Origin of the sequence: Streptomyces sp. NPDC008121 (assembly GCF_042957155.1) — a bacterium.
Taxonomy (GTDB): Bacteria; Actinomycetota; Actinomycetes; order Streptomycetales; family Streptomycetaceae; genus Streptomyces.
In genome coordinates, this window is record NZ_JBIBHT010000016.1 from 1 (window position 1) to 45,958 (window position 45,958).

Sequence of the window (45,958 nt, forward strand, 5' to 3'; positions counted from 1 at the left end):
GGAAGGCCTGACGGCCGAGGGCCTGGCCAGGGCGGAACGACTGGGGCGGAAGCTGTTCCAGACACTGCCGCTGTGAGTGTGCGGGCCCGACGGCGCCGCCCTGCGCGACATCGAGTCCGCCGCCCGCGCCTGCGCGCGGCGGCGTCCGGGACGTCCTGGCCTTCGACTGCCTCAAGCTTGCCGAGACTGAGCGCCTGCGCCAGCTGATCTGGTGTGCCGGTCGCCTCTGGCCCCCAGCGAGCACATCCCGCAGGACGCCGGATCCGGTGCCATACGTGCCCGAACACAGCTGTCACCGGCTTCAAAATACGCTGCCAAGTCAACCATCGGGACCGGGCATGCGCTGCTGCGTGCCTGCCCTGTAGAGCGGGTTTCGTCGGCACGGTCCCGGAGCTCCCGGCCTGGAGATACCGTGGGGACACATGCCAGAGAATGCCCAGGAGCCCCGGATGAGCGAGCAGATGGCCCCCGTGCCCGACCGCCAGCCCCTCGATGAGCACGCCGCCGCTTCCGCCCGCGCGTACGCGGCCGAACAGCGCGCGAAAGCCGACGTCCTCGCCTCGGTGCTGGAGGACATCGCCGCCCACGGCTACCCGTCCCCGGAGACCGGCGTGCTGTGGGAGGAAGCCCGCGGCGCCCACCTGGAGCGCCTCGCCGGCGAGCAGCGCCGTGTCGCCTGAGCACGCGCCGCGCCGGTCCCAGGTCGTCCTGGTGGAGCCTGCTCTGAGCCAGCTGGCGAAGCTAGCGGCTGCCGAGACCCACCGCCTGGACCGCGCGATTGTCGCGATCAGCGTAAACCCCGAGCTGGGAACTCCAGTGCCCTGCACCCTGCTGCGCGACTACGTCGACGACATCGACGGGGTCCGCGTCATCTACTACGTCACGGCTCTCCGGCAGATCACGATCGTCGCGTATGTTGAGGCGTAAATGCCTCTCAAGCGCCCATGCAGCGACCCGGGCCACCAGTCGTCTCCGAGCCGGTCACCGACTACATCCGCTACGAGCACGCCATCACCCCGCTCAACCTCCAGGCCGGAGAGGACGTGCGCTGGCTGCCCCGCCGTCACGCCTCCGACATCCCGCTGCCCGGCAACGACTTCTGGCTGCTGGACGGCCGGCTCGTGCAGTTCCACCACTTCACCGGCACCGGCGACTGGGCCACCAACGGCAAGGAACGCACCACCGCCCCGGCCGCCGTCGCGCTGTGCGCCACCGCGTTCGAGACCGTGTGGGAGCGCGGCATCCCGCACGAAAAGTACACCGTTCAGGCCCCCTGAGCAGCCCCATGACCGCCTCCCCATCGTCCAGCGCACAAGCGGCCCGCGAGGCCCTGGCCGTGCGCTTGCAGCACCTCCGCAAGGACGCCGGCCTCACCGGGAAGGACCTCTCCGCCCGGTGCGGCTGGCACCCGGCGAAGACCACCCGCATCCAGAAGGGCGGCACCCCACCCTCCGACGCGGACATACGGGCCTGGTGCGCGGCCTGCGACGCGGACGACCAGGCCGACGACCTCATCGCCGCCGCCCGCGCCGTCGACTCCATGTATCTGGAGTGGCGCCGGCTGCACAAGGACGGCATGTGCAAGGTCCAGCAGGATTGGAACACCCTGCACGAGCAGACCCGCGTCTGCCGGGTCTACGTCTCCAACGTTCCGCCCGGCTTCTTCCAGACCCCCGGCTTCGCCACCGCCCTCATGGAGCAGATCACCGATTTCCAGGGCACCCCCAACGACGTCGCCGAAGCGGTCGCCGCCCGCATCGCCCGCTCCCGGTTCCTCTACGAGGGCGGCCACCGCTACGTCGTCCTCATGGAAGAGTCCGTCCTGCGCCACCGCACCGCCGGCCCTGACGCCATGCGCGGGCAGCTGCGCCACCTCCTGGCCGTGATGCCGCTCGCCTCCGTCTCGCTGGGGATCATCCCGTTCACCGCGCAGCGCACCGTGTGGCCGCTGGAGGCGTTCTACCTCCACGACGACACCGTGGCCGTGGTGGAGACGCTGACGGCGGAGATCAAGGTGACGCAGCCCCGCGAACTCGCCGACTACGCGCAAGCGTTCACCCGACTCGCGGAGATGGCCGTCTACGGCGACACCGCACGCGCTCTCATCCGGGCCGCGAGCGACGCCCTGGAGTGAACTTCCGCAATTACCCGCAATCTCGTTGAGCAAGGAGCGGGCGCCTCCGTAGCGTCGAACGACACCGACGCACCCAGTCACACGGAGGCGGTGCCCATGAGCGCACCCACACCCGCTGGCCCCGAACTGGAAGGCCCCGGCCCCCAGCCGCCCGCATCGACCCGGCCCCGGCCTCGCTTCAGTGGCCGGACGACGTGGAGCAGTTCCTCTACGACTTCGGTGACGACGACCACTTCGTGACCGACTACGGCAGCATCGACCTGCGCGAGATCACCTGGTGGCTCGAGACGATCCCGGCCGCGGACTTCCATGGGATGCCGACCGGAGCCTCCGACGACGGCTGCATCGAGGAGTACGCCAAGGGGGCTTGACCCTGGATGTTGGACACCAGAGACACTCGGACCTTGATGGTCCGGGTGGACAGGAGTCCTGCACCGGTGGGGATGATTCCTAATACCGTTTGTCAAGCCTCCAGGCGCACGGGCGGCACTGGTTCGTAGCGCCGTTCATCCCTCAAAAGGGCCCAGAGGACGTTGACACGGCGGCGGCCGAGCGCGAGGACGGCCTGGGTGTGGCGCTTGCCCTCGGCGCGTTTGCGATCGTAGAACCGGCGGGATTCTTCGCTGCGCTGGATGCTGAGTAACGCGGAGGTGCAGACGACACGTTGAAGTCTGCGGTTGTATCGCTGGGGCCGACGCAAGTTGCCGCTGATCTTCCCTGAGTCCCGTGGCGCCGGGGCAACTCCGCCGAAGCCGGCGAGCCGGTCCGGAGTACCGAAGACGCTCATGTCGCCGCCGGTGGCGGCCACGAATTCAGCGCCGAGGGTGACACCCACTCCGGGCATGCTGGTGATCACATCGAAGTGTCGGTGGTCGCGAAATCGGGCCTCGATGAGCTTGTCGAGCTCGGCGATGCGCAGGTTGAGGCTCAACGCGTCCTTCGCCAGCGTTTGTGCCATCCGAGCGGTCAGATTCTCCCCGGGCAGGCTGGTGTGCTGGCGTTCGGCGGCCTGGAAGGCGGCCTCGGCAAGCTGGTCGGGGTTGCGGACGCTGCGGTTGCGGAGCCAGGTGGTCATGCGCCTGGCGCCGAGCCGCCGGATGCCGTCGGGGGTTTGGTCGCGACGCAATGGTGATGAGTCTTTGCTGCGTCGATGCCGGCCCAGATCGCGGCCATGTAGTACCTCCGTGCGGTGGGTGCTGGTACCTCCCGACGGACGACCTCGCTGTCGATTCCCTACGGTGCGATCATTCGCAATTCCTAATTGGCAGCCGAGTCGTCGTGGGGCGACGGGCGGCCAATCATCCATAGCCATCGAAGGCAAAGCACTACAAGCCACACCCGTCGCCCCTGGGTGGGAGAACCATACGAAGGGCTCGCCCTGTCCCGCAGAACAACGTAGGGAAGCACTACCCGCCGGAGTTCAAGGCGGACGCGGTCGCGCTGTACGAGTCGCGGCCGGGATCGGCTATCCAGCAGGTTGCCGAGGATCTCGGGGTCAGCCCGGAGACGCTGCGCAACTGGATCCGGGCGGCCGGCCGACGCACGCCCCGGGCCTCGACGTCGGCAGCTCCGGCTGCGGGCAGCGCGTCGCTGGAGGCGGAGAACGCCGCCCTGCGCCTGGAGAACGCCGAGCTCAGGCAGGAGCGGGAGATCCTGCGCCGGGCGGCGAAGTATTTCGCCGGGGAGACGCGCTGGTGAACCGCTTCCAGTTCGTCGCCGATCATCAGCGCCGTTACGGCGTGAAGCGGTTATACCGGGTTCTCGGGTTGGCCCGCTCTCGCCGACCTCGAGGCCCGAACCGCCAAAGAGACGGACCCGGAGGAGTCCGGGCGGCTCCTTGCCGAGTACAGCGCCTGCGGGCAATCGCGGCCGCAGTGGAGCCCGGCCGGTGACCGAAGAGCCCCACCCACATGCCCGCCGTGGCAGATGGACTGGACTGCCGGGGCCCGTCACACCTTCGGCAACATGCCCGCCGACGGCCGCCAGCTCGTCCTGGCCGTCCGCGCGGAACTGATCACCGCTGTCGACCCGGACTACCGAGGAATCGACGCCGACGCCCACCTGCCGCACTGGATCAACGTACGCCCCCTCACTCCCACCAGCCCGGGCGGCGAGCACATCGCCGACCTCGCCGGCGGTCGCGGCCGGCTGGCTCATCTACACCTTCATCCGCCGTCACGCCGAACCACAGATCATCGTCACCGACGCCTTCTGGGCCTGACTACTGGTCCTGTCCAGCGGGATCAGGTGCCCCGCCAGCCGACGTACGTTCATGCCCACTGCCCGCCCAGCTCCCGGGGTCTGTCAATCGACGGCCTCACCTTCGGCGGCAACATCATCGTCTTGCAGACCTCGGGGGCGACGAACCGTTTCGAACAGCAGATGATGTGTTTCTGCAGCGCGTGCACTGGGCTCGCGTTATGACCGCACGAACGTGCCGGGGGGCGGGGTCTGCCCGCTCACCAGATACCGGTCGATCGCGTCCCGGGCCTGCCCCGGCAGCAAGTAGGAGGTGTGACCGTCTCCTTCACGGGTGAGCAGCACGGAGCCCTTCATCTCGGTCAGCATCTGCTGTGCCCACACGTAGGCGGTGGAAGGGTCGTACAGAGAGTTGATGATGAGCGGCGTGGCACCGGGCGTTGCCACTGCCGCAGAACGGTGCGGGTTCACGAACGCCGTTGGCCACCGCATGCATCGCGTGATGTACCCGTAGGACTGCGACGCGCCTTGCGTCCGCGGCGCCACCACCTTGGCCATCGCCATCTGCGTCTTCAGCGCTGCATAACCACGGACGCTGGAACGGAAGTCAGCGCAGCCAACGGCGAGCCCGGAGAACTCCGGGTCATCCGCGGTCTTGATCACACGCACTGACAGGCCGCTGGCGTCACCCTTCTCCGCCTTCGCCAAGGCCTGCCCGAGGTCCTTCCACCCGGGAAGAGAAAGCACGGGCAGCCCGTCTCTCGCCAGCAGGTACTCCTGCGCCCTCAGCCGGATGTCCTCCCCCGTCACCTCAGCCCGGCATCCGCCGCTGCTCCTGCAGTCCGGGGCCGGCAGGGGAGCCTTGTCAGCCCGTGCGACCAGGTTGGAGAAGACAGCCAGTGGGTCCCTGCCACGCAGGGCGCACTCTGCAGCCTTCCGGCACCATTGCGCGAACCTTTCGAGGCTCCGCTCGTACGCCACCGACTCGTTCTCGTGCAGGACGACTGCCGGGAGGGAGTGCACCAGCGCCCCGTCCAGAGCCAGCCGGCTCACATGGCGCGGAAACAGCCGCGCGTACTCCTCACCGATCTCGCTGCCGTACGACAGGCCCAGGAAGCTGAGCTTTCCCTCCCCCAGCCGCTCGCGCACCACTTCCAGGTCACGCGCCACACTGACCGTGTCAAGATGGGCCAGCAGCGGTCCCGTCATCCGAAGGCAGCTCTCGCCGAACGCAGCGTACTTAGCCTCCAGCCGTGCATAGGCGGCCGGAGAGGAGGGGAACAGAGAGACCGGCTTGTTCCACAGCCCGGGATCACACCGCACCGCCGGTGTGCTCATCCCCACCCCGCGCGGATCGAAGCCGATGATGTCGTACCGGTCCCTCACCCCTTTGCTGAACACGCCCCCTTCCCCCGCCTCGAACGCAAGCCAGGCGGACGCGGCGGCACCAGGCCCGCCGGGATTGAACACGAGGCTGCCGAGACGCGCGCCCGGACGGCGGGCAGGCAGCCTTGTCAGGCCCACCGTCACGTTCCGCCCGTTCTGCAGCGTCCAGTCAAGCGGCACCTCGACCTGCGCACACTGCATTCCCGGTACGTTAGCGGCCCCGCCCCCGCACTTCCCCCATCCGATCCCGCTGCCGTCCCCGCTGCCCCCGGCATCCCCGCCGGCCCGCGCCGGTACCGCCAGCAGCGGCGCGGCCAGAGCCAGCGCGAGCAGCGGCAGACCTATCCGCCACCAGCCGACTGCACGAACGCTGGCCATCCTGCCTCCCAGACTCACAGTTCCCGGCATCCAGCAGCGCCGGACGGGCTCAGCCTCGCACGTAGCCTGGCACCAGGCCATCAGAGACCAGGCCCGCCAGAGCATCCGGGTGAGCCTCGCAGCACCTGATCCTGCACCAGTAACCCCAGGTCACAACTGCAAGCTGAGCGAACCTGCAACGGTTCGCGGTGCAGGCCTGGGGGACGGAGGGGGGTCTGTCTAGTTACTGAGGATTTCAGGGCGGGGTCGGTGGGTTGATAGTCAGGCCGGAGGCACTGAGGCAGCCGTCGATGAGGCGGGGTCGGAGCTGGATTCTGCGTAACTCGCGGCGGAGTGTGCGGTCGAGGTCGTCGGTGGTGTCGAAGGCGGTGTTGGCCGGGCCTGCATCAAGCGCGCCGGGGACCGACGCCGCGACGAAGAAGCCGCCGCGGAGGCCGCCGCCAACTGCTTCCTGCGGGACCAGGTCCCGCAGGACGAGGCGGCGCGGGCGGCCGCGATGGCCACCGCGGAGGGCTGGTTGCGGGCCGCGGAGGCCGAGGAGCTGCGGTTCCGCCTGCTCCTGAGCGCCCGCGGCGTGTACGGCTCGATGCTCGACCACCAGGTGACCGAGCACCTGATCCGCTGGCAGGACCGTAGCCCGGAGCCCTTCGGACCGGCGGTGCTCTCCACCACCGGCGTCCGGATTGCGGCACCGCCGAAGACCGAGACACCGCCGGGGTCCGGCTGCGGCCCGGCCGATGAAGAGCCCGACGACGACGGCCCTGCCGAGGGGGAGCCGGCCGGGGACCCCGCCGCGTGGAACGCCGCGCTGCGCAGCGCGGAGTGGCAGGCGTGGAAGGCGGAGCAGGCCGCGGCACGGGAACGGCGGACCGCCGAAAGGCTCGGCGCGCTCACCGGCCGCTAGGCCCCCGCCGTCCTGCCCGCACCCCCGGGTGCGGGCAGGACGGGCACCCGCGGCCGGCACGGCCGCATGCAACCAGTGCATACCTGATGGGAGATACCCATATGCCCAGCACAGAGGCTCTATTACGGCTCACCGTTGCCGCTCTGATGTACGCCACGGGCGAGACCCAAGCCGATCTGGGCCGCGGTCTGCGGCTCAGCCAGGGGCAGGTGTCCCGCAAGCAGACCTCAGCGGCCGGGGGTTCGCCGTGGACGCTGGCCGACCTCGACCGGCTGTCGGCGCACTACAGCATTCCGGTGCCGGATCTGCTGTGCGGGGTGGACCACGCCGTGAAGCGCCTACCGGCCCGGCGCCGCGCCGCGACGGTTGGCGGACTCCAGACCACCATCACCCCATAAACCCCCTGCCGACCCACAGGCCCCCAGTGCGGCCCGTAGAGCGCCGATCCCCACCCGCCGCGCCTCTCTCGGGCCGCATGACCGCCCGTTAGGCCCGCAGGCGGCCGCTCAGACGATCGCCCGGCCCCGGCCGGAACAGCACGGAGGACACCATGACGGCAGTCGGCGACGGCCTCGACCTGGCCGTGCAGAAGGCCTTCACCCGCCCCGCCCCCAAGACTGCGCCCGCGCAGGGTCCTGGTACGAAACGGGTCATGGCCGTAGGGCGACTCCCGGTACCGTGGGGGTGCAGGCCACGGGCGGAGGGGCGGCGGTGAAGCGACTGGGCCGGCGGCTGTGGAACAGCCGGATCATGTGGTGGCTGCGCAATGTCCTGCCCTGGTGTGAGGACCCTGCGGCGGTGACCGAGGGGCCAGCCGTGCCCCTGGAGGAACTCTTCTGGAACATGGACGCGGGCCCGAGCACCTGGCGCAACCCCGACTGCCTGCACCGCGGCAAGGCCGCTGCCTGCCCGCATCACGGCCTCGGCACTGCTGTCGGCCGCGTCAACCTTTATCGAGGGATGCCAGGCATGCATACCAGAGCCCCCGAACCTGTAGTAAGGATTTCTCTCACCCTTTTCGAGGGTCATGGCCCCGAAGCGCTCCAGGCCCATCTTTTTTGCGAGGGGGCCACTGCCGCCTCAGCGGTGTCTGCTGCCTGATCTGGTACGGCACCGCGGCTGCGCTCCGGATCAGAATCTCCGACCTCCAGCCCTTCACAGCTAAACTCAGCGGCGTCGAGGAGCACTACTATCCATGATCACCCACCCTGACTCCACTCCACCACGTTTGGTCGACACCTACAACGTCGCCGTAAAGCCAGTCCATCGCCCACTTGCTGAATCCCAGATCCCTCCGAATCCAGCCAAGTAGGGACAGGTTGCCTTGGGGTGAAATCTCCCTGATGCCAAGCGTCTTGTATTCCTGGAGCTGTATGGCGGCGTTGCGGTGCCATTTTGCCTCGCCGTATTTGTACTCGAGCTTTTGGGCGAGGGAACTGTTTTTGACGGGACCGTGTGATTCTGCCCAGGCCTTCACGGCGCGAAGGTCCACCAGTGCCGCCCGGTTTTTCTGCATGACTTCGTCGAGTGCCTGCAAAAGTTCTGCTCGCCATTCATAAAGCTCGCTCCGGTACTTGGCCTGAACGTCCCGTGGCGTTTGGCTTACTGTCACGCCATCCTTGACCGTCTCATACTTCGTAGTCGAGAGATCGAATACATTCACATTTTCGGTGGCGGCGATATGTGCGCGCTCTTTATAAATGGCTGCCACAACTTGGCGTATGGTATCACCAAAAGCGGAATGGGTCTCCTCAGCGCGTTTGAAGGCGGATTTCGCTTTCATGACTTGGGTGAAGATGTTGAGGGGTTCTGCGCCGATGCCGAGGGTGAGGCCTGCGGCGCCGAGGGTGATGGCGGCGATGTTGAGGGGGTCGTCGAGCTGGGTGCGTCCGGTGGCCTGGGCGATGGTTTCCAGGAGAGCGCTCGCGCCGTCGAGTGCGGCGCCGGCGAGGGCTATGGCGCTGCCGATGCCGAGGGGGCCGGTGGCAGTGATGGTCGCGGCAGCGGTGATGACGAAGGTAATGGCGGCTGCGGCGAGGGTGACGCCGATGAGGAGCCAGCTGCCCCAGTCGGGGATTTCGGTGGTGCCTTCAGGGTCGATGTTGGTGACGGGGTTGGCGCCCATGGCCTGGTAGCGGTTGTGCCGGGGTGCGGGGTCGGGGGTGGTGAACCGTCCGGTGCCCGTGTCGTACAGCCGCCGTTTCAGGTATTGGGTGCCGCCCGGGTCGGTGTATTCGCCGGCGAAGGTGAACGGCTGCCGCCCCGCCCCCGTCGGCCCGCCAGGAGCGCCTTCCGCCTGGGCGGGGGTGCCGCCGGGGTGGGCGTGCTGGCCGTAGTCGGTGTACTGCCAGGCCTGGGAGACTTCACCGCTGCTGGTCGTGAGGGCGGTGGTGTTCCCGTGCCGGTCGGCGATGAGGTAGCCGGCGCCTGTAGCGGCCGCCTGGTCTGCGCCGGTGCCGGTGAGGGTGCGGGCGTGCCGGGTGCCGGCCAGGAGGTAGGAGGCGGTGACTGCGGAGTCATGCCCGGCTGTCGTGTCCTGCGCTGCCTGTGCGCTGCCGTCGTGGCTGGTGGTGGTGTGGGTGTCGTTGGTGATGGTGCCGTCGGGGCTGTAGTAGAAGCGGGCGGTCCGCTCCCCGTTGCCGTCTGCGCCGCTGCCGCTGTCTGCTCCGGCGGGGGTTTGGGTGGTGGTGGCGCGGGTGCCGTCGGCCCAGTAGGTGTAGCGGACGGTGGTTCCGTCGGGGGCGGTGTGGGTGGCGGGCTGGCCGCGGAGGTTGTACGTCCACCGGGTGCCGTCATGGCCGGCGGTCAGGTTGCCGTCCGTGTCGAAAACCTGCTTCCGGACAGTCCCGCTGCCCTCATCCCCGCTGCCGCTGGTGGTGAGGGTGGTGAGGCGGCCTGCGCTGTCGATGCCGTTCTCGGTGACTTCTGTCTTCCCCGCCTGGTCTCCGGTGTGGGAGGTAGTCCGGGTGCTTTTGACATCGCCGGAGACGTTGAGGGTGTAGGCGGTGGTGGTGAGTTTCTGGCCGCCTGTAGCAGAGACTTCGGATCCGGTGAGGCGGTTGTACGCGTCGTAGGTGTAGCGGGTGGTGGTGGAGACCGGCTGCCCGGGGGCGTTGGTGCCGTCCGTACCGGCGGCGGGGCGGGTGTCGGTGCGCTGGGTGAGGTTGTTGTGGCTGTCGTAGGTGTAGGCGGCCTCGGTGATGACCTCACCGTTACAAGTGGTCTTCTCGTGTCTGATCTGGTGGGCGCCGGTGAACTCGGTTTCGGTGACCACGCCGTTGCCGCGGTCAGTCTTGGTGATCCGGCCGAGGCTGTCGTAGGTGTAGGCGACCGACGCCTTCACCGGGCTGTTCTCGTCGTCGCGTTCGTACTGCACCGCTGCCTTGAGGGTGCCGTCGGGGTTGTAGGTGTAAAAGGTCGTCAGCCCGGCGGTGTCAGTGGATTTTTCCAGCTCCCCTGCGTCGTTGTAGGCCTGCCGGACGGTTTTGCCGTCCGGGTACGTCGCGGACGTGGTACGCCCGTCGGCGTCGTAGGTGTAGGAGATGCGGGTGCCCTCAGCATCGTCCGGGTCCCAAACGGCGGTCACCTTTCCGGTGTGCGGTTCGTAGTCGTACCCGGTCTTCTCGCTGGTTTTCCCGTCGGCGGAGGTGACCGCGGTTCCGGTGACCTGTCCGGTGTCCTTGTCGTAGGTGTAGTGGGTGCGGATCCCGGAGGGGGCGACGGTTTCCTTGACCTGTCCGCCGGGGGTGTAGGCGAAGGAAGTTTTCGTGCCGTCGGGGCGGCGTTCCTCGGTGACCTGTCCGGCGGCGTCACGGATGAGGGTGGTGCCGGACCTGCCTTCACCGTCGGGGTTTCCGCCGGGGCCGGCGGTGAGGGTTTTGACGACGGGCGCGCCGGTGAGGTCCTGGGGCACCGTGGCGGTGACCGGCTGGCCGGGGAAGGCGTCGGTGTTCTGCGGGGTGAGCGTGGTGGTCTGGGGGGTGCCGGCTTTGCTGTGGGAGGGGGTGACGGCGACATCGCCGGACACCGCCCGGGCGGTGCGGCCCAGACCGTCGTACGCCATGGTGCTGCCGGGTTGCCGGGTGCCGTCCGCGTACGACGTGCTGGAGGCGATGGGCCGTTCGGCCTGGTCGTGGGTTTGGGTGGCGGTGAGGACCGCTTTGGCGGGGTCGGTTTCGCCTGCGGGGAGGGTGAGGGTGGTGACGGTGGAGGTGTCAGCGGTGGCGGCGTCGGCGTAGACGGTGAGTTCGGTGATGCCGCTGGGGGCGGTGGTTTTCACCGGTCGGCCCAGTGCATCACTGCTGGTGACGGTGGTCCGCCCGGCGGTGTCGCTGATCTTCGCGGTCCGGCCGCCGTCCTCGAACACCACCGCCTGAAGCGTCCGGGCGGCCGGATCACCGGTGAGCTGGCCTCCGCGGATGTTGTCGGTCTGCTTCACGGTCCGTCCCAGCAGATCCCGCTCTTCCACGGTTACATGCGGTTTGCCGTCCTGGCCGGGGGTGGTGACGGTGGTGGTGAGGGGGGTGTAGGCGGTGGTGGTGATGAGGCCGTCGTCTTCGGGGCCGCCCGGGATCTTGTGGGTGACCGGGCGTGCGGCGTGGTCGTAGCCGGTTTCGGTGGTGCGCCCGTCGGTGCCGGTGGTCCGGACGGCCTGTCCGGTGACGAGGTCGGTGACCGTGCTGCTGGTCCCGGCCGCAGTCGTCACGGTGTCGGTGCGGGTGTGTGCGCGGAAGTCGACGGCGGTCTTGTAGGTTTCGGTGACCTCATCCGGGCCCTCGACACCCACCGGCTTCGCCCCGCCGGCCCAGGTGACGGTCTTGCCGGTTATCTCGCCGTGCCCGTCCACGCTGTATGTGGTGATGGTGCGGGCGGCCGGGTCCTTCTCGTCCTTGTTCTTCACCAGCTGCCGGGTGGAAGCGATGCTTTTCCGGTCGCTGGTGAGGGTGTTCTCGGTGACGGTTTCGGCGCCGTCATGGCCGGTGACGGTGACCCGCACCGGCAGACCGAAACCGGCCGGCTCCTCCTGCGGGCCGTCACCGCTGCCGCCCGGGCTGTCGAGGGCGGTGGGATCGTACGCGGTGACCGTTTTCGTGCCGGTCACATCCGTGCGCTCCGTCTCCCGGCCGTGCTCGTCGAAACGGGCCGTCTCGGAGGTGGTGCGGGACTTCCCCGTCGCCGGGTCATGCACGGTGACCGTGGCGCGGACGGGTTTGCCGTAGTTCGCCGGCAGCACGGAAGCCGGGGGCGGGGTCTGCCCGTTGTCGCGCTCGCCCTCGTAGGCGAGTTCCTGGGTACGCACGGAGACCGGTTCACCGCCGGTGTTGAGGGTGGCGGTGCGTTCCTTGAGGAGGTGGAGGCTGTTGTAGACGGAGCGGACCGTGGAATGCCCGTCGGACAGTTCCGTCACATACCGGTAGTCCGCATCCGCACTGTCGAACAGCGCATCCGCGGAGGGGTACTGGCCGCGGCCGGTGAAGTCATGCCCGGCATGCTCGCCCTCGGTGCCGAGGCGGAAGGTGCGCTCGGGGGTGAGGTTCTTCCCCTGCGGGTCGGTGACCTTCAGCGAAGAGACCACGGGAAACCAGTGCGGCTGGCTGTAGCTGATGCGGGTGACTGCGCCGGTGGGTGCTTCTACCCGGGTCAGGAGCCGTCCGGGCATGCCGTCGGGGGTGTAGTCCCAGGCCAGGGAGGTTTTCTGGTCCTCTGGGTAGGTGACCGAGGTGAGCCGCCCGTCCGCCAGGTGCAGGACGGTCTCCGGCCGCTTTTCGTCGCTGCGGACCGGTGAGGTGACGGTCACCTGGTCCTCGCGGCTGTAGTCGAAAGTAACGGCCTGCCCGTAGGCGTCCACCGCCCGCACAAGCCGGTGCCGGCCCTCACGGACCTCCCACGCATAGGCGGTCTGGTTGCCGTGGGGGTCCTGCTCGGCTATCAGGTCGCCTTCGGCGGAAAAGAAACTCTGCTGCCCGCTGCTGTAGGTGAGGGCCCACCGGTAGGCCCGCGGCACATCCTCCAGCCCGTCGCGGCCGGGGAGGGTGCCGGGGGTATCACGCAGGGCAAAGTCCTTCAGCAGATAACGCCGGACACCGGTGCCGGTGGTATCGCCCGGGGCGAGCGGATAACTCCCCCCGGACGCGGTGTGCAGCGTCCCGCCGCCGTCGGGGTCGATGAACGGCTTGCCCAGGCCGATGCCCTGCCCCAGCCCCGAACGGTCCACCCCCGCCGCGGCCGCATTCTGGTCATACGCCAGGGCGAGTTCCACCCCCGCACCCCCGCGCCCCGGCAGCGACACCAGCGGCAGCACCATGGCGAACGCACCCGTCTGCTCATGGATAGTGCCGCTTGCCCCGCCGCCCATCGCGACCGTGCCGGACACCCCGCCGCCGGTCACCGCCGCAGCAGCGGCGGTGCCGGCGCTGGCGGTGACCACGGGCACGGTGGTGACGGCCATCACCACCGCGGTAGCCAGACCCACCCGCCGCAGCCAGCCCGCGCGCCGCCGCCCGCTCCCGGCCGCTCTGGCCACGCCAGGGGAATCAGCGTGCAGAGGGTGCGGCATGACATCTCCAGCCGGGACAGGCATACAGGTACCGGACCAGCCAACCGGCCTCCCGTCCCGGGCAGAAGGGGGCGACCGGTCCCCGCACCGCATGACCAGCGGCAGGCCGGCTGGCCGGCGCCCCAGAGCCTGCCGCCAGAGACCGGAATTAGCCTGCTGGCAGCAGGGGCGGGCCCGCTGGACCCTGGAGATCACGCTGAGCTAGCCCGGCCCGCCACCCTGGCCTTGGGACGGACCCCGCGGCTCCGAGAGCAGCAGGTACGGCGCCATAGCGCCCTCTGGACCCATCGAATGAGAACGGCCCGGTACTCCCGCTGGTGCTGGGAGAGCCGGGCCGCTGTGCTGGATCTTCAGCCGGCGAAGCGGGCGTCCTGGATGGTGGTGATGAGGACGGCGAACGCCGCCATTTCGAAGGCAATGGCGGGGCCCCTCGGGTTCTTCGAATCGCGAACGGCGACACCGCCCCAGGGCGGCACGTCGGCGATCTCGACGCACTGGCTCTCCCCCGCCGGAGTACGACGACTTCCGCCACTGGCGTAGTGTCGAGCCGCATCGTTTCGATGAACTCGTACCTTGCCCGCTACCGGGGATCCTTCGCGAAGTACGCCGCGCATTCTTTCAGGAAGGAGTTCTCCATCTCCAGTTCACGGATACGCCGGTCCTGTTCCTTCAGACGTGCCCGCTCATCGAGCGTCAACGGCGTGCCGGCCGCCGGCTCCTTCTGCTTCCGGTACTTCTTTACCCAGCCCCGGAGCGTCTCCGGATTCAGTTCGAGCTCGCGAGCCGTCTCCGAGATGGTCTTACTAGAGCGGAGTGCGATCTGGACGGCTTCCTCACGGAACTCCGGGGTGTACTTACTGGGTGGCGCCACTTAGTGCTCCTCGTTTCCTTGACAGGACAACCCTATTGGGTCCTTGTCCACAAACTTCGGGGCACCTCACTGGTATGAGCAGGGGACAGCAGCCGAATGCCCAGCCGGGGCATACCGTCTTTACCCAGGCCGGCCCACGTAATGGCCGACAAAGTCGCCAAAGGGGACGGCCTTCAGGGGCCCCCCGACACTGGCCTGCACCACCGTGTCGCCGCCCAGGTAGATAGTCACCGGCCCGTTCGTGAGATTCGTCGTGAACACCACATCCCCCGGGAGCCTGCTGCTGGGGCCGAACTTTTCCGGCATGGCATTCCACATATCACTGGTCCTGAAATGTCTGAGCTCCGCGCCTCCCTGCTGCCACGCCCTGTACACGAACCCTCTGTCAACAAACGAACAGCCCGATTGCTGCTCGTGCGTAATATTGGAATCCCAGCTGAACTCACAGGAACTGACCTGCGCCTCGACCTGAGCGCAGGCCCACTTCACAACGGCGTTTGCCGCGGGGGAAGAACGCGGATCCTCCTGGCAGTAGACATCCTCTGCAGGCTTTGACGGCGCCGCATGCGCAACGCCTGCCGGGACAATGACCGCAGACAGGGCAAGCGCGGCCAGGTCCCGGGAGAAGAGAACCATCCTCATTGCATTCCACCTCGTGTGAACCGGATCGTCTCCGCCGACTGGCGCGAGACCCAGCACGGCAGTGTTGCGGACGGGAGATCCTCCGGCTGTCCCCCTACCAGCCATCGCCCGGGCCAGCTTCCGGAGCCAATCGCCGGCGCAAGACTCCCGGATACCTTCCCGTTCCGCGAAGGTATCCGGGAAGGAGGACTGCCGCTGTTTAGACGGCTGTAGTACCAGCCGGGCGGCAGAAGCCGCAGAGAACCACTGCCGACCCTCTCGGTCCAGCCCTCCTCGATCCCCGCCCGGATCGCCTCGGCCCGCCGCGTAAAATTCAGCTCCAACGCACCGCCCAGCGCCACGGACCGGCCCCCGACACCTTGCTCCGCCAGCCGACGGACGGCCTCGACGGCCCATCCTGCGTGGTCGTCATCCCGGACTCCCTCCCCGTGAAACGGGACGCTGTAGGTGGGGCTTGTTGGTGTGCGGGGTGGTGGCTGACCTGGTGGTGCGGGCGCCGGAGGCCGGGGTGCCGGTGCTGCTGCTGGAGATCGACCGCCGCAGCGAGGACGCGCACGACCTGGTCGTCAAGCTGCGCCGGTACTGGGAGTGGGGCCGGCTGCTGCCGAAGGACGCGGTCAAGCACACCGTGGACCTGGTCCGCTCCCGGCCGGACGCGATCGAGACGGTCGATCACGAGCAGCGGCTGTGGCGCAGGTTCTACCCGCCGACCGGCCGGGAGGGCCTGGTGCCGGTGGCGTTCGAACACGGTCGCCGTGCTGGAGGAGGCCGGCCGCCGCTACTGGGCGCCGCGCCGGTACGACTCCCTCTACGAGAAGGCGGTCACCGCGAAGGACTGCTGCCAGGCGGTGCCCGTCGTCGTTACCACTCCTGGAGCAGCTCCAGGAGCACGGCGCCGGTGTGGCGGTGTGGCGGCGGCTGGGACGCAAGGAGGAGCAGACGCTGAGGGCCGCGCTCGACAACCCCGACGGCCACGCCCTCTACCGCGATCAGGAGGCCCGCGCCGACGCACAGGACCAGCAGCGCCGGGCCGCACAGCGCGAGGCGCAGCGCCCGGTGTGCACGCGGTGCGGAAGGAAGTTCACCGACGATCGCTGGGAGGAGATCACCGTGCACCGGACCGCCGTCCGGGCCGGGAACAAGTCCGTGTGCGGCCCATGCCGCGCCAACGACATCGCCCGCGTGGAGGCCGCCGCCGAAGCCGCCCGCCTCCAGGCCGCCACGCCGCCGGAGCCGGAGGACGGCCCCGAGCCGGACCGGGGCCGCGGCTGGTTCCGCCGACGGACCTGACTTGGGCAAGCCACCTTCGCCCCACCGGGCGTGGCCGCCCCGCCCGGCGGGACGGGCCGTGAAGTCTTGGCGCCGCCGTACGGGAAGACGCAGCCGAACCCGGCTGTTCGCCGGCCCTAGACAGGGATCATGAGACGCAGCAGGGAAGAGACCGCGCGGGACTTGCCGGGCGACCTGTGCCGCTGGGCGGGGCCGGCTGGGCGCTGCTGCGGGCGCACCGCCGCGCGGTCGGGCAGGACCGGGCATGGCGGGCGCAGGAGGAAGCCAGGGCCCGTGAGCTGTCCAAGGCCCAGGTCGCCGCCCTGATGTGGCGGGAGTTCGAGACCTACATCGCGGAGCTGTGCCGGCGGGACGGCTGCAGAGACGTCGTCGTCAGCGGCAAGAGCGGGGACCTGGGCGCGGACGTGGTCGGCTACCTGGCCGACGGCCGCAAGCTGGTCATCCAGTGCAAGAAGTACGCGGCGCATCGGAGTGTGTCCTCGCAGGACATGCAGAAGTTCGTCGGGACCGCCCGGCTCGAGCACGGGGCGGACGTCGCCTTGTTCGTCACTACCTGGGTTCCTGGGCCAAGGGTGCTCACCTGGAGAGTCTGATCCCGTTGAACGGCAGCGGCAGCGGCGGCGGCACCAGGCGGCGCCCCTCTGCCTGACCGCGACACGCTGCTGTAGGCCCCGGCGGATTCGACCGACGGCAGGATCAAGTACTCGCCGTGCAGGTCGGCTTCCGAGCTGCACGCAGAACACTGACCGGCCCGCGGGTGGCCCTCGGCAAGGGGCCGGAGCTGCGGGCCTGGGCCAGTCGCGAGCTCCGGCACCACCGCAACGGGTAGCCAGCGACCAGACTCTCCTCCTGCGTGACCGACCCGACGACGTGCAGCTCATCCGCCGAATGAGCAGTTGGCTGGGACTACCTCCCCAGCCACGGCATCACCAAGGGCCCCGTCTTCCGGCATCTCCTGAAGAGCGGCGTGCCCGCGACCGAAGAAACGCGTGCCAAAACAGCTATGGTGCGAGGCCTGCGCCTCCGCCCCCATGTCGTCAACGAGCGGGTAAAGCACTGGTTCGCGACGGCGGGCCTGGTGGGCGACGGGCGCCCGATTACTTCGCACGGCCTGCGGGCGGGCGCCGCCACTGACCTTGCCGCGAACGACCCCACAGCCCAAGAGCTCGAGGAGGCCGGCCGCTGGGCGTCAGGCTCTACCGCCTACGGCTGGACGTACGCCCTGCCCAGGCCCAGAAGAAGAACGCCTTCGACAAATCCCCGTACACGATCCGTCGAAGAGCGGAACCCTCCACACCCACGCCGTGCTACCTGCAGCAGCACCCGCGGCCGACTCTTCGCCCGGCGTGACAACGGGCTGTGCAGGCGTGAAAACGACGAACCCCGCTCCAGGGGAGCGGGGTTCGTCGTGTCCCACGAAGCCGATCGCGGGGTACCGTTCTGTTGTCGAAGCAGAACAGGAGTAAGTATGCACTCTCTGCCGCAAGACCACACCGGCGTACGCATCGCGCGCCTCCGACGAGAGCGCCACCTCACGCAAAAGGACCTGGTCGACCTCTCCGGCATCTCCTACAGCGCGCTGACCAAGGTCGAGCAGGGCGTGCTGGAAGCCTCGCCGTATGTGGTGGCCGCCTGCGCCCGCGCCCTACGAGTAGACGTGGCCACCATCCAAGGCCAGCCCTACCAGGATGATCTGCGTGCGGACCAGCTCGACGTGTTGATAGCTCCGATCCGCGCGGCCCTGGACGTCTACGACCTCGGAGCAGACCCCGAAATCTCTCCGCGCTCGCTCCTGGAGCTGCGGTTGGATTCCGAGGGGCTGTGTGCCGCGGTTCGTGGCGGCGAGATTAAGCGGGTGGCCAGCGAGGTCGCCGGCCTCATCGAGGAGACCACCACGGCCGCGCACACACACGGCACCAGCGATGGATGGCTGATCCTCGCGTCGCTCTACCGCACGGCGTACGACGTGGCAACGAAGTTGGGGTACGCCGACCTGGCGCAGCTTGCGCTCGCGCGCATGGACTGGACCGCGCAGCGGGCGAGCGACGCCGTGTTCGGCGGCGCCTACCAGTACTTCCGGGCCCTCGCGTACATGCGAGAGGGGAAGTTCCGTACTGGGCAGCGGCTCATCGACCTCGGGCTGAGGACCATCGGGCAGGCGGAGGCGTCCCAGGAGCGTGACGTCGTCACTGGGCAGCTTCACCTCGGCGGCTCGGTCATGGCCGGCCGCGCGCACGACGAGGTCCAAGCCATGGGGCACCTCGCGGAAGCCAAAAGGATCGCGGCCCGCACCGGGGAGACCCCGAAGGTGTTGTGGATGGCCTTCGGCAGCACCAATGTCGAGGTGCACCGGGTCTCCGTCCTGGCCGAACTGGACAAGTACGACAAGGCCGTGGAGACGGCCGACCAGCTCACGATCCCCGCCGACTGGCCGAAATCCCGGGTGAGCCACCACTGGGCAGAGGTGGCCCGCTCGCAGATGTGGACGGGGCGCCTGGAGGCGTCGTTCGCCAGTCTCTTGAAGGCCCGGAAGGCCGCCCCCCAGCAGGCGAAGTACCACCCCTTGGTGCGAGACACGTACGCCAGCCTTGAAGCCGCGCACCGCCGCCTCCCCGACACGTTCCTCTCGTACGGGAGCTGGCTGACCTCGCAGAGGTGACCGCCCGTCAACCTTTGGCCCCAACTACCATTTATTGATGGTAGTTGGGGCCTGTTCGTTCCCCCACCATGTCGTTACTGCCGAAGCGACATGGAGCCGACCATGACGACACACCCCGCGGATCAGGAGCGCACCCGTCGACGCGCCCCTGCCACCGCCGCAGAACGGAGCGGGTGCGAAAGCACCGCGTTCGACATCTCCATCGCACGCCGACCCGACCGTGAGGGGAGCGGCGCGCTCTCTGAAGCGGATGCCGCCCTGCCGCAGCGACTCCGCCGCAGTCTCCGGGCCGGCCTCTCCCGCGGGGGCCATTCCGATCTGGTGGACGACGCGGAGCTGCTCCTCAGTGAGCTGGTGACCAACGCCCTGGTCCACACGGACGGACCCGCCATCGGCGTCCGCGTCACTGTCCAGGACGCTCGCCTCAACATCGAGGTGAACGACTTCGCCCCCGGCGGCTGTCTGCCGCGCCCTGCCGGACCGTACGCCGAGCATGGCCGCGGACTCCTGATTGTGGACGCCCTGGCTGAGGAATGGGGCGTCAGCGAGGACCGCACGACGGTCTGGTGCACCCTCCCCCTGACCGAAGGAACCTCCGAGATGGCCTCCGCCGCGCCCACCGAGAAGGTTGTGCACGAGACGGCCCTGCCGCTGCCGACGAACTCCAGCGCGGGCCGCACGGCTCGCATCCGGGGGCGGGATCTTCTCACTATCCTGGCCTGGCCCGGCTCCACAACGTGGCCGTGGACGTGCTGTACGTCCTCGTCCGCAACGCCGTCGAGCACGGGCTCACCGAAGAGAGCCCCAGTCGGAGACTGGAAGCCTGGCTTCGGGTCACCGAGCAGCACGAGCTCCTCATCGACGTCCAGGACGTCCCCGACTTCCCCAGCTTCGACAAGGCGGCCCGCGGCGAGCTGGGACGCGGCCTGTGGGGCGCCCAGCGCCTCGGCGCCACCCTCTCCTGGTTCCCGGGCGAGCAGGGCAAGACCGTGCGCGCCACCCTGCAGCCGGGCCCGGTGGACCTGTGACCGCCCTCGCCACCGCGGCGCCTGACTCCGCGCACATGATGCAGACTCTGGTCGACGCCGCCGGCGCGCCCGGTAGGCCCGCCCCCGACATGGCGGACCTGGCGGAACTCCTCCGCACACTCCTCGGGGTCGCCGCCCGTGAGGACACCCGCGTCCGTCTGGGCGGCAACCTGTTCGACGTCGTCGTCACCAGCTCCGGCGTCCAGGCCCGTGCGGCGGCCGCACTCATGGACAAGGTCCAGGGCGGATGCGGCCCCGTCGTCGGGGACACGAGGGACGGCCTCTTCTACTGGCTGGTCCCGCCCGGGACGACCGGCCGGTGGGAGCCGCACACGCACGCCGTGTGTCTGGGCGCGCCGTTCAAGATTGTGCTTCCGTCCCTGAACCGCACGGCGCCGCCGGGTACGCCGGGCCTGTACTGGTTCCGGCCATCGGCGAGCGACCGCCTGGTCCCGGCCGCCCCACTCCGGAGAGCCCTGACCCAGTGCAGGCCTGAGCCGACCCCGCACGCCGCGTTCGCGGACCGCCTGGGCCTCACCCCCTGAACCCCCGTGTCCGGCAGTGACCGTCCCCCCTGCCGGACACGGGCCTCACCCCCCCTGTTGCCGGAGCGGATCCGGCTCCGGCAACAGGGGCTCTCAACTTCCCAGTCCACGGTTGCAAGGACAGAGACCGAGATGCTTCTCCTGCCCCGGCCACGGCCTACCAAGGCCGGCCGTCTTGCCGCCCTACGGCGCAGTCTGCTCATCGACGCCACCGCCAGCGCGCACATGGCCGGACGCCAGCCGGCCGTCGTCCTCTACACGACGAGCATGGCGGCCCGGCGAGTCCTGGCGCACTACGCCCACTTGCGTGCCTGGAAAGTCATGGAGGACGAGTTCTCCGACCGGCCCGGCAGCGGCAGAGGGCTCGCTATGGCCTGCGACGCGGCCGAGTCTCCAGTCGTCGACGGCATCCTCACCGTCGACCGCCGCATGCTGCCCGCCGGCGACGACACCTACGAGCGGCTTCTGTGGCTCCTCGGCCGCCACAGCGCCTTCCTCGGGTTTGTTCCCCCGGCCCTTGCGAGGCGGGCATGAGAGCGCCGTTCGTGCTGCCGACGAAGGGCGAGACGACAGCCGCCCCAGATCTCCTGACTACAGCGCGCAGTGTCGCGTACGCCGACCTGGAGCAGGACACCCTCCACCGCGACGTCGACGGTGTGCTGTGGGCCGTCTGCACGGGCTCCCCAACCGGTGCGCCCGACTACGCCAAGGAGCTCCATCCCGGCCGGCAGCGCATCGCGATGGAGAACCTCCTGTGCGCCTGCTGCAGGCAGCCGGCCGCCCGCGACGAGCGGGGCATGACCTGGATCCTGCCGCTCCTCGACGACGCCACAGACACGATCTGGGAAGGCGTGCAGACCGCGATCCCACCCATGTGCGAGGCGTGCGCGGCTCTTTCTCCCCAGGTGTGCCCCCGGCTCAGGGACGGGCATGCCGAGCTCCGCGTCCGCGAGGCCGAGCCCATCGGCGTCCGCGGCACCCTCTACCCCCGCCCCGGCCAGCACCACGCCCCTGAGCCTGACGCCCTGGTGCTCTACGACTCTCCAGACCTGCCGTTCGTCGTCGCCCGCCAGCTCGTCCGAGAGCTGCGCCGCACCACAGTGATCACCGGCGCCCTCAGCACTCCCCCACACCGAAGACTCGTCGGCCTGCCCACCAAGGAGCAGTAACCGGCGGCAGGGGCAAGGCCGCTCAACGGCCCACCCTGCGGCACGTGCAAGGCACCTTCGACAGAGGAGAAGCATGTTCGCTCATTCCGACCGCCTCCCGACCAGCTCCCCCATCCCGCAGGGGGCCGTCCCCCCCGCCCCGTGGGGCATCAGCCGGATGGAGCCCTACCCCACGATGGCCCCCGGCCACAGCACGGTCCGGCTCGACCCGGCCACCCAGACCGCCGTCTTCTTCGACCACAGCGGTCACGTCATGGAGATGCCCGGCCACGGCACCTCCACCGGCACCTCCCCCTCCACGGGCACCAGCCCGGACGGAAACGGCTCCACCCAGGACTCCGACTCGGGGAGCGACAGCGACCAGTGACTGACACACGTCCGGTGTTGGTCGTCACCAGCCTGCACGACCCCACCGCCGACGTGGTGATCAACGAGCTGCACGACCGGGACGTCCCGGTCGTGCGGCTCGACTCCGGGGACTTCCCGGCATCACTGTCGGTGGAGGCAGAGATCACCGAAGACGGGATCAGGGGACAGCTCGTCACCCCGTCCCGCGCCGCCGACCTGGCGGCCGTACGCTCCCTCTACTACCGGCGACCCACTGGGTTCGCCTTCCCTCACCTGACCGAACAGGACGCCAGGTTCGCCCTCACACAGGCCCGGTACGGACTGGGCGGAGTGCTCGCCTCGCTGCCCCAGCCTGTACGTCAACCACCCCCACCGGATCGGCGACGCCGAGTTCAAGCCCTCCGGGCTCGCGGCCGCCGTCGACGTCGGCTTCCTCGTCCCGCCCACCCTCATCACCTCCAATGCCGACGCGGCGCGAGCCTTCGTGAAACGACACGACGCCGTGGTCTACAAGCCGCTCCACAACCCGGTGTACCTCGTCGACGGCATCTCCAACGTCGTGAAAATCGCCGAGGTGACGGCCGACGACATCGACGACAGCGTGTCTGGAACCGCCCACCTCTTCCAGAAGCGCGTACCCAAGACCGGCGATGTGCGCGTCACCGTCATCGGCGACCAGGTGTTCAGCGTCCGCATCGACTGCGACCTCCTGGACTGGCGCACCGACTACAGCAGCCTGACCTACACAGTCGTGGAGGCCCCGTCGGGCATCCGGCGCGCGCTGCGCCGGTACATGGACCACTTCGGGCTCGTCTTCGGCGCTTTCGACTTCTGCGTCGGCGAGGACGGGGGATGGTGGTTCCTGGAGTGCAATCCGTCCGGCCAGTGGTACTGGCTGGAGACCGAGACCGGCCTGCCCATGCGCGCAGCGCTGGCCGACCTGCTGGAGAGGAAGCCGTGACCGACCAGGCTCAGCAACTTCGCGCGCAACTCCTGAACGCGCTCACGGCCGGCGGCAGCCTGCGCACCGATGAGTGGAAGGCAGCGGCCGGCACCGTGGCCCGGCACGACTTTCTACGCGGCGGGTTCTTCCGGCAGGCAGGCGGATCGGCCTGGGAGCCGGTGCTGCAGGACGATCCGGGATGGCTCGAGGCCTGCTACCAGGATGAATCCCTGGTCACGCAGATCGCGGGCACGATCCTCCCGCAGGACGTCCGCGGCCAGATCCTCCGGGAGCCGACCAGTTCCAGCACGCTGCCGTCCCTCGTCCTGCGCATGCTCGAGGACCTCCAGGTCGAACCCGGAATGCATGTCCTGGAGATCGGCACCGGCACCGGCTACTCCACCGCCGTCCTCGCCGCCCGTCTCGGCGAGAACCTCGTCACGTCCGTCGAATACGACGCTGACGTCGCCGGCCGGGCTGAAACAGCCCTGCGCGAACAGGGCATCCACCCGGCGCTGGTCACCGGCGACGGGCTCCTCGGACACGCGGACGGCGGCCCGTATGACAGGATCATCGCGACCTGCGGCATCAAGACCGTGCCCGCCGCCTGGATCGAGCAGACCCGGCCAGGAGGCCTGATCCTCGTCACCATCGGCGGCTGGCTCCACGCCTCGGAACTCGCCCGCCTGACCGTCCGCGAAGACGGCACGACGTCCGGCCCGCTGCTGGGCGGGCAGGTGAGCTTCATGCTTGCCCGGCCGCAGTCACCGCCGGCGCTCGGCCTCCTCCCCGACCTGGAGGCGGGCACGGAGCGGCAGACCGACATCGGCGCCGACGTACTGAACGACTGGACCTTACGCTTCATCGCTCAGTTCGCCGCCCCGAACGCCCAGCGCCTCACCCTCAGCCGGAACGGGCACACCGAGGACGTCCTGATCGACGTCGTCTCCGGATCGTGGGCCGCCATCTACGAAGACTCCGGCCGGTGGATCGCCCGCCAGGACGGGCCGGACCTCCTGTGGGACGCCGTGGAGGAACAGTTCGGCCGCTGGCACGCAGCCGGGAAGCCCGCCCCCGAAAAGGCCACCGTCACGGTCACCTCACAGGGCCAGACTCTCGCTTGGTAACCCCCCGGTTAAGGGCCCGCTCCTACGCCTGATGGCCGACGAGCGGGCCTTTCTGACGCGTAGAGATGTAACAGAATGCGGCCGTTGACGTTCTGGGAGTCAAGGGGGTTGCCCTTTACGTCAACCCCGCAGTGATCCGGAGGAACGGTGACGACCGCGACAGCGCCCTTCGCCGACCAGCCGCTCCAACCTGCAGGAGAGCCCGTTCACCTGGCTCGAGCCGAAGACGGCGGACACCGAGGACCAGGCCGTGCTGCGCCCGCTGACCCGCAAGCGGACCGCCCCGCGTACGAGCGGGCCCGCCTTGCCGCCGCCGCCCTGGGCAGGCCGCCCCCGGGCGGCGGCTTGCCCACCCCGGCCGGGATGGGCTGAGGTGGGCAAGCCGAGGCAACAGCACGGCCCGGACCGGAAGAGGGCGCGGTGCCGGACATTTTCGACCTCACCGTGGACCTGGTCGTCGCGCCCGGTCTCACCCGGTGGCAGGGGAAGGACGAGTACGCGCACGTGCGACGCCTCGGCATCGTCTCCGACGCCGAGCACCGTGCCGCCGACGCCGCCCGCGGCGGGGTCCTGGCGATGCTCACCGGACGCTCCGGCGTTTTCGCGCAGGCGGAACGGTGAGCGTCCTGGCGGTGGGAACTGGCCTGGCCCACGCCGTGCTTGCCCCGGCCGGTGGCGGCCGCGCAAGGGTTGCACCGGAAGGGGGCTGCACAGTTGACCGGAGGGTTGCTCGCGGCGGGGGACCGAAGGTGTGACCGGGAATGGGAGCCCGCCAAAACGGACAGTGTTTGTTGTTCCTGGTCAGCCCTGCTGGGCAAGCCTGTCCGCGCCGGCGACACCTAATGGCCCGCAACACCCGCTGGCGAGTCACCAGTAGGTCGACGAGACCGTTGACGTCCTGGCCGGCTGGGCACCCGGCCTTCATGAAGCCCTCACCGGCCTCGGTGCAGGCGACCACGTCATCGTCGACGGCACCCTGATCCCCATCGACCGGATCCGCGCGGACGAGCCGTACTGCTCGATGACACACCCCTGCTCCGGCGAGCCAGATGCTCCACCCGCCGCATCAGCACGATCGTCCAGGCCGTCCACACACTCCTGACCTGCGACTATTCAGGATGAAAGAGGCTCAGTGGGGGTAGCGCACTGTCAGCAGGGCTTCGGCGTCGGTTGAGGGTGCGTGGTAGAGATGGGGGACATCGGCCGCCCAGCCGCTGTGCCTGCCGGGGCCGACTGTTACCGGAGCGGTCCTGGGGCCGACGCGCGCGGTGCCGGCGAGCACGATGATGTGCTCGGTGGTGCCAGGTGTGTGGGCGGCTGACTCCTGGATTATTCCGGCGCGTATCCGGATCCGGTACGTCTCAGTCACTGCGGCGTCGTCTTCGAGCCGTTCGGTGAGGACGGCGTCCACGGCCTGGCCGGAGATACCAGCTGTTGTGGGTGCGAAACCCTGAAGCACTGTGCTGAGGGGCGTTCCCAGCGCTGTCGTGAGGGCGTAGAGCGTTTCCAGCGTGGGGTTCCGCCCGCCGCTCTCCAGCTCGGAGAGTGTTCCCTTGCCGATCCCTGACCGGCGGGCAAGTTCAGAGAGCGACCATCCCCGGACTTTGCGCAGCTCTCTCAGCCGCGAGCCGACGTGAGCGGCAAGTTCCATGACTCTCCTCGTCCTCCGGCCGCGGATTCATCCCTGCCCAGGGCCGATCGTTCCATATGAAGAACGTTCCGTATGTGGAACGCTGGGAATATCGCCCAGCGGAACGCGACGAAGGAGTACCGCATGCCCTCAGATCAGACTATGCCCCTGCCTGCCCGCACCATGGAAGTCGCCCGGGCACTGGCTGCAGCCGGAGTCCCGGGACAGGTGCAGCAACTGAGCGAATCAACGCGCACAGCAGCCGAAGCCGCCGCCGCCCTTGGATGCGACGCGGGCGCGATCGCCAACAGCCTGATCTTCATCTCCGACGGTGAGCCGGTCCTGGTACTGGCCAGCGGCCGCCACAAAGTCGACACCGCTGCACTCGCTGCACGATGGGGCCGTGGCAAACTCCGGCGCGCCACCCCTGAGCAGGTACGGCAGGCAACCGGACAGGCGATCGGAGGCGTCTCACCCGTCGGCCACCCGCACAAACTCCCCGCTGTGGTCGACACAGCCCTCACCGCATACCCCCGCCTCTGGGCCGCCGCGGGAACTCCGCACACCGTTTTTCCCACCACCGCCCAGGAACTCCTCCGGCTCACCGGCGGGCTCCTGCTCTCAGTCGGCCTCTGAACCCGGGGGGGGTCCGTGGAGGGGGGCGCCCAGAACAAACCGGGCCGCACCCCTCCGCGAGCTTGATACCGGCGCAGCACAGGCCCGCGGGCTCAGACTCAGAGGCTGTATCTACCGCCTTCGCCGCAGCGGTGCTGGTATGCGCACGGGCTGGGCAGACAGCCCACTCAGTACCACAGGTTCGCCTGGTAGAACCCCAGCGCTCCGCATACCGAGCCATATCTGTCTTCCGCGTAGTCAACTGTTCCGTGGATCTGGGGCGCGGCGTTGTCCTCCCAGTCAGAGCCGAAGGGCGCGTACTGGCGCTCTTGAAGCTGACCGAGCCCGTAACCGCCCGGGTTGGTGTAGCCCTTGTATTGCACATCCCATGTGCCATTTGTGACCGCGGTGACCAGCATGTTGAAGCACGCGAGCTCGTTGCCTGCGGGAACGATTTCCTTCGCCAGAGCCCTGGCCTCTTCGGGGGTGCTGGCCTGCGCGGGGGAAGCCTGGGTGTGTGACTGGCCGGTCTGTGCCATGGACGGCCCGGCCGTTGCGACTCCAAGAATCGTGGCGGCAGCAACGGCCGAGGCCATCCACAGGGATTTGATCTTCTGGAGCACGCGAAGGTCCTTGATTTCTGTGATGCGAGACAAGATGATCACGCCAACTAAAACATGATTCCCTTGGCTGGGAAAGCGCTGAGCGGCCAAGTACTGGACCACGGCCCATCAGCCGATTGGCCGGGCGAAACGGATTGGATGCCCCAGGCGCCTCCGGCCATCATGTGTCGTTTCGTGGGGGTGTAGTTGCGGTGCAGGTGTTGCCGCGCTGCCACGGCCGCGTTCTCGAACCGCAGCGAGTTGACGCCGGTTTCTTCTGGGTGTGAGCCATCGTCCGAGGTCGTCGCCGTTGAAGTGGACGCCGGGTTTGATCGCGGGGAGCCGGCCGCCGGGCTCGGTTTCGGCGAGCTGGGTGAGGATCCGGTGGTGGCGTTGCCAGTGGCCAGGGGCAGTTCCAGTCGGGGTCGGTGGCGGTGAGCTGTTCGGCGCGGGTGCGGGCCCGCTCCGTGTCCTTGCCGAGGCCGCCCGTCACGCCCGTACACAGCCACCCACGGCTTGCCGGAACGGGGTTCGTCCTCCTCGGACCCGTACCCCCGCCCGGAAGCCTTGTGCCCGGCACAGCTGGCACCCGGGACAGGTTGGTGTCCGGCCGCATCCGGCCCTGAACCCCGCAGGGCCGCATGCGGCGTCACTCTGAGCGGACGGGCGAGGCGGCCGGCGTGGCCTGTACGGCGTGAGCGAGGGCGGCCAGGCCGCGTGTGCCCTGATCCTGAGGGGGTTGCGCCGGCTGGCCCGATGCCCCCGGCAGGTGAGGGGCGTGCGCCCGTTGCCGGCGCTGCCCTCTACTGCCCTGGGCCTTTGGCCCGGGCGCGCTGTTCACGCCAGAGAGGGCCGTGTCTGCTCTTCTACGGGGTGGCGGCGAGGTCAAAGGCCGCGGCCTGGGATTCGGTTCCGTGGCCGTTCAGGGTGCCGGAGCTGTTCTGTACATACCGGCCGGTGGATACGGACTTGAGGAGGACGGAGCCGCCGCCGGTCTTGTGCAGGGTGAACTTCTCCCAGGGGCCGATGCTGTCGGCGGCTGCGCGCAGGTGGTAGTTCGGGCCGGCGGGGCCGTTGGTGGTCTGGTCGACCATGACGTATTTGCCGTTCAGCTTCGACTTCAGGGCTACCTCGTTGTTCTTGAGCAGGACGACGCTGAACGTCTTCGCGTCCTGGGGCGCGTCGCTCTGTCCGAAGCCGAGGTAGTCGCGCTCGGTGGCGGGGCGGGTGATCAGGTAGCCGTCTTTGCTTTTCAGGGTCATGTCGGTCTGGGTCTTTTGGATGACGAAGGCCCCGCCGGTGACGGCGGTTGCTGAGGTGATCCCGCGGTTGTGGAACTCTGCACCGGGGTCCTGTGAGCTGATCAGGGTGCCGTCATCCTTGACCGCGGCGACGGTGAGGCCGTTGGAGTCGGCCGAAACGGAGGTGACGTGGCCGTCGTCCCGCAGGCCGGGGGGAAGCCCGATGTATTCGCCCCAGCTGTGGACGCTGCCGTCCTTGACCGCCAGACCCGTCCTGCCGTTGTTAGACAGGGCGATGGAGGTCACACCGCCGCCCTGGGACAGCTCGGCCGGTACCCGGGGGGCGTGGCCCCAGGCGTGGACGTTGCCGTCCTTGACCGCCAGCGCCGATGCCCCCATGGTCTTGACCTCGGTGACACCCCCGGTGGACAGCTCTGCGGGCACGGCCATCAGATCGATGCTGCAGCCCCACTGGTAGAGCCTGCCGTCCTTGACCGCGAAGGCAGCTTGCAGGCTGGAGTTGGATTCCACTGCTGTGGTGCCGCCTCCGCTGGCCAGCACCGCCGGCATATCGGCCCGGTACTCCTTGGGACACCAGTCTTCCGGGGCTGGGCCGAACTGCCGGACGTTGCCGTCCTTGACCGCAAGGCCAGGACCCCCCAGGGCGAGTGCCGTCACGCCGCCGCCCGACTGGAGATCCTGCGGAACGTCGACGGACCCCCACCCCCGCACCTTGACGACGTTGCCGTCCTTGACCGCCAGAACCACGGATCCCGAGACGGCGACCGCGCTCACCCCGCCCTCCTGCAGACTCTCGGGAACAGTGATGTCTGCAGAGGTGAACGCCAGCCTCGAGGGGACGCTCGCCGCCGCTGCCGTATCACTGCTGTCGGCGTGGGCCGCGGCCGGCGCCAGCAGGGCGCCGGCCGCGGCCGCCAGCAGCGGAAGCCCGCGCAGCCACTGCCTGCGGCACCGCCCCCCGCCCGGGGCCGGCCTCAGCGAGTGCCCGGAAATGGTCTTCGGCATGGTCCCTGGTTCCTTCCGTCCGCACGGACATCCGGCCGCGCAGGCGCCAGTCGACCATTACAGGCCCTCGGCCCGTAGCCGGCCGGCCGACTGGCACCCCAGCGGCTTTTTGGTGTCCCCCGGCCGGCCGCGAGACACCATCCCGAATGACTTCAGACCAGGGGCGTGTGGCCGGCCTGACCCGTGGTGCCGACGCGGAAAGCGGAGCATGTCCCGGTGAACCGTTCCGGGTTCGGTAGAAACTTCAGGTTGTGGTGGTGACCTGTGGTTTCGTGGCCGTGAGGTAGTGGTTGGTCTCGTATTCGACGGGTGGGATGTGTCCTATTCCACCGTGGAGTCGGCGGTGGCAGTACCAGTCGGCCCACTCGGCGGTGGCGAGTTCGGCCTGCGAGAGAGTTTTCCAGGGCCGGCGGGGCTTGATCAGTTCCGTCTTGACAGGCCGATCGTGGACTCCATGAGGGCGTTGTCGTAGGCGTCGCTGGCCGATCCGATCGAGGCCGCTATGCCGGCAGCCTCCAGGTGCTCGGCAAGGCGGAAACTCGTGTATTGCGATCCGGCGTCCGAGTGGTGGATCAATTCGCCGTGGAGGGGCGGGTGTTCGTCGCGGTCGCGTTGCCACAGGGCCATATCCAGGGCGTCCAGGACGAGCCTGGTCTCCTTCGACGTCGCGGCGGACCAGCCGACGATGCGGCGGGAGAAGGTGTCCACGACGAAAGCGGTGCAGACCACTCCTGACCAGGTCGTCACGTGGGTGAAGCCGGCGGCCCAGCAGCGGTTGGGGGCCGCGGCGACGAAGTTGCGGTCCAGCAGGCCGGGGGCCCGGTCCGCGCTCGCGTCGGACATCGTGGTGATCACCCTTCTGCCGCGGACGGCGCCGGTGATGCCGAGTTCGCGCATGAGGCGCTCGACCGTGCGCCGGGCCACCTGATGGTCCTGGCGGCGCAGTTCGCGCCAGATCTTGCGGGCCCCGTAGACACGGTAGTTGGCCTCGAAGATCTCGCTGATCAGGTATTTCAGCGCGGTGTCCCGCACGGTCCTGGGCGACGGGGCGGCCTGGCGTTTGTGGTGGGCGTAGTAGGTGGAGGGGGCGATGCTGCAGTCGTGCTCGGTGAGCACGCGGCAGATCGGCCCGACGCCGCCGAAGCGGGCCCGGTGCTCGTCGATGAACGCTACGAGCGTGTGTGTGGCCGGCCGGGCCCGGCCGCGAAGAAACTTGCCGCAGCCTTCAAGATCTCGTTCGCCCTCTTCAGCTCGGCGATCTCCTTCTTCATCGCCTTGATCTGCGCGGACTCCTCCGACGTCGTTCCCGGCCGCTGCCCGGAGTCGATCTCCTCGCGTTTCACCCAGTTCCGCAGTGTCTCAGCCGAACCGATGCCCAGCTCCTGGGCAACCGCCCGCAGCGCAGCCGACTCGTTCGGATAGTCACCACGGACCTCAGCGACCGTACGGACCGCTCGTTTACGCAGCTCAGGAGGGTAGGAGGAAGGACGTGCCATGACTCGATCCTTTCCCGGAATCGAGTCTCTACCGAACCCGGAACGGTTCACACCTGACAATCAGGACACGGGACCAGCCCACGACCCCCAGGAGCCGCCCAGCCCTCCCCACCGACGTCCACGAGAAACACGAACGACCCACGGAAGGGAGGGTGACTCACCACCTCAGCGAGGGCCCGGCGCTGACCACGCGAGCAAGCGCGTTGTGGCGACTGAGGTGGTGCGGTACGTCCTGAGGCGGCTCGTTTTCAGTGAAGGCAGCACATCACACAGAGTGGGTGGGCGGGCCCGTACCCGCACGAGTCCTCGCATCGATCCGGTAGACGGGCCTCAAGGAGGTCGTCTCGATGTTCTTTTGCGGAGTCTCGTTTGGCTTGTGCACCCGATGCGGTGGGCTTGCGGCAATGTTGGTGATATACATTGACTATGTATGTAGCGGACTGTTGAGGGGGTGTCTGGGGTGTCTGTGACTCAGATTGATCTTGATGATGAGGCGCTGGCTGAGGCGATGCGGTTGATGGGCGCCTCGACGAAGAAGGATACGGTCAACGGGGCGCTGCGGGATTTCGTGGCGCGTGTGAGGCGGTTGGAGGCCGCTGAGAAGCTGGCCGCGCGGGGACAGCAGGGAGAGTTCGAGGCCGTGGCTTCGGCGCGTGAAGCCGCTAAGCGCGCACAGCGGGCTGCCTTCGAGTGATCACGTATCTGCTCGACGCGTCTGCCCTCTGGCATCTTTTTCGAACACCGGGAGCGCTGCGGGCCTGGGAAGGGCACATCGCTGCTGGCGTCTTTCATGTCTGCGAGCCCACAAGAGTGGAGTTTCTCTACTCAGCGATGAGCCCGGCGCACCGTGACGAGTTGGCCGAGGAGTTGGATGATCTCTGCCGACTCTCACCGGTCCCCAAAACCGCGTGGCGCTGGGTCGACACCGCGCAGTACAAACTCACCCAGCGCAGTCAGCACCGAGCCGCCGGAGCCATCGATCTCCTTGTGTGCGCCACCGCCATTCACCACAGTCACACGGTGCTACACGTTGACAATGACTTCGTCACTGTGGCGGCGGTCCTTAAAGAGGTGCGGCAGCGAGATGTTCGTGACTGGGGACCGGAGATTACTTGGGCATCGCCTTGACGGCGTCCAGGGCGTCCTCGGGGGAGTTGTAGCCGGCCAGCATCGGGTTGATCTGGTAGACGCCGTTGCGCCACGGCGCTACGAAACCGCCGCGACGAGTGGATATAGGGCAGGGCGTCTTCGCCTGGCTGAAGCAGGATCGCGCTCGATTCCTACGACCGGGTCGTCGGCCTCGTCCTCGACCAGATCGCTATCGACGGCTCCATCACGAAAGCTCCCGGCCGCGGCGAGGTAGCCGGCCGCTCACCGGTCGACCGCGGCAAACAGGGACTTGAAACGCTCGGGCATGACGGATGGATACGGCATTTCACTGGGCCGTGTCCTGGTCGGTGCCAACCGCCACGACTCCCCATTGCTCGCCCCGACCCTGGACTGCCTGGACGACGTGGGTCTGTTGCCCGACGACATCACCGTGGACCTGGACGCCTGCTACGGCTCGGACAAGACCCGCAGGTCCAGCCCGTGCGTACCGGCGGACGGTGTTACGGCTCCAGCCCAGGTGGCGGGCGACTGCCCGCTCGCTCAGGCCCTGGTCAAGGAGGTCGTGGACCAGAGCGTGGTGGAGACGGCGGCGCTCGGCCATCTTGCCGGTCGGCTCCGCCGGCTCGGCTGTCGTCTCCGTGGCAGGCTCCCCGGGTAGCGGAGTCTCCCACTGCGGCTCGGGCTCCGGCTCGACGGCAGACAGTGAGTGCAGGCAGCGGCGGTGGTCGACCACGGTCTTCTCGACCGCGCTGACAAGGTTCGCCCATAGGTGATACCGGTCAGCAACCTGCATGGCCTGCGGTGCGGCGGTCGTAGCGGCGTCCGCGTAGGCGCTGGCCCGGTCACGGCACAGAACCTCGATCTGAGGATGTTCGGCCAGCCAGGGGGCGAGCGTCGCCGCGTCTCTCGGTCCGGGAGCAGGTCCACCACCCGGTGCGTGATCGCGTCCGTGATCACGGTGCGTAGACATGGCCGCGGCGCAGCGCGAAGTCGTCGACACCGACCGCGACCGGGGCGCCGACAGCCGGGTCGGGAAGGTCCATCACCCGTCGGAGCAGGGTGCTGCGGCTCGCGCGGATGCCCAGCATTCTGGCCATCCGTGCGCCGGCCCGCCCTGCCAGGGCCAAGCCGAGGCCGGCGACCGACGCACGCTGCCGCTCGGTGACCTGGCCGTTCCGGCGGGTCAGCCCCTTCGCCTGCTCGACGAAGGTCCGCTGCGGACACGATGCCTGCCCGCAGGTGAATCGGCGTACCAGCAACGACACCACCAGCCGCCCACTGCTGGGCAGATCTGACGGATATCGCACGTAGGAGCCGTGCACGCGCTCGGACCACGCCCCGCAGGACGGGCACGCGGCACCCGACTCCGTGAGCCGGGCCTCGACCCGCACCACCGAACCTGACGTCGCGACGCGGATAACCTCCACCTGCGGCAGCGACGGAAACAGCAACTCGCCGAGCCATGACCATGATTGCGACACAGCCACCGACAGTCAGCCACCCGAGGCACCTCACCGACGAGATCCAGACGATCCCACAGCCCCACCAACCCCGAGAGTTCATCACCCAGCGTCACCACCACAGAACCTGGGCCAGACCCTCGTATGGGCGCCACGTTTCCGGTTGGTTTGGGCGCCAGTGGATTTCCGGTGAGATCGGGCTCCACTTGGTGTGATGGTCTGTGACATGCACGTTCGGCGTAATAGGCGGTTGTGTGGGCTGTTTGGCCGCCACGCTGTGGCTGTTGATCACAGTCCAGGTCAGGGAGGTTTTCACCGCTCTATGCAGCGGGCTTTCAAGGTTTCACCTCATGCGCAATCCGCGTCGATGATCCAGGTGTATTTCTGAAAGCCTTCGACGGGCTTACCGTACGCAATGGCCTGTTCAGAGGTAATGGCGCATGTCACGCCATTGGCTTGCTCGAACTGCTTCATCTTCCCATGCGCGTCCTGCTTCGCGAGAAGCCACCCGGTAGGCCCGCCGATGAACTGCTGAGTGGAAGTGGCAGTGACCTGATCGGCTTGAGCAGGTGAAATATGGGTGCCTGCTGAAGAGGAATGCTGCTCAGCCTGTGCAGCAGGAGCCGCAATCGCGGATGATATGCCGATACCGATCACGGCAAGCGCACTCAGCGCGATTCGGGGCGTCTTCGTCAGATATCGGCGCACGATAGCCTTCTTTTATCAATGGTGTAGGGTTTGCGAAACCTGGCGGGTCCGAACCTTATTAGAACAGACATTCCGGGCGCCCAGCATCCGCTGGTTGTCGGACAGCGCAGGGTGCGCGCAGCCAGCCGATCGGTGGCCGACGCCCGGCTTGTCGGCGGACCGGGAGCGCTGCTACCGCCCACCGTCAGCCAGGTAGGCCAAGGTTGTCCGGGGACACCCCGTGTCGTGACCAGCGGCCCGAGCCAGGGGCGTCCAACCTGCTGCGGCCGTCGACCAGCTTCTCCGGCGCCCCGGGATCACGCGACCCGGCTTCCACTGGCCCGCCGCAACGAGCCGCTCGATGACTCCGCGGATCTGGAGGGCGGTGACCGCGGCGCCCCCGCCCCCGGGCCATGTGTTGATCCCGGGGCCGGCGGCTCCCCTTGCCCCCAGGGCCTGACCGCGCCGGCTCCGCCTTTCATGCGGGGTGGGGGATCACAGGGCAATGGCCCTTCTCGTTCAGGCGTCCCGGGGCGGGGCGCGCCGTCGCGGACATGCGCACCTGTATGCGGGGTGGCTCGTTAGGCGGGGCGGGAACGCCCGTTCCGGAGGTCCTTCCTCGTGCCTCCGGGAAACGCTCCTGTCGCCTGACGCCTGGCCGTGTGCCCTTCCGCCTGCCCCCGGGCCGGACTGGGCCGTCCGCATTGTGCTCCGCAGTGCCCACGTCCAGGCGCCAGGCCCACCCCGTGGGTGAGCGGCCGCCCAGCCTGCGGATAGGGTCGGGGCAGCCTGCGCCGATATGGGTGTGCAGGTCAGGCCCGGTGCCCGCTTCGCCGTGGTGAGTACGACCGGGCCGCCCTGAATTAGTTATGCATTTTTCCTGAGGGTGTACGTGCAGGCTCCCCCGGATTCTCCTCCGCCTGCTGAACATTTGAATTCAGATGACGGCTGCCTGTTTTCGTCGAGAATTTCGCACTTACCGGCCGGCTTGTTTCCGATAGGGTTGCCGCCTGGGTACCCCGTCTTTGTGGCCAGCGTAATTCCAGTTCCGTCGATCCTGTACTCGACGGTAGCGGGGTAAGCGTACTGCCATTCCCAGAACTTCCACTCTCCCTGCCCGCCGGGAGCCACCACCGGATCAGGCTGCCGGATGAAGCTGCCATGGCCGCCTTCAGCCTTGCTCAGAGTGAGGCCGGTCTTCGTATCATTCTGGACGTAGGCGGCTCTCTCCTGCGGTTCCGAGGTTGGCTGCGCATGCGCGTATACGGACGGACCCGCAATCGAAGCGAACGCGGCAAGCGCTGCACCCGCCAGAACAGGGCGGGCAAATGGAAGCGGTCAGCATCATGATCCTTACAGGAATTGGAGAAAGCAGAAATTGCAGGTCTCACGCTCTGCGTGTTGGCGGGTGGGTTTATCGGCTTCGGCGGGGGCGGTGGTGGGTTTCGGCGAGGTGGTCGAGTCGTACGGCGTCGAGGGCGGCTTCGGTGATGCGTTCGGTGCCGTCGTAGATGGCGGTGATGGCGGCTTGGCGGATGAGCCGGGTGAGGGATCCGATGCGGCCGGCGGTGCGCTGGTCGAGGTAGGAGGCGTGCCGGGGGAGGGTGCAGGGTGTGTGGTGTTCGAGGTCGAGGGCGTTCTCGATGTCGGTGATGACGTCGCGGAAGGGTTCACGCTTGCCGTGGCGGGCGGGGAGGGGGCCGCAGTGGACGAGGGTGGCGCGTCCGGCGAGTTGAGCACCCCGTGTCCCGCTGAAGAGGCGTGTGTCGGTGACGTTGATGCCGGCGTAGACGAACGTGGCGGGGAGGCGTTCGCTGAGGTCTTTGATCAGGTCGGCGGTTCGGGCGCCGGTGGTGGTGCGGGGGTTGAGGCGGTGGATCTCGTCGAAGAGGACGAACTGGATGCCGGCTTGGGTGTAGGTGTGGCAGACGGCGTCGGTGATCTGGGTCTGGGTCATGCGGGCGGTGATGGGGATGCCGAGGTAGCGGGCGAATTCGGTGACGAGGGTTTTCGCGGTCGCGCCGGGCGGGACCAGGACATACGCGACGGGTACCACCGCGTGGGCTGATCCGGGCGGTGCGGGGTTCTTCCGGATGTGGGCGAGGTGGCAGGTGCGGCCGACGTTCAGCAGGGCGGTCGTTTTCCCTGCTGCGGCTGGTCCGGTGACGATCAGCGAGGGCCGGGCGGTGGTCTGCTGGTGGCGGCCGAGGATCATCAGGGTGCGGACCTGGGCGGCGAGGGTGTGGATGGCGGGGGTGCGGATGGTGACGAACGCGGAGTGGTAGGCGAGGCGTTCCTCTGTGCTGCGGGGCGGGTCGCCAGGGCGGGGAGGGGCGGGCGGGTCGGTGGTGGCGAAGCGGTGCCACCCCTGCCAGGTGGTCAGGGGCCAGGACAGCTCGGTCTCGCCGCTTTCGTCGGTGCCCCCTTGTGCGCTGCTCGCGCTTGTCTGGCTCGGGTTCACCATGTGGCGGCTTCCTCGTGCGCGTTGTAGAGCCCGAATCCGGCGGCCGGGGAGGGGCTGACGCCGTCGGGCAGGTCGTCGAGGTCGTCGATGGTGTCGTCGTCGCCTTCGTCGCCTTGCTGCGCCGGGCTGTCAGTGGGTGCTTCGGTGTCGTGGTTTCCGTCGTGGGCTTCGGGGAGCGGGATGTGAGCGGTGCGGGCCATGAGGGCCTGCTCCGTTTTGGTGGCGTGGCCGCTGTGGACGCGGCGCATGAGCTGGTCGAGGGCGTCGGCGAGGCCGGCTTCGTACTGCTCGGCGTCACCGTGGTCGCCGTCAACGGCCTGGGTGCGGATGTGCTGCCAGGTGCGTTCGTCGAAGGGCCGGTGGACGTGGTCGCGGTGGATCCACGGGATCTCGGTGAGTTCGCCGTCGGGTAGACGGACCCAGATCTGGCGGACGTCGTGGGGGTTGTAGTGGATCTCCCATTTCCCGCCGCGGCCGGCGACGGGGGAGGCCTGGCCGCGGCAGGGGGCGAGGAGATCGTGGTCGTAGGTGCGGTGGTGGATGGTGATGCCGGCGGGGGTGATGGCCTGCCAGCGCACGGGCAGCAGTTCGAGGTAGTCGCGCCCGGTCAACGGGACAGGGACGTGTCCGGCGACGGCGACGAGCGCGGCCCACATCTCGTTCGGCGTGAGGGCCTTCCTGGGCATCATCGGGTGACGCAGGCCCTCATGCGGGCGGCGGTGGTAGTGCACCAGCCACTCATCGAGGAGGTCCTGGAGCTGGGCGACGCTGTAGCGGGCGTCTTTCGCGGTGTCGGGGCAGCGGCGGGTGACGTCGGAGCCGGTGTAGCCGGGCAGGTGCTGGCAGAACAGGGCGTTGATGGAGCCGAAGGTCCGCTCGACGATGCCCTTCGCGGTGGGGGCGCGGGGCGGGGCGGGCTGAACGCTGATGCCGAGGGTCTCGCAGGCGGCGGTGAACGCGGCGGAGACGAAGACCTTGCCGACAAACTGGAGAAGTAAGCGCGGTTCTTCCGGCGGAAGGTGAAGGACACCGATGGCAAGGAGCGCGCGATGTGGCGTACGCGCTGGACGGTCCCCGAGGGCCGGTACGGCGATGTGCCGCATCCACCCGTGCTGCTGGTGTTCAACCGCATTGGCGAGCGCAACCCCAACCGCACCGTCCCGCGCCTGATGGAGCTCACCCGTCACCTGTGGCAGGGGGAGCGGCTGCCCGGCGGCCATCACCTCTACGACCGGAAGATCCCCATCATCGCGACCGGCCTGAACCAGCTGCGCCAGCACGGTCCGGCCGGCCCGGTGTTCGTCCGCTTCGGCCGCAGCGGCCCGCAGACCCTGCTGGAGGCGATCGGCACCCCGCGCCGCGAGGCCGCCGACATTCGCGAGCAAGAGGAGGCCAAGGCCCGTGCTGCGCAGTACCAGGCACAGGTACGGCGTGCGGCGCAGGAACACGACGCGAAGAAGGCCGCCGAAGCAGCACAGCAAGCCGCTCAGCGCGAGGCCCGCCGGCCTGCCTGCGCCCACTGCGGGACGCGGTTCACTGACGAACGCTGGGAGGCCGCCGAGAAGACGCACTGGGGAGACCCCGTCGACACCCACCCGCAGCTGTGCGACGGCTGCAAGCACGGGGCCGTCGCCGTCGCGAGCACTGTCCCCGCGCCCGGCAGGCAGGAAGAGCACCAGGAGCCGCTCCCTGAATGGGCGCACCAGGAGTTCATGCGCTTCCCCCACCGTCCACGCTGCACCGAGTGCAAAGCGGCGTTCACCGACGAGCGGTGGCAGGCGGTGAACCGCACCGGCTGGGGCCCCGTTCCCATGGAGTCCCGTCCGACGCTGTGCGGGGACTGCGACCGGAAGGAGAGGGAAGGAATCAAGCGGTCCTTCGACGAGCAGGGCTGGACGGCCGGGCCCCGGCACCAGGGGCAGGCTCCGCCCGAGCAGAAGGCCGGCGGAACCTGGCTCTCCCGCTTCAGCAGGTGACTCCTGGGCGAGCCTCCCGCCAGGCGCTCCGGGCGAACCGCCCGGACGGGAGGCTCGCCCGGAGCGGGGGCAAGCAGGATCCGACAGAGTCCCATCGACCGGAGCGAGAGCGGGTAGTTCTATGACGGACACTGGGAGGCAGGCTCCCGGCGCATCAAGGAACAGGACGCATGGGCCAAGGACGTCTTCCCGGCCGCATATGAACGCCTGAAGCAGGCCGCGGCCGCGATGCCTCCGGACACCGCTGCTCAGCCGTTCGTCGACGCGTTGACCGAGCTGGTCCAGGCGCAGGCCAACACCACCGGCTTCGTGGTCCTGCACCGATGGGTAGAGATCCTGGAGCGGCACTTCCCACCCCACCTGCCAGACCCCCACGACGTAGCCGAGTAGCCGAGCAGCCCGGCCCTCACCACAAGGCAGACTGCACGCCCGCGATCCGCCCCAAGATGGGCTGAGGCGCGGACCGGTCGTCGGCCGGTGAAGCAGCGGGCTGTCGCTCGTTGATCAGACGCTGGGCCAGCGCAGCTCCCAGACGGCGCCCGCCCTTGAGGTAGGCGCGTGCACGCTGACGGGTGTTGTCGGGCCACGACGTCAGCAGCATCAGGTGCTCGACAACGATGCTGGCGGCCGTGAACGGGTCGGCCAGGTACGGCACGACCACGTCGCGATGCCGGGTCGGCTCCAGCGGTTCCTCACGTACCCGCACCACGATCCAGTCGGGCCGGTGGTGTTCTACAGCCTCCGCCTTGAGCCGGTCCCGTTCCTCGGCGTCGCGATGCCAGTACGAGCCGTCGAACTCCACCACCACGCCCTGGTCGTGGTCCGCCGGGAAGAGCATGTCGAGCCGGTAGCGGCCGTCCGGTGTCTGCAGTGGGTATTGCTGCTCCCCGCCCGTGAGGACGAGCTGGAGTTCGGCGAACAGTTCCGTCTCCTGCCGGGAGACGCTTGTCCGCTTCCGGCAGCCCGGGCAGCCCTGCCTGCCTATGAACACCTGCGCCACCTGCGCGGACCACGGCTCGTGTCCGGCGGGGCACAGCCACCAGACCGGCACGTTGGCCCCGGCGGTCACTTCCGCCGGGGTGAGGGCCTCGTTCAGGGACGGGTGCCACAGCGCCGCGATCTCGGGGCTCTCACGAGACAGTGCCTGGTAGCGCACCCGGCCGGAGCAGGAGGGGCACGCGGTCACGCCGCGTACGCGGTGGAACACCTTGGCCCGGAACTCGCTGGCGCACACGGTGCACGTCCACCAGACCAGGCGGTGCGAGCCGGCGGTGACGGATTCGGCCGTCAGCCCGTCGTTGCGCGCGGGGTGCCACTGTGCCGCCAGGTCCGGTCGCGCCTCGGGGAGAGCGGGAGCATGCTTCCTGTGGGCGCAGGCGGGGCAGCCCGACCCGGCGATGGTCCGGTGGCGCACTTTCGCCTCCCAGCGGTGGCCCTGGGAACAGCGCCATCCCAGCCGTGTGGGGGAGTTGACCAGAAGTTCCGCCACGTCGGCCGGTGCGGTGTCGGGGTCCACTTGTGCGAACAGCTCGGGCATGTCGGCCAAGCGCCTGGTCGGTGCATCGCGGCCGGTCCTGGCGCAGGTTGGGCAGCCGGTGCCGCGGCTGCGGTTGGATATTCGTGCCTGGTACTCGTGCCCGACCGGACAGCGCCACCAGACCTTGCGCTGCGAACCCGGCCCGAACTGGTCCGGTGCAGCGTCGTTGCGCGGGTGCCACTCTGCTACCAAGCCGGGCGAGTGCTCGCTGAGCGTGGTCGTGCCCCGGGGCACGTACCCGGCGCACGGCGGGCAGCCGGTCCCGGCGACACGTGAATGGACCCGGGCCTGCCAGACGTGCCCGTCGTCGCACCGCCAGAACACCGCCTTGTGAGAGCCGGGACCGATCTTCGCCAGGTCCAGGTCGGCGTTCAGCTCCGGGTGCCACTGGGCGGCGATGGCTGGGTGCTCGTTGACCAGGAAACGAGTGCGACGTGTCATGAGCACGCACCGTAGGGCGCGCCACTGACATGCCCTTGCCGAGGTCACCAAGCTGCCCCGAATCACCGCCGGATGATGGGGTCGAACGCCATGAGGACGATCGCCGTCACTCTTCGGCCCGTTGTCAGTGGGCGAGCGGACAATCACCGGATGGCCCATGAACCGGCGGAGGCCGGCGAGTCCGAGATCCTCGCCGTCTCCTTACGCACGTACCTGTCCGAGGCCGGCTTTGCCTTCACCGGCCTGACCGGCAAGGAGGCGACCCAGTCCAGCACCCGGGCGGTGGTGCAGTGGGTGGGAGCGTCAGGGTGGAGATGCAGGACCGAGGCGCAGATGCGCTACATCGAACCGCCCCGCCTGAAGCACGGAGGCTGCATCGCCTACTGGTCGCCGTCCTGGTCTGCCTACCTGGACCTGCGCGTGATCCGCAAAGACGGCCCACCGGTCGCCGTAGAGATCGACCGTGCGGACGAGAGTACCGCCGTAGACAAGCTCCGAGACGAAGCCCTCCGCGGGCGCCCCGCGCTGTGGATCCGCTGGCACGGAGCGCTGCGTGCCGAACTCCCGGCCGGCGTGGCCCGTCTCCACTTGCCCACGCGGTCCAGCAAAGCGCCCCAGGAAGGCCGCCGCCGCGCTGCCCGCCGACGCCTCCGCCCAGCTCGTGAATGGTTCCGGAACGCAGCAGCCGTACCCCCGTATCCGGATGGCTCCGTCACCGGCGGATCCGTCATCCGGAGGGCCGTACCATCGGCCGGCACCTGGACACCCGCGTCCCGCCGATACTGATTCTGGAACGTTATGACCGCGCGGGTCCTGGAACAGAAAGCGCGCTGATGAAGCTGAAGACGAACAAGTGGGCGGCTGCCCTGGGCTTGGGAGCGGCCGCAGTAGCCGCAGTGGCGGGCGCAACAGGAGCAGCCAGCGCCGCACCCGCCGACGGCGGACCGAGCATCCAGGCAGGCACCGCGCGGATGGCCCCGCAGGGCGGCGCCATCGTGCCCGTCGACTTCACCTGCAACCCGGGCGACACTGTCACCGATCTCACCGTTAAAGTCGGACAGAAAAAATTGCTGGATCCCCCTCATACCCCTGGTTCACCCTTCGGACCGCCGCCGGGCGCTACGGGGAGTGGATCTGTCCAGGGAGCTGTCTGCACGGGCAGCCCTCAGCATGCGGACGTCCAGATCCGGGACACCACCGACCCCATCGCCTTCCCCCCTCCCGGAGAACTGGTAGCCGGAAAGTACGCAACCGTCCACGCCACCCTGACGACCAGCTCAGGCACACATCCGGTCATCACCTCCTCAGGAGCCGTTATCGGCTCCGCATCTGACAGTGAGGTAACCCTGGCGCTGGGCGGCAGCCACGTCACCACGCTCGGTGGCGAGATGCAGGGCGGCTACCTCAGCGTGCAGCACCGTGACCAGGCAGACGACTCCAGCATCTTCACCCTCGTCCCGCTGGACAACAGCGAAGTGGCGCTCAAGTCGAAGCTGAACGGCAAGTTTCTCATGGTGGACCAGGACACCATGGGCGACGCCGGCCCGAATTACCATCTCCGGGCAGGCGCCAGCGAGGTCGGCCCCTGGGAGAAGTTCACCCTGGACAAGCTCAGCGACGGCTCGACCGCCCTCAAATCCAGCTCCACCGGCAAGTACGTCTGGAACGCCTTCGGCTCCGGCACTCTGACCGGATACGGCGAGCAGACCCAGGCCGCACACATCGCCATCGCCCCCGCCAACCCCGGCTTCCCCCTCCACCCAGCCCAGCCCTGACCCTCGTCCGGACACACCTCGGACCCCCGGAATCAGCCAGTTGACGTCTCAAGGGCCCGGCTCGGGGGCCGCACCGTCCGGCGACGCTGCGGCCCCCGCCGTCACGGTTGCTGGCTGCGGTTTGTCCAGCACGCTGGCGGCCGGCAGCTCAACTGCGCGGGTATTTCCAGCGGTCAGGGTCGCCCTCCCGCCGGGCCTCTGCCGCTACGTTGTCGAGAGGGCTCATAACTACCGACGGAGTCAGCCTCACCGTGGCCCGCAGGTTGCGCAGGCACGGCGGCGGTGAGACACCCGCCCTGTGAAGGCTGGCCGGGTTCGCGCGCTGCACTATGCGGCCAACTGGGTTGATCAGCACCCTGTGAGCTGGCTGAAGGGCGCCTTCCCCGCGTCGCAGGAGATCGGCACTTGGACACTGACGCTTAGCGGAACGCGGCTTGACGCACTGCCGTCGCAGGAAAAGTCCGAGAACGAGGCACGCTCAGCCCTCCTGGACACCTGGTCGGCGTCCATCGAGGTCGAGCAGGACTTGGCAGGTGAGCGCGGACCTCGCATCCGCCTCGGGATCAGCCTCACGCGACGGTTGCTGCCATTCGTCGTGACACATCGCCGGAGCCGGACTGGTCATGGCGGGATACGGATGTGACCAGTCCGGCGCGGTTGAGGTGCCTGCGGCCACTGCGGAACAGGAGCCGAACGGTTGACGATGCTGCGTACGGGCTCTCGGCGCACCTGGTCGTGGGCTGGCAGTGATCACACTGCGGACCATCGGCTCAACGTGTCCTCCGGCTACTCCGGCTCGGGAGGGGCCAGACAGCGGGGCGCGAGAGCCCCGGGCGGGAGGTCTCCCGAGACCCGCCAGCGGAGGGGCCGCCTCTGCCAGGAGCCCCTCTGGTGTGGCCCCGGCCAGCCGGCCTGCCACCTGTCATGCCGTCCACGCCCCGGTCAGCTGCGCGTGAAATCCGTTATCTGGAACTCCTCTACGGCTCTGTTGACGGCGTATACGTGGCCGCCTTCGGGTGATGCCGTGAGGCTTCGCACGAACTCGATTTCCGCGGAGGCGGTGCTGCGGATGCTGAAGGAGGAGGTGTCGACTTCCATAAATCCCGCCCCATTGGCATCGGCCGTCGCGGCGTACAAGGTCTTGCCGTCCCGGGAGATATGCAGCGCCCCTGTGGACGCGCTGTTGATCAGTTTCGGGGTCATGGTGGCGGTCTCCACCTCATGAAGGCCGGTCCCCGCCCCGGAGGCAGCCCACAGGTAGAGTCGGCTGCCGTCTGGCGAGAGAGCAATGCTGCCTGCGGCCGAGCCGCGGTGGGCCGTCGCTCCTATCGAGTGAACCTGCCACTGGCGGCTGGTGGTGTCGAGGGAGAAGAACGACTCGTAATCCAGGGGGCCCGCGGCATTGTTGATGTAAACATGATTGCCGTCCGGCGACACGGCCATACGGGCCTCCGCAGAGACTGACCCGCCGCGCGGATCGCTGTAGGAACTGATCACCGACCCGGTTGCAGGGTCCACAACGCTGACCCACCGCCCGCCCGGCATGACCTGGGCATCCTCGAGAATGTACAGGAGGCCCCCGGCATCCACCGCGATATCGGTCAGCATTCCCCCGCCGTTGGGGGCACCAGGTGCCGGGATGTAACTGCGAACGGTGTCCGTCGCGGTATCGATCACCGTGACACCATCCCAGCTGGCGGTGTACAGACTCTTGCCGTCCGGGGACATCACCGCACGGTCATCAAAGCCCCCGCGCTCGTTAGCGATCGTGGTGACAGTCTTGCCCGTCGCGGTGTCGATCACCGCTACCCCCGCCTCGCCGTCCCCATCCGCCCGTACCCCCTTGTTGACCGGGACGTATGCCTTCTTTCCGTCGGGTGTCAGCGTCACATCACCCGCGGACTGCTCCAGCGGGATCTGCGTAGCCTCCCATGACGCAGCGGTGCTGGCCGCGGGTGCCATCACCGCAGCAGGGGCCACCGGGCCAGCTGCAGACGCGGGCGTACCCGCACCGATGACACCCAGAGAAACGGCCGCAAGGACTCCTGCTCCCGCGGCAGACCAGAGCGAGCGGACTTTCATAGAAGACTCCTGACAGTAGACGGCGGGCCGGGTGGCAGAGCACCGCAGAATTCCGGCCTTTTGGCCGCACAACCAGTAAATCCCCCTGTATCTGCCAGCGGGGCCGGCCAGCCGGCCCCGCGAGAAGCCGGAATCCAGCCGGACACCTGGCCGAGCCGGTCGTCTGCCGGATCCTCGGCGGCAAGGCCTGGAGCCGATGGTCCGGATGATCCTGGCGACCGCACCACGCCGGGCGGCGGCGCTCTGCTCCGCCTGGGCATGTCCGGTGTGACCTTCCTGGACTCCGCCGGCCTGAACCTCCTGCTGCGCCCTGCGCCGCCGTCGCACCGAGGACGGCAGCAGCCTTGTGCTGACCGGCATCCGGGGCGAACCCCTACCAGGGTCCGGTGCGCCGGGCGAGGCCGCTCTCCGGGCCGGCGGTGATCTCGCCGCAGGGGCCAGGAGACCATTGAGCCTGCGCTTCAGACAAACAGCGAAGAGCTTCCTCTGACCTGCAGTCGTGGAGCCTGGCCGGGCTGGCGGGCGTTGGGGCGGGGGATGCCTTCCGGGTTACGCACTGTTATCGGCGTGGCGTCCTGTGTTCTTTGTTCTTTTCGTTCCTTTTATTCATATTTGGGGGCGTAGGCTGTGCGCAGGAAGCCCCGCGTCAGGCGGGGGACCCTCCGGGGTTCTGCTGCTGGGTGCCGGGCATGAGAAGCGGCCGCCGGCAGAGCACTCCTCTGGAGATGAGCCAGATGCCTTACCTGGAAGCAGGGCCTGGACAGGAAGCAGCGGGAACGGGCAGCGGGCCGGGGCGGCGGCGTCACCGTGCGCGGGCGGCAGGAGCAGTGCTCGGCGCTGCCGTCCTGTGTGCGGGACTTGCCACCGTCGCGGCAGGACCCGCCTCCGCAGCCGAACAGACCGAGACCTTCACCTTCACCGGCGCAGTCCAGCAGTTCACCGTGCCGGCCGGGGTGACCTCAATTCATGTAGTCGCCGATGGCGGCCAGGGGGGCAACGACGGGGCGCCGGGCGGCTTGGGCGCCCGTGTGACGGCGGACCTTGCGGTGGAGCCGGGCAGCGTTCTCGATGTGTATGCCGGCGGCGCCGGGAACGGGTTCGGCAGCGGCGGCTTCAACGGCGGTGGCCCGGGCTATGCCAGCTTCGGCGGGGGCGGAGGCGGAGGCAGTGACGTCCGCCCGGCCGGCGCCGGTCTAGACGAGAGGCTTATGGTGGCCGCCGGCGGCGGCGGAAGCAGCGGCCGGTTGGCGCCCTCGGCCGCCGGGGGCAATGCAGGCAGTGACGGAACGGACAGTGCAGGCGCAGGAGGCGGCGGGAAGGCCGGGACCTCGGCCAGCGGCGGCAGCGGAGGCTCAGGGGGCATCGCCCCCGACGGAGGAAGCGCCGGTAGCTCCGGCAGATCAGGCGGGCTGGGCACCGGTGGCGACGCAGGCGCTGCCGCGGTACTGGCACCTGCCAGCAACGCCGGCGGGGGAGGCGGAGGCGGGCTTTACGGAGGCGGCGGAGGCGGAAGCGGCGCCCGGCAGGTCGCCGGAGACCCCTCCGCAGGCGGCACCCCCGGCGGTGGTGGCGGCGGGGGCTCCAGCCTGGACCCGGACGGCGGGGCTGCACCCACCGCGGCACCTGCCGGGAACGGC

39 protein-coding genes and 10 pseudogenes are annotated in these 45,958 nt (G+C 68.8%); 31 read left to right on the forward strand and 18 right to left on the reverse strand.

The features are described from left to right. The first annotated feature begins 449 nt into the window (after positions 1–449). From ACFZBD_RS32420 to ACFZBD_RS32435, 4 genes and pseudogenes are all read left to right on the forward strand, one after another. Positions 450–680, forward strand: a complete 231-nt coding sequence (locus tag ACFZBD_RS32420; protein ID WP_391146727.1) for a hypothetical protein — start codon at positions 450–452, stop codon at positions 678–680. Between the two features lie 285 nt (positions 681–965). Further along, a pseudogene (locus tag ACFZBD_RS32425) lies at positions 966–1,277 on the forward strand (DUF6879 family protein); the annotation flags it as partial. An 8-nt stretch (positions 1,278–1,285) separates the two neighbouring features. Next, complete coding sequence (locus ACFZBD_RS32430; protein ID WP_391146730.1) at positions 1,286–2,134, forward strand: Scr1 family TA system antitoxin-like transcriptional regulator; 849 nt, start codon at positions 1,286–1,288, stop codon at positions 2,132–2,134. Between the two features lie 194 nt (positions 2,135–2,328). Continuing rightward, the gene (locus tag ACFZBD_RS32435; RefSeq protein ID WP_391146733.1) at positions 2,329–2,505 is read left to right on the forward strand and encodes a hypothetical protein; all 177 of its coding nucleotides are present in this window, start codon (positions 2,329–2,331) and stop codon (positions 2,503–2,505) included. A gap of 92 nt (positions 2,506–2,597) precedes the next feature. On the opposite strand, the pseudogene ACFZBD_RS32440 reads toward ACFZBD_RS32435, so the two are convergent. Continuing rightward, positions 2,598–3,248 (reverse strand): annotated as a pseudogene (locus ACFZBD_RS32440) (transposase); the annotation flags it as partial. A gap of 326 nt (positions 3,249–3,574) precedes the next feature. Between ACFZBD_RS32440 and ACFZBD_RS32445 the strand changes: the two are divergent. Together ACFZBD_RS32445 and ACFZBD_RS32450 are read left to right on the forward strand one after the other, a co-directional pair. Next, positions 3,575–3,832 (forward strand): transposase, encoded by a 258-nt coding sequence (locus ACFZBD_RS32445; protein ID WP_391146822.1) that lies wholly within the window; start codon positions 3,575–3,577, stop codon positions 3,830–3,832. Positions 3,833–4,099: 267 nt separating this feature from the next. Beyond that, a complete protein-coding gene (locus tag ACFZBD_RS32450; RefSeq protein WP_391146735.1) occupies positions 4,100–4,558 on the forward strand; it encodes a hypothetical protein in 459 nt (152 codons plus the stop codon). On the opposite strand, the gene ACFZBD_RS32455 is transcribed toward ACFZBD_RS32450, so the two are convergent. Then, the gene (locus ACFZBD_RS32455; protein ID WP_391146738.1) at positions 4,553–6,097 is read right to left on the reverse strand and encodes an alpha/beta fold hydrolase; all 1,545 of its coding nucleotides are present in this window, start codon (positions 6,095–6,097) and stop codon (positions 4,553–4,555) included. The genes ACFZBD_RS32450 and ACFZBD_RS32455 overlap by 6 nt on opposite strands. 496 nt (positions 6,098–6,593) lie before the next feature. On the opposite strand from ACFZBD_RS32455, the gene ACFZBD_RS32460 reads away from it, so the two are divergent. From ACFZBD_RS32460 to ACFZBD_RS32475, 4 genes and pseudogenes are all read left to right on the forward strand, one after another. Beyond that, on the forward strand, positions 6,594–7,001 hold the full coding sequence (locus ACFZBD_RS32460) for a hypothetical protein (protein WP_391146742.1): 408 nt from the start codon (positions 6,594–6,596) through the stop codon (positions 6,999–7,001). 101 nt (positions 7,002–7,102) lie between these two features. Further along, positions 7,103–7,399 carry an acyltransferase gene (locus ACFZBD_RS32465; RefSeq protein ID WP_391146745.1) on the forward strand — a complete coding sequence of 99 codons (297 nt, stop codon included), beginning with the start codon at positions 7,103–7,105 and terminating at the stop codon, positions 7,397–7,399. A gap of 152 nt (positions 7,400–7,551) precedes the next feature. Continuing rightward, a pseudogene (locus ACFZBD_RS32470) lies at positions 7,552–7,632 on the forward strand (XRE family transcriptional regulator); the annotation flags it as partial. Between the two features lie 80 nt (positions 7,633–7,712). Continuing rightward, the gene (locus tag ACFZBD_RS32475) at positions 7,713–8,102 is read left to right on the forward strand and encodes a hypothetical protein (protein ID WP_391146746.1); all 390 of its coding nucleotides are present in this window, start codon (positions 7,713–7,715) and stop codon (positions 8,100–8,102) included. Positions 8,103–8,190: 88 nt separating this feature from the next. On the opposite strand, the gene ACFZBD_RS32480 is transcribed toward ACFZBD_RS32475, so the two are convergent. The 4 genes from ACFZBD_RS32480 to ACFZBD_RS32495 all read right to left on the reverse strand — a co-directional run bounded on the left by ACFZBD_RS32480 (position 8,191) and on the right by ACFZBD_RS32495 (position 15,070). Continuing rightward, positions 8,191–13,449: an RHS repeat-associated core domain-containing protein gene (locus ACFZBD_RS32480; protein ID WP_391146749.1), complete on the reverse strand. Its 5,259-nt coding sequence runs from the start codon at positions 13,447–13,449 to the stop codon at positions 8,191–8,193. A 458-nt stretch (positions 13,450–13,907) separates the two neighbouring features. Continuing rightward, a complete protein-coding gene (locus tag ACFZBD_RS32485) occupies positions 13,908–14,171 on the reverse strand; it encodes a DUF397 domain-containing protein (RefSeq protein WP_391146753.1) in 264 nt (87 codons plus the stop codon). Further along, on the reverse strand, positions 14,138–14,428 hold the full coding sequence (locus ACFZBD_RS32490) for a transposase (RefSeq protein ID WP_391146756.1): 291 nt from the start codon (positions 14,426–14,428) through the stop codon (positions 14,138–14,140). Before ACFZBD_RS32490 ends, ACFZBD_RS32485 begins: the two co-directional genes overlap by 34 nt. A gap of 120 nt (positions 14,429–14,548) precedes the next feature. Further along, entirely contained in the window at positions 14,549–15,070 is a 522-nt protein-coding gene (locus ACFZBD_RS32495) for a hypothetical protein (RefSeq protein WP_391146759.1), read from the reverse strand. 469 nt (positions 15,071–15,539) lie between these two features. Between ACFZBD_RS32495 and ACFZBD_RS32500 the strand changes: the two genes are divergently transcribed. The 14 genes and pseudogenes from ACFZBD_RS32500 to ACFZBD_RS32565 all read left to right on the forward strand — a co-directional run. Further along, on the forward strand, positions 15,540–16,016 hold the full coding sequence (locus tag ACFZBD_RS32500) for a hypothetical protein (protein WP_391146762.1): 477 nt from the start codon (positions 15,540–15,542) through the stop codon (positions 16,014–16,016). Further along, on the forward strand, positions 15,971–16,360 hold the full coding sequence (locus ACFZBD_RS32505) for a hypothetical protein (protein ID WP_391146766.1): 390 nt from the start codon (positions 15,971–15,973) through the stop codon (positions 16,358–16,360). The genes ACFZBD_RS32500 and ACFZBD_RS32505 overlap by 46 nt, the downstream gene beginning before the upstream one ends. Positions 16,361–16,536: 176 nt before the next feature. After that, positions 16,537–17,009 (forward strand): annotated as a pseudogene (locus ACFZBD_RS32510) (restriction endonuclease). Between the two features lie 819 nt (positions 17,010–17,828). Further along, positions 17,829–19,019 (forward strand): helix-turn-helix domain-containing protein, encoded by a 1,191-nt coding sequence (locus tag ACFZBD_RS32515; protein WP_391146769.1) that lies wholly within the window; start codon positions 17,829–17,831, stop codon positions 19,017–19,019. Between the two features lie 102 nt (positions 19,020–19,121). Next, positions 19,122–19,544, forward strand: a pseudogene (locus tag ACFZBD_RS32520) (ATP-binding protein); the annotation flags it as partial. A gap of 218 nt (positions 19,545–19,762) precedes the next feature. Beyond that, the gene (locus tag ACFZBD_RS32525) at positions 19,763–20,047 is read left to right on the forward strand and encodes an ATP-binding protein (RefSeq protein ID WP_391146824.1); all 285 of its coding nucleotides are present in this window, start codon (positions 19,763–19,765) and stop codon (positions 20,045–20,047) included. Positions 20,048–20,082: 35 nt separating this feature from the next. Next, positions 20,083–20,592, forward strand: a complete 510-nt coding sequence (locus ACFZBD_RS32530) for a hypothetical protein (RefSeq protein WP_391146772.1) — start codon at positions 20,083–20,085, stop codon at positions 20,590–20,592. 132 nt (positions 20,593–20,724) lie between these two features. After that, complete coding sequence (locus ACFZBD_RS32535) at positions 20,725–21,126, forward strand: hypothetical protein (RefSeq protein ID WP_391146774.1); 402 nt, start codon at positions 20,725–20,727, stop codon at positions 21,124–21,126. After that, a complete protein-coding gene (locus ACFZBD_RS32540; RefSeq protein ID WP_391146775.1) occupies positions 21,123–21,761 on the forward strand; it encodes a hypothetical protein in 639 nt (212 codons plus the stop codon). Before ACFZBD_RS32535 ends, ACFZBD_RS32540 begins: the two co-directional genes overlap by 4 nt. 73 nt (positions 21,762–21,834) lie before the next feature. Then, positions 21,835–22,128, forward strand: a complete 294-nt coding sequence (tgmA, locus tag ACFZBD_RS32545; RefSeq protein WP_391146778.1) for a putative ATP-grasp-modified RiPP — start codon at positions 21,835–21,837, stop codon at positions 22,126–22,128. Beyond that, a pseudogene (gene tgmB / locus ACFZBD_RS32550) lies at positions 22,125–23,070 on the forward strand (ATP-grasp ribosomal peptide maturase). The gene tgmA and the pseudogene tgmB overlap by 4 nt, the downstream one beginning before the upstream one ends. Further along, positions 23,067–24,179 (forward strand): ATP-grasp peptide maturase system methyltransferase, encoded by a 1,113-nt coding sequence (gene tgmC, locus ACFZBD_RS32555; RefSeq protein WP_391146781.1) that lies wholly within the window; start codon positions 23,067–23,069, stop codon positions 24,177–24,179. The pseudogene tgmB and the gene tgmC overlap by 4 nt, the downstream one beginning before the upstream one ends. 420 nt (positions 24,180–24,599) lie before the next feature. Continuing rightward, the gene (locus tag ACFZBD_RS32560; RefSeq protein WP_391146783.1) at positions 24,600–24,800 is read left to right on the forward strand and encodes a hypothetical protein; all 201 of its coding nucleotides are present in this window, start codon (positions 24,600–24,602) and stop codon (positions 24,798–24,800) included. A 256-nt stretch (positions 24,801–25,056) separates the two neighbouring features. Further along, a pseudogene (locus tag ACFZBD_RS32565) lies at positions 25,057–25,275 on the forward strand (IS5/IS1182 family transposase); the annotation flags it as partial. 33 nt (positions 25,276–25,308) lie between these two features. Here the strand turns inward: ACFZBD_RS32565 and ACFZBD_RS32570 are convergent. Continuing rightward, positions 25,309–25,830, reverse strand: a complete 522-nt coding sequence (locus ACFZBD_RS32570; RefSeq protein ID WP_391146785.1) for a helix-turn-helix domain-containing protein — start codon at positions 25,828–25,830, stop codon at positions 25,309–25,311. A gap of 123 nt (positions 25,831–25,953) precedes the next feature. On the opposite strand from ACFZBD_RS32570, the gene ACFZBD_RS32575 reads away from it, so the two are divergent. Then, a complete protein-coding gene (locus ACFZBD_RS32575) occupies positions 25,954–26,445 on the forward strand; it encodes a YbaK/EbsC family protein (protein WP_391146786.1) in 492 nt (163 codons plus the stop codon). A 167-nt stretch (positions 26,446–26,612) separates the two neighbouring features. Here the strand turns inward: ACFZBD_RS32575 and ACFZBD_RS32580 are convergent, their stop codons facing one another. The 3 genes and pseudogenes from ACFZBD_RS32580 to ACFZBD_RS32590 form a co-directional block, all read right to left on the reverse strand. Then, positions 26,613–27,047 carry a lytic transglycosylase domain-containing protein gene (locus ACFZBD_RS32580; RefSeq protein WP_391146788.1) on the reverse strand — a complete coding sequence of 145 codons (435 nt, stop codon included), beginning with the start codon at positions 27,045–27,047 and terminating at the stop codon, positions 26,613–26,615. A gap of 845 nt (positions 27,048–27,892) precedes the next feature. Then, positions 27,893–29,293, reverse strand: a complete 1,401-nt coding sequence (locus ACFZBD_RS32585) for a hypothetical protein (RefSeq protein ID WP_391146791.1) — start codon at positions 29,291–29,293, stop codon at positions 27,893–27,895. A 244-nt stretch (positions 29,294–29,537) separates the two neighbouring features. Then, positions 29,538–30,789: pseudogene (locus ACFZBD_RS32590) on the reverse strand (IS3 family transposase). Positions 30,790–31,249: 460 nt separating this feature from the next. Here ACFZBD_RS32590 and ACFZBD_RS32595 point away from each other — a divergent pair. The 3 genes and pseudogenes from ACFZBD_RS32595 to ACFZBD_RS32605 all read left to right on the forward strand — a co-directional run. Further along, complete coding sequence (locus tag ACFZBD_RS32595) at positions 31,250–31,483, forward strand: type II toxin-antitoxin system VapB family antitoxin (RefSeq protein WP_391146794.1); 234 nt, start codon at positions 31,250–31,252, stop codon at positions 31,481–31,483. Beyond that, positions 31,480–31,917, forward strand: coding sequence for a PIN domain-containing protein (locus ACFZBD_RS32600; protein ID WP_391146797.1), 438 nt, complete (start codon positions 31,480–31,482; stop codon positions 31,915–31,917). The genes ACFZBD_RS32595 and ACFZBD_RS32600 overlap by 4 nt, the downstream gene beginning before the upstream one ends. A 69-nt stretch (positions 31,918–31,986) precedes the next feature. Further along, positions 31,987–32,368: pseudogene (locus ACFZBD_RS32605) on the forward strand (transposase); the annotation flags it as partial. A 51-nt stretch (positions 32,369–32,419) separates the two neighbouring features. Here the strand turns inward: ACFZBD_RS32605 and ACFZBD_RS32610 are convergent. The 5 genes and pseudogenes from ACFZBD_RS32610 to ACFZBD_RS32630 all read right to left on the reverse strand — a co-directional run. Continuing rightward, positions 32,420–32,869: pseudogene (locus ACFZBD_RS32610) on the reverse strand (transposase); the annotation flags it as partial. Further along, positions 32,853–33,380, reverse strand: a complete 528-nt coding sequence (locus tag ACFZBD_RS32615) for a hypothetical protein (protein ID WP_391146798.1) — start codon at positions 33,378–33,380, stop codon at positions 32,853–32,855. The pseudogene ACFZBD_RS32610 and the gene ACFZBD_RS32615, both read right to left, overlap by 17 nt. Before the next feature lie 327 nt (positions 33,381–33,707). After that, positions 33,708–34,067, reverse strand: a complete 360-nt coding sequence (locus tag ACFZBD_RS32620) for a hypothetical protein (protein WP_391146802.1) — start codon at positions 34,065–34,067, stop codon at positions 33,708–33,710. Positions 34,068–35,460: 1,393 nt separating this feature from the next. Beyond that, positions 35,461–36,510 carry a TniB family NTP-binding protein gene (locus ACFZBD_RS32625; protein WP_391146804.1) on the reverse strand — a complete coding sequence of 350 codons (1,050 nt, stop codon included), beginning with the start codon at positions 36,508–36,510 and terminating at the stop codon, positions 35,461–35,463. Further along, a complete protein-coding gene (locus ACFZBD_RS32630; RefSeq protein ID WP_391146807.1) occupies positions 36,504–37,613 on the reverse strand; it encodes a Mu transposase C-terminal domain-containing protein in 1,110 nt (369 codons plus the stop codon). Before ACFZBD_RS32630 ends, ACFZBD_RS32625 begins: the two co-directional genes overlap by 7 nt. On the opposite strand from ACFZBD_RS32630, the gene ACFZBD_RS32635 reads away from it, so the two are divergent. Continuing rightward, positions 37,560–38,486, forward strand: a complete 927-nt coding sequence (locus tag ACFZBD_RS32635; RefSeq protein ID WP_391146809.1) for a hypothetical protein — start codon at positions 37,560–37,562, stop codon at positions 38,484–38,486. The two genes, ACFZBD_RS32630 and ACFZBD_RS32635, sit on opposite strands and share 54 nt — an antisense overlap. 406 nt (positions 38,487–38,892) lie before the next feature. On the opposite strand, the gene ACFZBD_RS32640 is transcribed toward ACFZBD_RS32635, so the two are convergent. Further along, positions 38,893–40,464 carry a zinc-ribbon domain-containing protein gene (locus tag ACFZBD_RS32640; protein WP_391146812.1) on the reverse strand — a complete coding sequence of 524 codons (1,572 nt, stop codon included), beginning with the start codon at positions 40,462–40,464 and terminating at the stop codon, positions 38,893–38,895. A 150-nt stretch (positions 40,465–40,614) separates the two neighbouring features. Here ACFZBD_RS32640 and ACFZBD_RS32645 point away from each other — a divergent pair, with 150 nt between their 5' ends. Further along, positions 40,615–41,250 carry a hypothetical protein gene (locus ACFZBD_RS32645; RefSeq protein WP_391146815.1) on the forward strand — a complete coding sequence of 212 codons (636 nt, stop codon included), beginning with the start codon at positions 40,615–40,617 and terminating at the stop codon, positions 41,248–41,250. Between the two features lie 47 nt (positions 41,251–41,297). Then, positions 41,298–42,239, forward strand: coding sequence for a hypothetical protein (locus ACFZBD_RS32650; protein WP_391146816.1), 942 nt, complete (start codon positions 41,298–41,300; stop codon positions 42,237–42,239). A 942-nt stretch (positions 42,240–43,181) separates the two neighbouring features. Here the strand turns inward: ACFZBD_RS32650 and ACFZBD_RS32655 are convergent. Then, complete coding sequence (locus ACFZBD_RS32655; RefSeq protein WP_391146819.1) at positions 43,182–44,321, reverse strand: beta-propeller fold lactonase family protein; 1,140 nt, start codon at positions 44,319–44,321, stop codon at positions 43,182–43,184. A gap of 1,400 nt (positions 44,322–45,721) precedes the next feature. After that, a partial coding sequence (locus tag ACFZBD_RS32660) for a hypothetical protein (RefSeq protein WP_391146820.1) occupies positions 45,722–45,958 on the reverse strand: 237 nt, incomplete at its 5' end.

Bases quoted from the DNA above. Each gene is read 5' to 3' on its own strand.
- ACFZBD_RS32640 (WP_391146812.1), bottom strand. From the start codon at position 40,464: ATGACACGTCGCACTCGTTTCCTGGTCAACGAGCACCCAGCCATCGCC.
- ACFZBD_RS32495 (WP_391146759.1), bottom strand. From the start codon at position 15,070: ATGAGGATGGTTCTCTTCTCCCGGGACCTGGCCGCGCTTGCCCTGTCT.
- ACFZBD_RS32450 (WP_391146735.1), top strand. From the start codon at position 4,100: ATGCCCGCCGACGGCCGCCAGCTCGTCCTGGCCGTCCGCGCGGAACTG.
- ACFZBD_RS32485 (WP_391146753.1), bottom strand. From the start codon at position 14,171: ATGCGCGGCGTACTTCGCGAAGGATCCCCGGTAGCGGGCAAGGTACGA.
- ACFZBD_RS32455 (WP_391146738.1), bottom strand. From the start codon at position 6,097: ATGGCCAGCGTTCGTGCAGTCGGCTGGTGGCGGATAGGTCTGCCGCTG.
- ACFZBD_RS32480 (WP_391146749.1), bottom strand. From the start codon at position 13,449: ATGGCCGTCACCACCGTGCCCGTGGTCACCGCCAGCGCCGGCACCGCC.
- ACFZBD_RS32535 (WP_391146774.1), top strand. From the start codon at position 20,725: ATGCTTCTCCTGCCCCGGCCACGGCCTACCAAGGCCGGCCGTCTTGCC.
- ACFZBD_RS32530 (WP_391146772.1), top strand. From the start codon at position 20,083: ATGATGCAGACTCTGGTCGACGCCGCCGGCGCGCCCGGTAGGCCCGCC.
- ACFZBD_RS32655 (WP_391146819.1), bottom strand. From the start codon at position 44,321: ATGAAAGTCCGCTCGCTCTGGTCTGCCGCGGGAGCAGGAGTCCTTGCG.
- ACFZBD_RS32465 (WP_391146745.1), top strand. From the start codon at position 7,103: ATGCCCAGCACAGAGGCTCTATTACGGCTCACCGTTGCCGCTCTGATG.
- ACFZBD_RS32625 (WP_391146804.1), bottom strand. From the start codon at position 36,510: ATGGTGAACCCGAGCCAGACAAGCGCGAGCAGCGCACAAGGGGGCACC.
- ACFZBD_RS32430 (WP_391146730.1), top strand. From the start codon at position 1,286: ATGACCGCCTCCCCATCGTCCAGCGCACAAGCGGCCCGCGAGGCCCTG.
- ACFZBD_RS32645 (WP_391146815.1), top strand. From the start codon at position 40,615: ATGGCCCATGAACCGGCGGAGGCCGGCGAGTCCGAGATCCTCGCCGTC.
- ACFZBD_RS32515 (WP_391146769.1), top strand. From the start codon at position 17,829: ATGCACTCTCTGCCGCAAGACCACACCGGCGTACGCATCGCGCGCCTC.
- ACFZBD_RS32420 (WP_391146727.1), top strand. From the start codon at position 450: ATGAGCGAGCAGATGGCCCCCGTGCCCGACCGCCAGCCCCTCGATGAG.
- ACFZBD_RS32630 (WP_391146807.1), bottom strand. From the start codon at position 37,613: ATGCGGCACATCGCCGTACCGGCCCTCGGGGACCGTCCAGCGCGTACG.
- tgmA (WP_391146778.1), top strand. From the start codon at position 21,835: ATGTTCGCTCATTCCGACCGCCTCCCGACCAGCTCCCCCATCCCGCAG.
- ACFZBD_RS32585 (WP_391146791.1), bottom strand. From the start codon at position 29,293: ATGCCGAAGACCATTTCCGGGCACTCGCTGAGGCCGGCCCCGGGCGGG.
- ACFZBD_RS32540 (WP_391146775.1), top strand. From the start codon at position 21,123: ATGAGAGCGCCGTTCGTGCTGCCGACGAAGGGCGAGACGACAGCCGCC.
- ACFZBD_RS32575 (WP_391146786.1), top strand. From the start codon at position 25,954: ATGCCCTCAGATCAGACTATGCCCCTGCCTGCCCGCACCATGGAAGTC.
- ACFZBD_RS32650 (WP_391146816.1), top strand. From the start codon at position 41,298: ATGAAGCTGAAGACGAACAAGTGGGCGGCTGCCCTGGGCTTGGGAGCG.
- ACFZBD_RS32635 (WP_391146809.1), top strand. From the start codon at position 37,560: ATGTGGCGTACGCGCTGGACGGTCCCCGAGGGCCGGTACGGCGATGTG.
- ACFZBD_RS32570 (WP_391146785.1), bottom strand. From the start codon at position 25,830: ATGGAACTTGCCGCTCACGTCGGCTCGCGGCTGAGAGAGCTGCGCAAA.
- ACFZBD_RS32460 (WP_391146742.1), top strand. From the start codon at position 6,594: ATGGCCACCGCGGAGGGCTGGTTGCGGGCCGCGGAGGCCGAGGAGCTG.